Source organism: Paraburkholderia bryophila (assembly GCF_013409255.1).
Lineage (GTDB): Bacteria > Pseudomonadota > Gammaproteobacteria > Burkholderiales > Burkholderiaceae > Paraburkholderia.
Map to the genome: position 1 here is coordinate 4,195,619 of NZ_JACCAS010000001.1, position 57,060 is coordinate 4,252,678.

Below are 57,060 nucleotides of genomic sequence, written 5' to 3' on the forward strand. Positions count from 1 at the left end.
GACGTCTGCCGCGAACGTGAAATCACGGTCGACGAAGCCGCCTTCGACGAAGCCATGGCGCGTCAGCGCGAACAGGCGCGCGCGGCGGGCAAGTTCAAGATGGCGCAAGGTCTTGAATACTCGGGCGCGAAGACCACGTTCCACGGTTACGAAGAAGTCGTTTTCGACGACGCCAAGGTGATCGCGCTGTATGTCGAGGGCGCGTCGGTGCAGGCAGTCGAACACGGTCAGCAGGCCGTGGTCGTGCTCGACCACACGCCGTTCTATGCGGAGTCGGGCGGTCAGGTCGGCGACCAGGGCGTGCTGGCCAACGCCAGCGTGCGCTTCGCGGTGGCCGACACGCTGAAGGTGCAGGCCGACGTGGTCGGTCATCACGGCACGCTCGAACAGGGCACGCTGAAGGTGGGCGACGTGGTCAAGGCGGAGATCGACGCGGTGCGTCGTGCCCGCACGGAACGCAATCACTCGGCCACGCACTTGATGCACAAGGCGCTGCGCGAAGTGCTCGGTTCGCACGTACAGCAGAAGGGTTCGCTGGTCGACGCGGAGAAGACCCGTTTCGACTTCGCGCACAACGCGCCGATGACAGACGACCAGATCCGTCAGGTCGAAGCCATCGTCAACGCCGAAGTGCTGGCGAACGCGCCAGGCATCGTGCAGGTCATGCCGTACGACGACGCGGTGAAGGGCGGCGCGATGGCGCTGTTCGGCGAAAAGTACGGCGACGAAGTGCGCGTGCTCGACCTCGGCTTTTCGCGTGAATTGTGCGGTGGTACGCACGTGCATCGCACCGGCGACATCGGCTTCTTCAAGATCGTGATGGAAGGTGGCGTGGCGGCGGGTATCCGTCGCGTGGAAGCGATCACCGGCGACAACGCGGTGCGCTTCGTGCAGGATCTCGACGCGCGCATCAATGCCGCCGCGGCGGTGCTGAAGGCGCAGCCGTCGGAACTGACGCAGCGCATCACGCAGGTGCAGGATCAGGTGAAGTCGCTCGAGAAGGAATTGAGCGCGCTGAAGTCGAAGATGGCGTCGAGCCAGGGCGACGAGCTGGCTGGTCAGGCAATCGAAATCGCCGGTGTGCACGTGCTCGCGGCCATGCTCGAAGGCGCGGACGTCAAGACGCTGCGCGAGACGGTCGACAAGCTGAAGGACAAGCTGAAGAGCGCAGCGATCGTGCTGGCTTCCGTCGAAGGCGGCAAGGTCAGCCTGATTGCCGGCGTGACGGCTGACGCCAGCAAGAAGGTCAAGGCGGGCGAGCTGGTGAACTTTGTCGCGCAGCAAGTCGGCGGCAAGGGCGGCGGCCGGCCGGATATGGCCCAGGCGGGTGGTACTGAACCCGCGAACCTGCCTGCAGCATTGGCTGGCGTGAAGGGTTGGGTCGAAGCGCAGCTTTGATTCGGGTTTGATCGGGCCACGCAGCGCGCCGGAGTATTGGCGTGTTGCGTGGCCTAAGTTTTTTGCGCTGGCGCTTCAGAAGGCACAAACAATCAGGCCGCCGTCGCCGATGCAGCAGCAACCGCAGTAGATTCCACCTCACCGTCCTTCGCCGTCAGCGTCTTCTTCAGCGCATTGAGCGCGGAAGAAAAATGCCCGCGACGCCACACCAGCAGCGTCTCGATCGGCTCGATCTCCGGCAGCGGGTGAACCGCGATATTGCTGGAATCGGCCAGCAGGTCCAGCACCGACCGCGGCGCGACCGCCACGCCCGCACCGGCCGCCACGCACGCGACGATCGCGTGATAGGAGCCCAGCTCCAGCACTCGCGCTGGCCGCACGCCGTGCTCCAGATACCACTTCTCGATGTACGCCCGGTAGGCGCAGCCGAGTTCGAACGCGACCAGCGTCGACAGCGCAATGTCCCGCACCTCCCGAATCTGCCGATGCTCACGCGGCGTCAGCATCACCAGTTCTTCGGTGAACACCGGCACCGTCTCGAACAACTCGCCGAGGGCGGCCGGATCGAGCGGCTCCGCGACCAGGGCCGCGTCTACCTCGAACTCGCGCACGCGCTCGATCAGCTTGCCGGTTGTGCCGGTTTCGAGTTCCAGCGCGACATCGGGCCATTGCGTGTGATAGCGCGCGAGCAATCCGGGCAGGCGGGTGGCCGCGACGCTTTCCATCGTCCCCAAACGCAGACGCCCGCTCGGGCGATCCTCCCGCACCGCGTGACGCGCCTCGTCGGCGAGGGCGAGCAGGCGCTCCGCGTAGGGCAGCAGCGTCTCGCCGGCCGGCGTCAGCACGAGGCGGCGCCCGTCGCGGATAAACAGGTCGGTGCCCAGTTGCTCTTCCAGTTGCTTGATGCGCGTGGTGACGTTCGATTGCACGCGATTGAGCTTGGCAGCGGCGCGCGTCACGCCGTTTTCTCGCACGACAGCTCGAAATATGGTCAAAGCGGCCAGATCCATGATCTCTCCCGGCGATGGGTCGTATCGTAATTATTCATTTTTAATGATCGAAAGGTCAAGCTAATATGCATTGAACCCAACCTGAAACATGCATTGAACCCAACCTGAAACGGCCACCGCAAACCGGTTGTCGTCTACCGCCATGATCACGAATCAACTCGCCCCAAACACCTCCGACGACGCGCCGGGCCGTGCCGCCGAAAACCATGCGGCCCGCCGCGCGGCGCTTGCTTGCATGGTGACACTGGCCGTCGCGCTCGGCATCGGGCGGTTCGCGTTCACGCCGTTGCTGCCGTTGATGCTCCACGGCAGCGCATACGGGCAGCCGCAAATCGATATCCAGCATGGCGGCTGGCTGGCATCGTTTAACTATGCGGGTTATTTCGTGGGCGCGGTGGCGTGTGCGGCGCTGCGGCGGGTCGAGGCGGCCCGCATGGTGCGTGCAGGGCTCGTGCTGACGGTGCTGTTGACGCTGGCGATGGGCGTCACGAGTCAGTTCTGGGTGTGGGCGGTGGTGCGTTTCGTCGCCGGTGCGGTGAGTGCGTGGACGTTCGTTTTTGCTTCGCAATGGGGGCTGCGGCGGCTTCACGAGCTCGGCGCGCATGGGTGGGGCGGGGTGATTTATACGGGACCGGGCGTGGGCATTGCGGGGACCGGGTTGCTGGTCAGCGCCGCGGGCGGGTTTGGATCCACGGTGGGGTGGATCGGGTTCGGGTTGATTGCGGCGGTTTTATCGGCAGTGGTTTGGTCGGTATTTGGCGGCGCGTCGGACGGCGGGGCGGCGAATGCGAGTCTGCGGCAGGGTGCAGCGGCGGCGGAGGCCGCGACGGCACGTGCAATAACCATCCGCGTCCCGCACCGCGCCGACGCCTTCTGGCTCGTCCTTCTCTACGGCGTGCCCGGCTTCGGCTACATCATCACCGCGACGTTCCTTCCGGTGATCGCGCGCCACGCGCTGCCGGGCTCATCCTGGCCCGACCTGTTCTGGCCCATGTTCGGTCTGGCGCTGATCGTCGGTGCCTTGCTGGCGGCGCGTTTGCCGCTGCACTGGGACAACCGCACGTTGCTCGCGGGCTGCTACGTGCTGCAGGCGGCCGGTATCGCGCTCGGTATCGTATGGCCGACCGCTGGCGGTTTCTCGCTCGGCAGCATCCTGATCGGCTTGCCGTTCACTGCGATCACGCTGTTCGCGATGCGCGAAGCGCGGCACTTACGTGGCGACCATGCCGCCGGTCTGATGGGCTACGCGACAGCCGCGTACGGCATCGGTCAGATCATCGGCCCGTTGGTGGCCGCGCCGATCGCCGAGCACACCGGCTCGTTTTCTTTGGCTTTGTGGTTGGCAGCGGGCGCCTTGTTGCTCGGCGCGATCGGCCTGATCGCGGTGGCGCACTGGCCGCATGGCCGCAGTCGCATGCCGGATTGCGGCTGCTCCTGATGGCATGACCGGGTCGGCCAAAAACACACACCGGTCGCCTCTGCGCCCGGCCCGCGAAGAACAAACAATCCGCCCCGCCCAAAGACCAAATCCCCCCAGCGCACTAAAATGACCGCTTCCCCGTCATCCCAACGCGCCTGTCGCCGGGCGCGTCGTCAGTCATGCAACACTTCGCGTCCGACAACTGCGCCGGCATCTGCCCCGAAGCGCTCGACGCGCTGATCGCCGCCAACAACAGCGGCGACGAACCGGCCTACGGCGACGACTCCTGGACCCACCAGGTCTGCGACCGCATCCGCGAACTGTTCCAGACCGACTGCGAAGTGTTCTACGTGCTCAACGGCACGGCGGCCAACTCGCTCCCCTGGCTCGGCCTGTTCGATAACGACGTCCGGTTGCGCAACGCGCGCCATGCGAATGCGATGGCCGAATTACTGCAAACGCGGTTGCATGAAATTCCCGGCGTGAGCATCATGTTTCCGCGAGAATCGAACGCGGTGTTCGCGCAGTTGCCCGCGAACACCGCGAAGGCCATGCGCGCGCGGCTGGAAGTAGTTCTACGAGTTCATCGGCGCGGGCGGTTGCCGGCTGATGTGCGCGTGGGACACGCAACCGGAAACGGTCGAGCGTTTCACCGCCGAAGTGCGCGAGTTGTGCGCGACGTGAGTGCGCGTGTGCCGGAGTGCCGGAGTGCCGAAAATGCCTGAGCGCCGTCAGGGCAGGACGCACCCACACCGATTCGCCCGCACCCGAAACACGTAAAACATAAACCGCTACAAAACAAACGAGACGTCCCTCACGCCATGACCGATTACCAATTTTGTCCGCGCTGCGCCACCCCGCTAACCGAGCGCGCCGACCCTGAACACGAAGGCGGCCGCGTCCGCCAGACCTGTCCCGATGTGGAGTGTGGATACGTCCACTGGAACAACCCGCTGCCGGTGGTGGCGGCGATCGTCGAGTACGAAGGCAAGATTCTGCTGGCGCGCAACGCCGCGTGGCCGGAGGGCATGTTCGCGCTGATCACCGGCTTCCTTGAAAACGGTGAGACGCCGGAAGAGGGCATCGCCCGTGAAGTGCTCGAAGAGACCTCGCTGCACGCGGAGACGGTCGAACTGATCGGCGTGTATGAATTCATCCGCAAGAACGAGTTGATCATTGCGTATCACGTGAAGGCATACGGGACGGTTGCGCTGTCGCCGGAATTGCTCGAATACCGGCTGGTGGAACCGGCTAAATTGCGGCCATGGCGCGCGGGCACCGGCCAGGCGCTCGGCGAATGGATGCGTCGGCGCGGTTTGCCGTTCGAGTTCGTCGAGAAGCCGGGGCAGTGAGCCCCAAACACCGCCAACCACCGCCACGCCACGATGAACAAACCCGCCCCCGCCGCGCGCAGCGCCTACCCGCATTTCCTGCCGATCACCACGCGCTGGATGGACAACGACGTCTACGGTCACGTGAACAACGTCGTCTACTACAGCTACTTCGACACCGTGGTGAACGAGTATCTGATTCGCGCGGGCGTGCTGGATTTCGAGCACGGCGCGACGATCGGCCTCGTGGTCGAAACGCATTGCAACTACTTCGCGCCGCTGGTGTTTCCCGAGCGGGTCGACGCGGGCTTGCGGGTGGTGCGGCTCGGCACGTCGAGCGTGCGTTACGAAGTCGGGCTCTTCAAGGAGGGCGACGCTGAGCCCGCCGCGCAAGGCCACTTCGTGCATGTCTATGTGGATCGCGTCACGCGCCGTCCGGTGACGCTGCCCGCCGAATTGCGCGCGGCGCTCGAACCATTGAGCGTCGCGGCGCAGGCGGATTAGGCGCGTGCAATCGCTCGTCATCAATCTGCTCAACGGCGTCAGTTACGGCTTGCTGCTGTTCATGCTGTCGGCCGGTTTGACGCTGATTTTCAGCATGCTCGGCGTGCTGAACTTCGCGCACGCGAGCTTTTACATGCTCGGCGCCTATGTCGGTTTTTCGGTGGCGGCGCGCGCCGGGTTCTGGAGCGCGCTGGTGATTGCGCCGCTCGCCGTCGGTCTGATCGGTGCGGCGCTGGAGCGTTGGCTGTTGCGTCGCGTGCGTGGCCACGGCCATCTCGCGGAGTTGCTGTTGACCTTTGGCGCGGCTTATCTGCTCGGCGAACTGGTCAAGCTCGGCTGGGGGCTGAGCCCGCTTTCGGCGACGGTGCCGGCGGTGCTCGACGGTCCTTTGTTCACCGTCTACGGTGCCGTGTTCGCGCGTTACCGGGCGTTCATGATGGTGGTGTCGCTGGCGATGCTCGCTGTGCTTTACGCGGTGTTGCGTGTGTCGAAGGCGGGGCTGATCGTACGCGCCGCGCTCACGCACGCGAGCGCTGTCGAAGCGCTCGGCCACAACGTGCCACGCGTGTTCACCGGTGTGTTCGCGGCCGGCACGGCGCTCGCCGCGTTGGCCGGCGTGATCGGTGCGCCGCTGTTCGTGATCGAACCGTCGATGGCGGAGTCTCTCGGCTCGATCGTGTTCGTGGTGGTCGTGATCGGCGGATTGGGCTCGTTGAGCGGGGCGCTGGCGGCGTCGCTGCTGGTGGGTTGCGTGCAGACTTTTGCGGTGGCTAGCGATGTGTCGTTGGGCGACGCGATGTCGGCAGTGGGCGCGTCGCTGCCACCGCAGTGGGAAGCGCTGACGCTCGCGCAGCTTGCGCCGCTGATTCCGTATCTGCTGCTGGTCGCGATGCTGGCGCTGCGTCCGCGTGGGATGTTTGGACGGCGTGACGATCATGCGTGAAACGCGGAAATCATTCTTCCGCTCCCTCACACCATGGCTAGCGCTGATCCTCCTGCTAGCCGTCCCGCCATTCGTCTGGCCGCAAAGCTGGCTGCTCGCTTACCTCGCGCAGACCGCGACGATGATCGTGTTCGCGCTCTCCTACAACCTGCTACTCGGCGCAACAGGTTTGCTGTCGTTCGGTCACGCCGCGTATTCCGGCCTCGGCGCGTTGATCGCCGCGCAAGTGTTCAATGCGATGGGCGTGCCGCTCGTGCTGCTGCCGTTGATCGGCGGTATCGGCGGCGCGCTGTGCGGGGTGCTGTTCGGTTTCGTGTCGACGCGCCGCGCGGGCACGGCCTTCGCGATGATCACGCTCGGCCTCGGCGAACTCGTGGCGGCAGCCGCGTGGACGCTGCCCGACTGGTTCGGCGGCGAAGCGGGCGTGGCGATCGACCGTGCGAGCGGGCCGTTGCTGGGAAGCTGGAGCTTCGGCCCGGCGCGCGAGGCGTACGCGCTGATTGCCGTCTGGTGTTGTCTGGCTTGCGCGGCGATGTTTGCGCTGTCGCGTACGCCGTTCATGCGGCTCGCTAACGCCGTGCGCGATAACCCGGCGCGCGCAGCGGCGATCGGCTGTTACCCGCGCCGCGTCCGTTATGGCGTGGTGGTGCTGTCGGCGTTTTTCGCGGGTATTGCGGGGACGCTGGGCCTGATCAACGTCGAACTGGTATCGACGGAAAGCGTCGGCATGCTGCGCTCGGGCGCGGTGTTGATTGCCACGGTGATCGGCGGGTCGGCGGCGTTCTTCGGACCGATAGCGGGCGCGGTCGTGCTGACGTTTTTTAGCGTCGCGGTGGCGAGCGTCACGCGGGCGTGGCTGTTTTATCTGGGGTTGTTCTTTGTCGCGATCGTGGTGGTGTCGCCGGATGGTCTTGCCGGCTTCGCACAGCGACATACGACGCGAATTGCGGCGCACGGTTGGCGGGCGTGCCGCGCGGCTTACGCGTGGGGCACGGTTGCCGCGTTGCTGTGGACGGCGGCAATCGTGCTCGCGGTGCAATGGGCGTACGCCGTGCAATTCGGTGCGGATGACGGGGCGGTGTTGAACGTCGCGGGCTTGTCGTTGGAGGTGGTGTCGTCGCCGTTCCGGCTTGGCGTCGTGCTGTTGATGCTGGCCGTGCCGGGAGCAATCGCGGCGCATTACGCGATTCGCGCGCAGGCACGTCTCGCGATGCCCGCAGGGCAGACGCGGACCATGGGAGATGCCCGATGATCCCCGCTCTCGCCCTCTACGGCGTGACCAAGCGCTTCGGTGCCACGCAAATTTTGCGTGGCGTCGACCTCGCGATTCAGCCCGGCGAACGCCACGCGTTAATCGGTCCGAACGGCGCCGGCAAGTCGACGCTCTTCAATCTGATCGCCGGCGGCGCGCGGCCGAACGCGGGACGCATCGATCTGTTCGGCGCGGAGATCACGCGCCTCGCGCCGGCCGCGATCGCACGTCGTGGTCTCGCGCGCAGTTTCCAGACCACCAGTGTGTTCGCGCGGCTGAGCGTGTTCGACAACCTGCGCTGCGCGGCGCAGCTCGCCGAACGCGACCGCACGCGCTGGTGGCAGTGCTTCACCGGCTCGCACACCGTCGACGCTCGTGCCGAACAGGTGCTCGAAGCCGTCGGCCTGAGCGCTCATCGGCATGTGCAAGCTGGCACGCTTAGCTACGCGGGGCAGCGCGCGCTCGACCTCGGCATTGCGCTCGCGGGCGGCGCGCATACGTTGCTGCTCGACGAGCCGACCGCCGGCATGAACCGCGCGGAAGCCGCGCGCGCAATCGAGCTGATTCGCGAAACCACAGCCGGCCGCACGCTGCTGATGGTCGAACACGACATGGACGCGGTGTTCGCTATCGCGGATCGTATTTCGGTGCTGGTGCAAGGGCGTGTCATCGCGAGCGGCACGCCGGCGGCGATTCGCGCGGACGCGGCGGTGCGTGCTGCTTATCTTGGTGACGGTGTGGGCGCTGGGGTGGGCGACGGCACAGCCCTCGCTAAAGGCCCCCGCGCATGACCGCACTGCTCGACATCCGCGGACTCAATGCGTGGTACGGCGCGAGCCAGGCGCTGCACGGCGTCACGCTGCGCATCGAGGCGGGCGAAGTACTCGCGCTGGTCGGGCGTAATGGCTCGGGCCGCTCGACGCTCGCCCGCGCGCTAATGGGCCTCGTGCGCAGCGAGGGCGAGGCAAGTTTCGCGGGCCACTCGCTCGGCGGCTTGCGCACCTTCGAGATTGCGCGTCTGGGACTCGGTTATGTGCCGGAGCATCGCGACGTCTTTCCCACGTTAAGCGTCCACGAGAATCTGCAACTGGGCGTGGCGCCGCGCACGCGCAACCGAGCGCCGCGTTTCACGTTCAACGACGCCTACGAACTTTTCCCGGTGCTGCGCGAACGCCAGCGCACGCGTGCCGGCGCGCTGTCCGGCGGCGAGCAGCAGATGCTGACGCTGGCCCGCGCGCTGCTCGGCGATCCGGATCTGCTGCTGATCGACGAACCCGGCGAAGGACTGGCGAGCCTCGTCATGGACCAGCTCGCCGCGTGTCTGCGCAGATTGCGCGAACGCGGCGTGGCCATGTTGCTGATCGAACAGCGGCTTGTGATCGCGCGCGATATCGCCAGCCGCGTCGCCGTGATGGGACACGGCGAGATCGTGTTCGATGCATCGCTCGATTCGTTTCTGACGCGCGCCGATGTCATGCAGGAATGGCTCGGCGTGGGTTGAGCGAGCGGCGTCGATCCTTATCCTGTTTCCGACACGTTCCCTTGACCTGGCGGGCGGCTCTTCACATGATCGATGAAGGCGCGCAGCTTCGGCATGATCTGCCGGCGGTTCGGATAGTAGAGAAACACGCCCGGTGTCACCGGCGCGAATTGCTCCAGAACGTGCACCAGTTGTCCCGCTCGCAATCTTTCGGCGGCCATCGGCTCGGGAAGCTGGGCAAGCCCCATACCTTCGAGCGCGCCGCCCAGCATGGTCGGAAAATCATTGGCGATGAGCGGGCCGGACACGGCGATCTCGATCGTCTGGCCGTTGTCGTTGAAGGACCAGAGCGCGAGCGCGCCGCTGGATCGCCGCCACCGCAAGCAGGCGTGCTGGCGCAGATCGTCCGTGTGTTTCGGCGGGCTGTGCGCGGCGAAGTAATCGGGGCTGCCGACGACGATAAGACGAAGCGGCGGCGTCAACGGTACGGCGACCATGTCGGCATCGACGAACTGACCCATCCGGATACCGGCGTCGAATCCTTCCGCTGCGAGATCGACCAGTTCCTTGCTGGCGGAGATTTCCACTTCGACCTCGGGATACGCCTGGCAGAAAGAGGCGATCAGCGGTTCGAGCAGGATGGGCAACACCGCGCGCGGCACGGAAAGCCGCAACAAGCCGGTGGGCCGCTGGCCGAATCCGCGCGCCACCTCGCTCGCGGCGACAAGCTCCTCGAACGCGGGTTTTGCTTGTGCTAAAAACCGCTCGCCGGCTTCGGTCAGGCCGACACTTCGCGTGGTGCGGATGAACAGCGCAGCGCCGATGCGCGCCTCAAGAACACGCACCGTCTGGCTGACCGCCGATGGCGTCACCCCGAGCTCCGCGGCGGCCCGGCGAAAGCTGCGATGCTGGGCGACGCTCAGGAACACTTCCACGCCATCGAGCGCGCCTTGTCTGACTGTGAAGTTCTGCTTCATAGCCCGTCAACATTGTGGTGAATAGTCGGTCGAGAGAGGCCATGGTACACCTACGTCTGCGGATGAGAAGTCGTGCCGGCCGGTCTCTTTCGTGTCCTTCAATGCGCCGGATAACACCTGACAGGAGGCTTCATGCCACCGGAACTGATCTTCCCTTTGCATCTCGCTCTGGGGTATGTCGCCGGGCTGCTTTGCTTCCGCGTGTATGTCTGGCCCAGGCTTAAATCGATGGACGCATTCGATGCGCATCGCGCTATCGCTACGTTCCATAGTTTTCGTTTTTTTGGGTTGGCGTTTATTTTGCCGGGCGTTGTCGGTCCGCATCTGCCTGCGAGTTTCGCCGTGTCTGCTGCATATGGTGACTTCGCGACGGGCGTGCTGGCGATGTTGGCGTTATTGACGGCACGCAGACCTGCGCTGTTCTGGCTGTTTGTCGTGGCGTTTAATGTCGTGGGGGTGACGGATCTCGTCCTCGACTATTACCGTGCGATTCAGGCGGGGCTTCCGGCGCACGCGGGGGAGTTGGGTGCTATGTATGTGATTCCGATTATCTATGTGCCTCTCTTAATGATCACGCATGTTGCTGCGTTTTATTTGCTGCTGAGATCGCAGCCGAAGGTGGTGCGGAGTTTTTGAGGTTGGCCTGGGTCATCGTTGAAGATCGTGACGTCATGTCCTCGCCTCAGCATGACTACGCCTGCACCGTATGGAATTCATACCCGGATTGGCACCGGTGGCTACGCGTGATTTCGTGTGGCAACATCGCGATGATCTCCAGATCAAGTCAGGCCTCGCACGGCCCCCACACTTCAGGAGCATTCATGTTCGACCACGTGAAATTCGGCGTCAGCGATTATGCAGCGAGCAAAGCGTTCTTCGTCAAGGCACTTGAACCGATCGGCGTAGCGGTTGTTTCGGAAGGGGTGCCGACGTACGGTGTCGAGCTTAGTCCGCCGGGTAAGGCTTCTTTGTGTCTGTTCCAGACCGAGGAGAAGCCGGCGCATCTTCACCTGGCGTTCACGGCCGACAATCGCCAGCAAGTCGACGCTTTCTATCGCGCGGCTCTGGAAGAGGGCGGCAAAGATAATGGGGCGCCTGGTCTGCGTCCGCGCTACCACGCGAACTACTACGCAGCTTTTGTTATTGGTCCAGACGGGCACAATATCGAAGTGGTTTGCCATCAGGCCGAGGGCTAAGGTTTTTTGTCGAGCGGAGTGGGGCGGTGATCGTTCAGCGTGGGTTGGCCAAACGCAGGCATTCGATAACGCGCCTGGGTGGCTAACAATGACTTTGTACGCCGAGCGTCAGTGTTTCGCTCCCTGAGCTATTGCTGCGCTTTACATTGATCGATGAAATTCGCGATCACGCGCGTGACTTCCTCCGGCCGTTCAAGGCTCGGCAAATGGGCGGTACCCGCTATCTGGTGAAACGTCGCACGAGGTACGTTAGTCGCGACGTAACGACTTCGTGCCTGAATGCCGGGAAGGTCGAGGTCCCCACACATCAACAACGTCGGTACAGACAACTCCTCTAACCGTCCGTATGCGATTGGTGCATCGGTGTTTGTGCCCGTTGGCGGCAAACCTAGAGCGACGAAGTTCATCTTATCGAATAACTCGCGAGCTTCACCCGTCACGCGACCCTCTCGTTGAAACGGACCATCGAGCCAGAGACGGGTTCGAATCTCGAATTCTGCCCCGTCTCACTCGTTCGCGCCGCCACCAGCCATCGGGCAGCTATCGGGGCGACTCGATCGAGACAATGACGCGCGTCGGCCTGCCCTCGCCTGTATCCGGACGAATGAGGGAATAAACGGCCCTCGCGAATAGTCTTGCAAGGAGAGCATGCACAGAAGAGGTGGTCGAAATGGACATTATCGACATGGCCCGCGCATCGGGCATGGCAGTCATCCTCGACGGCAGAATAGGCCGCGAGGAGTATCAGAGCGTATGCGGTTCGATATCGGCGTTACAGCGATTCGCCGAAGCTATACGTCACCGCGCAGCGAATCAGAACGACGTGATATCGCAGCGGTCATCGGCGGCCAACCCGTCTGGCCGGTTACCCCGGCGCTTGATTCGATTGCACACGGCGCACCTTACCCGCACGAAGCGGGAGCGCCTTGCTCACCAGAAGGCGGTTGACAAGGCGATAGTCGGCACGTCCGCCGCTGCCGCGAAGTGAAGGTTCAGATGCCATCCATTCTTCGCCGTTTGCAACTCGGATCGGGTGTGGTGCTGCTCATCTATCTTTTTCTCCACCTGGTCAATCACGCACTCGGAATCTGGTCACTCGAGCTTGCAGGACAAGGACTCGCATTGGCGCTGCGACTCTGGCGAAGCAAGGCCGGCACGATCGCACTGTACGGTGCGGCGTCGCTGCATTTTTCGCTGGCAGTGCGCACGATATATGACCGTCGCCACTGGACGTTGCCGCCCGCCGAATGGATCCGTCTTTGGGCAGGCCTTAGCCTGCCGCTGCTGCTGATACGCCATGCGGTGACAACGCGACTCGCGTCCTCACTCTATGGTTTTGAACCTGACTATCAACGCGTCATCGTCGCGCTGCTCATGAGCGGTACGCAGGGCTTGCAACTTGCGCTGCTCGCGCCTGGCTGGATACACGGATGCCTCGGATTGTGGTTCCGCTTGCGCCACTATCCGTTGGCTCGCCGAATGAAGCCCGCCCTGTTGGCACTAGTCACCCTGCTGCCGCTGCTGTCCGCGACGGGCTTTATCCGGATGATGCGCACCGTCAAGGCAAAGAGCTTCGCACTGCCGGCGCTCGATCCGAAACTGGTTGCGCATCAATTCGCCCTCGAAGGCTGGCGTCACGACCTCGTCACGATTTATCTGTCGGTGATCGTCAGCGCTTTTATCGCGGGCCAATTGCGCAACGGGCTTGAGCGTCGAAGATTGCAGAAGACCCGCTGAATCCCGACACGGTTACGACGGCACGCCGGCTGATCTTCAAGCTGCGGAGGAGAAGGTTGCCGCTAAACATCAAGCGGATAGAGACGCGGTGATGAACGCGGGCCAGAACGGGCAGGCAAAGCCGTTGCCCTGCGTGGCTGCACCGGCACGAGTCGCCGCGCGAAGCGGTAGAGATGCCGACATCGTAGCGGCAGACGGCGTCGCGTTTTATTTTTGAAAATCGCGGTGATCGCGACAAAGCACAATTCCAGCAGCCACACCGCGCTGGTCACTTCGCGGGAACGGTATCGGGCGCGCGTAGGCCCGAAGTAAAACAAGGAGCGCGACGTCCCAGCCCCCGCGCTCCCCGACGCAATTACATCTTGCCAGTAGCGGTCGACGTAGTCGCCGTCGCGCTCGTCTGCGCACCCGCCGCCACGGCCGGAGCCGCATCGCCGATGTACTTCAGCGTCTGGATTTCCAACTGCGCGTTCTCCGGATAGTCGATCGTCGGCGTGATGTGACCCACCAGTATGCCCATGCTGACTGCCGTGCGCACGTACTTCGTCTCGCCGGCCTTCAGCTCGAACGTGACGGTCTTTGTCACCTCGGTCGAGGTAGCGACGGTATAGCTGCCCGCCGGTTCGTCGAGGTAGAAGAAGCCGCCAGGTTTCGAATGGCCGACCACCTTGTCGTTGAGCTTGATCTCGGGTTGCAGCATGGCGCCTGCAAACGAATCCGAGCGGAAGAAGTAGATGCGGCCATCGTCAGGCGAGAGCGTCGGGATCGACGACGCTACGTCTTTATATTGCGGCCCGGACGCGCAACCCGCCGCGAGCAGTGCAGCGCCGCCGGCGAGCAACAGGGTTCGGTAGAAGCTTTTCATGCAAGGTCTCTCACGCGAATGAATGTCGACGGACGGCCGAAAGGCGTAGCCTCCCGTCAACTATTCCAGCCAGCGAATAGCCGGATGGACTCTCTGAGGATTTTTTGAATTGGCGCGAACGCCATTGTTTGCCTTTCCACTGACAAATAACGTCCACGTTTATGAAATCTTTAGAAAGTATTTAAGCCTTCATTTAGGTTACGCATAGCATGAGCGCGATCCGTTCGAAGCAACCTCCACCATCCGAGCGGCACAGAACAAAACCATCTGGCCGTACCGTCACCGCGCCATCGTCGGGCAGAGCAGTCAGCGTCTGCCAGTCGTCTTCGGAATCGACGAATTCAAAATCCTTGCCGGCGACATAAACCGCGGGCGTAGCGGAGTTGAGGCTTGCACGGCTCGATGCCTGCACCGAAGCGTTCGGGCCAGCCAGCAAGACATAGCTGTCGCCGAAGAGGTCCAGCGTCGAGATCCGTTGACCGTCGCGCCGAATCCAGGCGTGAGGAAAGCGCGTCCCGGTCTGCGCCTGCAGATGCGCAACCAACGCTGACGAATCTTCGGAAGACACGCCGTCTGCATACCGATAGCGATGCCGCAACAACAAAGCACCCGCATCGAGCAGCGCGGGGAACACCTCCCGGTTGGTCTGCGTTTCGATACCAAAGCGCGCATCGAAGTCCGTGCGCAGCAGCGCCTGGCTGCCGTTACGCACGGCGAGCGGTCGTCGCTCGGTCTCATAGCTGTCGAGCAGCGCCGCTGCCGCTTCACCGCGCAATGTAGCGGCGATCTTCCAGGCGAGATTGTGCGCATCGGCAATGCCGGTGGTCGCATTGAAGCCGCCCCACGGCGGCATCAAATGCGCCGCGTCGCCGCACAGAAAGGCGCGGCCCAACCGATAGCGCTGCGCAATGGACACGCCAGTGCTCCACGCGCCATGACTGATGATGTCGATGTCGACATCATCCAGGCCGATTGCGGCGCGCAGCAGGTCGGGCAGTTCGCTGTCGGCCGGTGGTCCTTGCGACGGGTCGTATTCCAGATGGAACGACCACATGTCGGTGTTGTTCATCGCCAGAAAAAGGCCGCGTACTTTCTCATTCGCGATCTCGCATTGGCTGAACGTGCGGCCTTCCACGGCCTCGGCCAGATCGGCTCGGAAGAAGATGTTGAGCAGATGCTGCGGGGCGGGCGTCTCAATCATGCCGATGCCCAGTTGCCTGCGCACGAAGCTGCGCCCGCCGTCGGCGCCAAGCAGCCAGGTGGCCTCAACGACCGTCTCCTGTCCATCCCGGCCACGTACTGTCGCGACCACCGCATCGCCCGACTCGACGAACGACACGAGTTCGTGGCCGAAGCGCACGTCGCCACCTCGCGCTTCGAGGTGCTGGCGTAGCACCGGTTCTATCAGCGTCTGCGGGCACGCGCCGAAACTCGACGGTGACGCGCCGGCCGCGGCCATCTTCACGCGCATGGTGGAGACGTCGACGATCGACTGTGCGTCCATCAGCGTGCGCCCGCGTCGCGCACCGCCGAAGCCACCCTGTTTCCAGGCCGCAACCGTGGCCGCCTTGACCGCGTCTTCAACGCCAATCTGGCGAAACAGCTCCATGGTTCGCAGATGAATGCCACGGGCGCGCGGCAGCAGCGAAACGCCCTCGTTTTTCTCGATGAGGATGAAGGGAACGCCCAGGCGTTGCAGGAACAGGCCGGCCGACAGGCCGACCAGTCCGCCGCCGACGATCAGCACCGATGTGCGGGTAGGGAGGACGGTCATGCGCGACTCCTTGATGTTAAAATCTATCACCGATAAGTATATCTATCACTGATAGAGAGTCAAGCATGGCAAAAATTCGACGTGACGAAGTGGCGAGTGCAGCGCTTGAACTCCTCGACGTAGTCGGCCTCGACGGGTTATCGACGAGACGTCTTGCCGAGAAACTCGGCGTGGAATCGGCCACGCTCTACTGGCACTTCCGTGACAAGTCGGCGCTGCTTGGCGAGATGGCTTCTCTGGTGCTGGCGCGGCATCACACGATCGGCGTGCCAGAGGACATCGCGGATTGGCCGGTCTGGTTTGCCGACAACGCGCGCAGTTTTCGCCGTGCGCTCCTTGCCCATCGCGACGGCGCATTGCTGCACGCCGGCACGACACCGAACCAGGCCGAGTTCGCACGGATCCTGCCGAAAGTGGCCTACCTGGTGAGCGCGGGTTTTAGCGAATCGGATGCGCAGATGGCGTTGCTGGCCGCGGGCCAGTTCACCGTGGGCTGCGTGCTGGAGGAGCAGGCGCGTGACGTTCGGAGTGCGTCGCCCGAACCTCAACGCAAAGAGGTCGGCAAGGGCAAGACCGCTCAGGCGGCAGATGCCGGCCCGGCGATCGATCCCATCGATCCGGATGTGGCCTTTGAATTTGGGCTCGGACTGCTAGTTAGCGGTCTTTGCAGCCGATAGCCGGTAGCCGCTTCTCGCCATGAGGCGAGAAGTTTCGTTTCACGCTAAGGCTTGCCGCCTCAAAGGGGCAACGCGTCGTTATGGATCGGCGCTTCGAGAAGACAGGCAAACTCGCGGGCAAAGTCGACAGAAACGCGCGCGTGTACGGCGCCTTGTTTGTCGAAGAAGCGCTGGGTGCCTTCAAGGGTGAACACCCCTTCATGCCAAATGTTCGGATGGATGTAGAGGCCCTGCCGTCCATCGAATCGAAAGCACACGAAGTTCTCCGGCGCAATATCGTCCCCGGGTAATGCCAGGGGCACGTAGAACGGGCGACCGTCGAGCGGAAAGAAGAGTTGTCCGCCGTCCGGGTGATAGTTCGCGTGCCAGAGCAACATACGTTCTGGTTTGGCGGCGTGATCTTCGCGGGCGGCTTCGGGCTCCGTGGCGTACGCGAGGATGTAGTTGCCGCCCACGGCCTCGTTTCGGCCGTACAGAATGTCGCCGCGCCATTCGCTGATGAAGGTGCCGTCGGTCGTACCGGCCTCGTCACCGGTGCCGGGATCGATCGGCCTCGATCCCACTGCCGGCCACTGTACGATTTCGACTGCGCAATCGTTCGGGTCTGCAACGAGCCGGCCGAATCCGTGGAGCGTCTGTGGGGTCGCGTCGACCACCGGCATGGTCACCCGCCGGAGGCCATGCGGAAGGGCGGGGTTGAGGTAGTCGATTTCTTGGGTCATCGAAATAGTCTACACGTCGAGAACACACTCTTCGTGAATGCCTGGACCGCGCTTGGGCCACGTTTGGGCAACATACACCGCGCTGCGGGCACATTTGCTTCGCAGGCACGTCGGTGAAGGGATTTGAAAGCTCTGTTGACTCGACACCGTGGTTTGAATCGCGGGCAATGATTCGGCAGTATCTTTTCTGTTTAACGTATGTGATCTTGTGGGTCTTCCAAATACTCGTCCTGGAAAATTCAATGCGCATCAGAACCATTTATTTCAAAGTGATGGACATGGAGCAGTCGATCACGTTCTGGGAAAAGCTGTTAGAACTCTCGCCGAATCGCAAGTCGGAGAAGTGGACCGAGTTTTCAATCGGCGGCGTTCGGATCGGGTTATTGCTGAATGATTTTGGCGATGAATTAGTCGGTAGCGCGAGTGTGCCCGTGTTCGAATTCGATGCACCCTCCCTGCCGGCTTTTCTGGATCGCGCCAAGTCTCTCGGGGCAACCGTCGTCATGCAGTTAAACGACGCGATGACCAGCGTCGTTCTGGCTAGCCCCGACGGCCACGAATTCGAAGTTTGCACGCGCCACGATTAGGCGCTTCTTCCATCAATTTCGGCCGCTGCCGGCACGCTTAGAACTCGCGCGCGATCGCGTGGGCTTCTTCGATTGCGCGGCTACGGTCGACCTTTCCCTCGGGACCCAGCAGCGTGCGTTCGACGACGATTCCCGCGACGTCCTCCACGCCCACGAATTTCAGCCACGTTTCCATGTAAGGACGCTGGAGGTCGAACTCGCTGGCCGGCGTCAGCGAGCCGGGCGACGTGTAGCTCAATCCGCGCGCATAAACGACGGCCGCCTTTTTCCCGCGCAGCATGCCGGTAAAACCCGAGCTATCGAATGAGAACAGCACGTCTTTCTGCGAGATCAGGTCGATCAGATGTTTCAGCTTGTACGGGATGCTGAAATTCCATAACGGCACGCCGAATAGAAACTTGTCTGCTTCGTGAAAGGGCGCGGCGAGGGCTTCGATGCGCTGCCATGCCACGGCCTGGTTCGGCGTCAATGGCGTCCCGCTCAAACCGGCGTATTTGGCGGCTAACGCGTCCGCATCGAATTCGGGAAGCGGCTCGTCCCATAGGTCGAGCTTGTGAATTTCGTGATCGGGATGCGCCAGGCGGTACGCATCCAGAAACGCGTTACACACCTCGATGGACGCCGAATAGCCCTTGTTAGGTGAGCCTTCGATATAGAGAACGCGAGTCATGAAATCAGTCCTGTCGGGAGGTGGCGGCGACCGGCGGAATGCGTGGTCGCTCACCGTGATTCGTAGCGTACCGAGCCGGCTTATAATTTAGAAACGATATTAATTGCTTGAATTAACCCGGTTTGGTGATCAATGGACAGCCCGCTCGATACCGCGCTTCTCCTTACGTTCGTTGTGGTCGCCGATGCCCGGAGCTTCACCGGCGCCGGTCGCCGGCTGCACTTGAGTCAATCCGCGGTGAGCGCCCAGGTGGTTCGTCTCGAGGAACAGATCGGACGCGCGCTTCTCGTGCGCAATACGCGTCGCGTCGCGCTCACGGAGCATGGCCAGACGCTGCTCGGCTACGCTCGGGCCATGCTCAATCTCAGCGAAGAAGCCAGAACCCGATTGGGTGCGGGCGATGCCTACGGCGGAAAGCTGCGCATTGGCGCATCGGAGGATTTCGCGGGCGGATGGCTGCCCGACGCGATGCGCCGTTTTAGCGCCGCGCGCCGTGGATTGCTGCTGGATTTAACCGTCGACATTGGCGACAGTCTGTTTAGACGGCACGCGAATGGCGATTTCGATCTGGTGATCGGCAGCCGGTGCTCTTCGTCAAATGCCGGCACAACGCTTTGGCGAGAGCCGCTCGCCTGGACGTTTGCCCGTCATGAGCCGCTTCCCGAAGGCGATGTGCCATTAGCGTGTTTTCCCGATCCGTGTCCGTTTCGGGAGGCGGCCGTCAAGGCGCTCGCATTGGCCGACATGCCGTATCGCATTGCGTGCGAAAGTCCGAGTGTGATGGGCATTCGGGCATTCGCCCGAGCTGGTATTGCCATCGCACCCGTGCCGCGTAGCGTGATCGACGACGAACTCCGCGAACTCGGTGTGAGCGAAGGTTTGCCGGAACTGCCGGATATTGAATTCGTCATGATGTACGACGCGGAGAAGCCCGCTGCGGTGGAATTCGCCGAGGCGATTTTCCAGGAAGTCGATGTTCGGATGGGGGCTGGGAAACGCGGTTTGGTCGCTGCGAAAAATGCTTAGGCTTAGCGCCGCAAATGCGCTAATCACGTGTGATACGAAGATAGGTTCGCCAGTGCACAGAAGGTGTTCAGGCGTTGATTTAAAAGGTGAGGTGTTGCTGGCCAAAGACCAATGATTGCTTTGCAATATTCGCGCGATAAACCGAATGGGGACGAGCGGCATGGACGAGCTCGACTATCGCGAGTTTAGTGCCGAGGCCAGAGGGGTGCTGGCCTTGGGACCCGCACGTTTTCGAAAAATCTTCACGGCGGGAATTGTGTTAGCCATCTTCGGCGTGGCGATTCTTTTACCTCATGTTGCTAGTCATCCCGGTCCCCACACCACCCTACGCCAGTAAATCTCGCGATCCAGTCAGGTCCACTGGTTACCGAAAGCCATGACCGTTCGCTACCTGCACATCCCGATAGCAATCAGAACCTCCACGGCTCAATTCCGGAAATAGCAATTATCCCTTGCGAAGAAAGCGCTTAATTATTCACGACCGTTTTCCTAGACTAGCTGTGCGGTGATCTATGGTTTGCTCCACGTCTACGTCTGCGACTACGAGGGGCGAACGAGTTCGATCGCCACGAATCAGGCCGACAACGACCGCCGCGCAGAACGGCGAATAGGTCGTTTACGCCGCAATTCGAGTCCAAATCAAAAAGGAGCGGGACATGATCAAGACAACTAGCACATTAATCGCGGCTGTCGCCGCGCTCACGCTGTCGGCCGGTGCTTATGCGCAGAGCAACAACACGCTGGCGACGCCGAGCACCACATCGCCGGCCGCTGCAACAACAAGCGGCTACGGCACACCTGGCGCGGTCAACTCGGAAAGCGGCACGAGCGCCGGGTCACCGAACTCGGGTCTGTCGAATGGATCGAGCAATAGTGCGGCGTCCCTGACCAACCTTCCGGGAAGCCACAACACGCTGGCGACCCCGAGCACCGTATCGCCGGCTGCTCAATAACAAGGATGACGGCGACGTCGTAGGGCCATCCAGGTCGACTTGCACTTCACTCAATCGAAATGCTTGCCTACCTCGTCGAGCACGACGTCGTTATCACTGGCACCCATATCCCAGCTAGCCGCGCAGCGAGAATATGCGAGGCTCATGTGTACGACATGCCGCCTGCCGCAAACGGCGATCGGTATCGCTCGGTCCACCTCGTTTAATCTCCGTCACGCGTCGAACCGACACGGCCGCCGTCTGTCTTAACTCAAAGACTGAGCATCATTTTCTGGCCCGTTGATCGGCTACCCTCCAAAGCAGCCACTCCACGGCGTAGGGATCATTTCATTGGTGATTGAAATGACAAAGAACTTGTCCGTCGTGCTGTACGTTGCGGTGATGATCGCCGCAGTCGTTGGCGTGGATGTACTGTTCTTCAAGGATCGATTCTGGGCACGGCTGATGGTGAACGTCGGCATTGTCCTGGTGTTCGCCGCTTTCTATCTGAGATTCTTTAAAAGCCCGTAAACAGCGCGTTGCGGCGCCGGCACGTTCTATCCAGTGCAAAAGGAATACCACCGCACTACTTGTTCAGCCCGCCCAAGCCCGATTACACTGCGCAGACCTTAACTCTTTCTGAAAAAGGAGGTAAATATGGTTCTGCTTGTGTACCCGATGATGTTGGTACATTGGTCCAGCACATTTGCCTGCTCTCACCTGCGTTCCATCGCGCTGCGATAACCTGGTCAGAGCAAAGCCCACTCCATCTAGTCGAGTTCTTTCTCGATTCCATTGTTGTCGCCAGCGCTCCTGTTGACAGGGACAAACACGTCCCGCAGAAACGAGAGCAAAAGCATGACAACCCTGATTTCCGCACTTTCCGTGCAATTGGAAAGCGGCCACGGCCCGCTATTCCACGACCTTTCCTTTACCGTAAAACCAGGCGACCGCATTGGTCTATTGGGCCATAACGGCTGCGGCAAAAGCAGCTTGCTCGGCGTATTGGCCGGCAGCCGTGAGCCGAGTGCCGGGAGCGTGCAATATGCCGGACAGTGCCGCCTGCAACACGTCGAGCAACATCTGCCGTCACGGCTGGCTAACCTGACGGCGCGCGAGGCGCTTCTGGAGGCGATAGACAAACAGCCGGAACAACATTGGCGAGTCGACAGTCTGCTGAACGAACTGGCATTACCTGAAGCCGCCGATACCCCGGTGGCCAGCCTGAGCGGCGGTCAGCATACGCGCCTGCTGCTGGGGCGAGCCGTGTTGCAAGAGCCTAATCTGCTGTTACTGGACGAACCCAGCAACCATCTGGACCTGCCGTCGCTGCTGTGGCTGGAGGATTTTCTGGGACGTTGGCAGGGCGGTTTCATTCTCGTGTCGCATGATCCGCGGCTGTTGGATACGGTCAGTGACAAGAGCTGGATCCTGCGCGATCGGCAGTTGTACAGTTTCGATTTGCCGTGCAGCCAGGCATTAATCGCATTGGCCGAAGCCGACGCAGCTGCGCAGTCGCGCCATGCCGGCGAGCAAAAGGAAATCGACCGGTTGACCGCCAGCAGCAAACGCGTCGCTATCTGGGGGCGCGAGCATGACAATGAAAAGCTGTTGCGTCAGGCCAGGAACATCCAGCGGCGCGCCGATAAGCTGAAAGACGATCAGACCTTCGTCAGTCGTGGCAGTCCGTGGTGCCTGACATTACAGGGGAGGCCGCTGGCCGCCGACAGTCTGCAGGCATTCGAAGGCCTGCAGGTACGCGCGCAGTCCGACCAGCCCGTGTTGTTCGAGCTGGACGCGCTGTGGTTGCGGCCGGGTGACAAGGTCGCGCTTCTGGGCAGCAATGGCGCGGGCAAGTCTTCGCTATTGCGTCAGTGCTGGAGCGACGTGCAGGCAGGCGAGACACGGGCCGGCTGGCGCTATCATCCTGCGGCGCGTATCGCTTACTACGATCAGTCGCTGCGTCAACTGGCCGACGAAGCGACGCTAGCCGACGCCCTCTACAAGTTCGCGCCGGTTGGCGACAGGGAGCGACGGCAGGCCCTGATCTCGGCGGGGTTTGCTTATTCGCGACACGGCCAGAAGGTGGCCACGCTCAGCGGCGGTGAGCGCGCGCGGTTGCTGTTCCTGGCGCTGTCCATGGCGAGCTATCACTTGTTATGGCTCGATGAACCGACCAATCACCTGGATCTGGACGGCAAACGTGAACTCGCGGCAGCGCTAGCTGCGTTCGCCGGTGGCTTTCTGCTGGTTTCGCACGATCGGGAACTGATCGAAAGCAGTTGCAACCGTTTCTGGGTAATCAGTAATGGTTGGGTTCAGGAATGGCCGGATGCCGCAAGTGCCTATCAGCGCCTGTTCGCCACTGGTGACAAGGTGCGATCCGTAGCTGCTCCGGCTGCACTGCCCGATCTGGTTGCGCAGTCCGCTTTCGCTAGTGACGAGGCTGAAGTGCAGTGGCAGCGCTGGTGCCAATTGGAAGCGTGGCTAGAGATGGACCGGGCGCGTAAACCGAAGCATCAAAAGTCTCATTTGCAGCAGGAGTGGCAGCAGGAGATGCGGCGATTGGAGGAATCGTTGGGCCTGTAAAACCTGAGTGAAAAATCCCCTCGGAACCCGTCTGGTGAATGGCGCAATTTCTGTCGATACCAGAAGGGTTCTTTCAGGGGCCAGCGGCCAGGTTGGCGGTCCAACTGTTCTCCCCCGAATTCGTCCAGTCGGCATCATTCGGCCACGATTCATTTGCTACACTGAATCAGCCAACCCACCTGTTGTTCAGGGCTTGGTTCGACCCTGACGGTGGCTACCTGACGATGAATCCACGTTGCCCGTTTTGACGGCTTCAACGCGTGAGTCCTTCATCGCGGGACATGAAATCGTGCGGAGGTGTTGCCATGCAGGAAGAGCAATTGCGTGAAGCCTTGAATGCGCACTGGCGCGCATCGGCGGCGGGCGATCTGGACGCGGAGCACGCCATTTACGCTGACGACGCCATCTGCGACTATCCCCAATCCGGCGAGCGAATTCTCGGCCGATCCAATTTGCAGGCACTGCGCGGTCATCATCCCGACAAGCCATCCGGATTCGACGTCAGGCGAATTCAAGGCGAAGGCAATCTGTGGGTCACGGAATACGAGATCACCTATAACGGCCGAGCGTTCTGGACGGTCAGCATCATGGAGTTTCACGACGGCAAGGTCGTCCACGAGACCCAATATTTTTCGGATCCGTTTGAAGCGCCGAGTTGGCGTAAGCAATGGGTTCAGCAGACTACGTGATGTTCAAAGGCGGTCGATAGGCCGCCTGTTTATTGCAGCGCCACAAATCGATCTGCGATTGCTTTTGCTGCTTCAGCGAGCGCCTTGCGGGCCTTCGCGTCTCCGCTAATCCCACGCCTCGTGCAAATTAAGCCCCTCAATGTCGTTTGAGTGCCGTTTGAATGTCGTTTCACGGCGCGTCGCTGACGCCCGACCCATGCGGCTTCCCACTGACTCACCGCAGCGATTCAAACGCTTGATCGTTTGGTGAGCGTCCTCCAGAAATCTTGTCGGCAGCGCGCTGACAAATCAAGACAATCAGGTCAAAGGCGCGCGGCGTCGGCTTGGTGTTTAAAGCCGCCATCAGCGCGACGAATCATGCCCCAGCCGACGCGCGCGAGACGCGTCGCGGCCTCAGGAGGAGACATCGTGAAACAGAGACGCGTAACAGGCGAAGCGGCCGCGAATGGGCGGCGCGTGATGGAGTTGAATGGACCACGGTCGCAACCGTCGCGAAGAGCAGGGCTAGCGCGAGCGTGGTGCGCACCGATTGGCGTCGGCGTCGCGTTGTTGACCGCCGCGTTGCTGATGTCCGCTTGCGCCGATGCGAGTTCGAGCACGACCGAGACGTCGTCCACTCCGGCGAAACCCACCAGCGCATCGATGAGCGCGGCGAGCGCAACTGGCAATGCCGTCACCGCAACGCCGTCTCAAGACCCGGCCCTTACCACCGCCGACACCTCGCACGGCACCGCCGCCCAACCCGCTTCATCCGCACGCCCGTCACTCGAACTCGCGAAAGCCAAACAACTCGCCGCCGAACAGAGCATCGCCGAGCGCCTACCGTCAGCCAGCGGCATGACCGAAAAACGTACCCGCCCGCTAACTCTGCGCGATTCCGGTATCGACGGTTCGCTGATGTTCGCGCGCGAAGTCGACTTCCGTGTCACCGGCGACATCGGCTTCATGATCCACGACATGGCCGCGACGCTGAGTCCCGCGCATCCCGGCCAGCCGATCGTATTCGACGACCCCACCAGCGTGACGATCAACGTGCACCGCGGCGACGTCACACTCGACAGCGCGAAGCTCACCGCGATTTTCGACCGCTATCTGTTCCAGTACCAGGGCTCGCCGCTGCGCAACATGCGGGTGGTGCCGCAAGACGGCGGCAGCTTGCGCATTACGGGCGAGATGCATCGCGAGACCTGGGTGCCGATCGTGCTGAGCGGCGCCTTGTCGATGCGCAACGCCAACGAACTCGTGTTCCATGCCGATCACGTCGAAGTTGCCGGTGTCGGCGCCGACAAGCTGATGCAGGCCGCGCACGTCAAGATGGCCGACCTGCTGAAAGTCGACACGCCGATCGCACGTCTGGACGGCGACGACGTGGTGATGCAGGTCGCCAAACTGACGCCGCCGCCCGCGTTGCGCATGACGATCACGCACATCGACACGAGCGCGGCCGGCGTGCGCTTCACGCTGGACGACCACACGGTGCCGAAAATCGACTGGCCCGCGACGATGCCCACCCGCGGCATGCTGGTGCAGGGCGGCGACGTGAAATTCATGCGGTCGATGCCGATGAACATCGACATGGCGATCACGCCGCTCGACGCCAACGCGCCATTCGTGCTGGACCTGTACCACTACCGCGACCAGATGGCGGCCGGCTATCTAACCTTCGACGAAGCGGGCGCGCTGGACGTGCATCTGCCTTCCTATTCGACGCTCGCCAGTGCAAGTGCCAGCACCGCCGCTGCCAACGACACACCGCTGCAAACGGGCAGCGCCGGCGCACGCTTCAACGACAGCTTCATCCGCGCGCAACAGGCTTCGCTCGCTCAAGCTCGACTGGTGTGGCAACACCTGCCGCAGACCTTGAGGACCGCCTCGGTCGCACGCGCAATTCCGGTCGGCACACGCGCGGCATTTAGCGGCCAAAGCCTGGCGACGCCCGGTTCAGCGTTCACCGACGAACGTCATTCGCCGGGCGTCGCGCCGTTGATTCACGTCGAGAACGTCGACTTCTACGTAGCAGGGCGGATCGGTTTTCATGTGCGATCGCTGGACGCGCAGATGGTGCCGAAGCATCCGGGCCAACCCGTCGATCTCGACGATCCGGATCAGTACGACATTCATATCATCGGTGGCGAAGTGGTCGAACCCTGGCCGGCCATGGCGGCGCTGTTCAACGACTACCTGCTCGACTACGAGCCGCGTTCTCTAAACGATCTGCAGTTGAGACCCGTCGACGGCAAGCTCGAAGTCACGGGCGGCATCAAGTTGTGGAATCACTTTCCCGGCGTGTGGCTGCCGACCACGATGAGCGGCACGATCGTCGCGAAGGACGAACGGCATCTCGTGTATGAACCTACCTCGGTGAAAGTGCTGGGCGTGCCGCAGGCGGGCTTGCTGCGCGCGCTGGATATTCCGCTGGCGTCGCTGACACCGTTCACGCGCAAGGGCGTCGCGTTGAAGGGCAACGAACTGGTGTTCGACCAGTACACGGTGTTTCCGCCGCCGGTGCTGCAAGGGCGCCTTGCCAGCGCGACGGTGAGCAACGAAGGTCTCGTGCTGAAATTCAAGCGTGACGGCGCGATTGCCGCCGCGCGCCCGCCGGCGAATGCGGGCAAGAGTTTCGTGTGGATCGAATCCGGCGACGTGAAGATGTTCAATTCGCTGGTGACGAATACGAGAACTTTCATCAAGGACAGTTCGAACCCCGGTGTGATGAAGTTCGATCTGTACGGTTATCGCCGCGACGTGTCCAAGGGAACGGTGCGAATGGGCACCGACGGCGGCCTGAACGTCGACCTGGCCACGAGAAAGTAGCGAACGTCACGGCGTGTCACGACGCGTCAAGGCGCGCCGCGACGCCAAACGCTCAAGCGTCTTTATTGATGATCCATTCATGCGCCGGGTCGTTGCGGAAATGCCAGACCCGTTGGCCGCCGGCCATCACGTTCAGGTAGTACGAGTCGTAACCATACGGCACGATCACCGGATGGTAGCCACGCGGCACCATCACCACATCGTGATTTTCCACGGCCATCGATTCGTCGATATCGCGCATGTCGGTGTACACGCGCTGAAACGCGAAGCCTTGCGGCGGATTCAACCGATGGTAGTAAGTCTCTTCGAGCGAGCTCTCGTGCGGCACATTGTCGGTGTCGTGCTTATGCGGCGGATAGCTCGATGCGTGTCCGCCCGGCGTTCTGACTTCGACCACCAGTAACGACTCCGCCTGCTCGGTCTGCGGAAGAATATCGCACACGTAACGCGTATTGAGCCCTTTGCCGCGCGTGGAGCGCTTCATCGAAGCCGGTTCGATCAGCCTTGCCGGAAACTTGCCCTTGGCCGGCGCGCTCGCCACGCCGATCTCCGCTTCGCGATTGGCGCGTACAGTCGCGCGCACGCCCGGCGGCAAATACACCGCATACGGCGCGGCGTCTTCGAACACGTTGTCGCGCGAACCGAGCGCGGTCCACGTGGTGTCCGCGGTTTCGATATCCACCGCGCCGGTCAGCACGACGATACACATCTCGCGCGCGGCTTCGAGCACATGCACGACTTCGTTCTCGCCCAACCGGTAAGCGGCGAATCCCACGTACCGCCAGCACGCCGACTCCGGCGTGACCCGCGCGATCGTCTGGCCGTCGCGCTGCGCCTTCACCAATAAACTCATGCTGCCTCCTGATCCGCGCTGCCCATGCCGTCGAGCGGCGCATCCACCAACGCGCGCAACGTGCGATAACCCTTCTGCGCGTACTCGAACGACGGCGCGACCACCGGGTCCTGTTCCGCTTCGACCACCAGCCAGCCGCGATAACCATGACGCTTCAAGCGTTCGATGATCGCCGGGAAATTCACCGCGCCGTCGCCCGGCACCGTGAACGCGCCAGCAATCACCGCGTCGAGAAAACTCCAGTTGCGATTGCGTGCGAGCTTCATCACGGCGGGGCGCACGTCCTTGCAATGCACGTGGCACACGCGGCCGATGTGTTTGTCGAGCACCGCCAGCGGATCGCCGCCGGCAAACGTAATATGCCCGGCGTCGAACAACAGGCCGACGGCGTCGCTCGTGCGCGCCATCAACTGATCGACGTCGGCGGATGTTTCGACATACGCGCCCATGTGATGGTGATAAGCCAGCCGCACGCCACGGCTTAACGTATAGCGCGCGAATTCATCGACACGCGCCGCGTATGCCGCCCACTGCGCGTCGCTGAAAAAACGCGGCCGTTGATACAGCGGCTGCGGCGCACCCTGAATCGAATCGGCGACTTCGCCGTACACCATCGCCGTCGCGCCATTTTGTGCGAGCAGTTCCAGATGCGGGCCGACCGACGCGATTTCGTCTTCCACGCTGCCGCGCGCGAGGCGGCCGGAATACCAGCCGGACACGAGCGCGAGATCGTATTGCGCGAGCAATGTCTTCAGCGCCTGCGGCTCGCGCGGAAACTTGTTGCCTAGTTCGAAGCCCTGATAGCCGATCTGGCGGCCTTCCGTCAGCGCCAACTCGAGCGGCGTCTCGCCGCCGAGCGAAGGCAGATCGTCGTTCATCCACGATAACGGGTTGATGCCGATACGTACGTCGAAAGCAGTCATGCGGACGTCCTTATTCGTTGTCGGGTTGGGCAGCGTGCTCGCCGGTGTCGGCCGATTCGGCGCGGGCCGCGAGCTGCGCGTCGTATTTCGCGCGCGCGTCGCGCACGGCGGGGCGCGCCGACACTTCGGGCACGGCGACTTCCCACCACCAGCCGCCTTCGTCGGTGGTGCGGGCCGGATCGGTGTCGATACTGATCACGTAAGTGCGATCCGCAGCGCGCGCGCGTTGCAGCGCGACTTCCAGTTCAGCGATATTCGCGACGTGTTCGGCTTGCGCGCCGAGGGCTCGCGCATGCGCGGCGAAATCAATTTGCGGTGCGCCGAGCGGACCTTGCATGCAGTCCTCCAGCAGGTTGTTGAACGGTGCGCCGCCGCACGCCTGTTGCAGGCGGTTGATGCAGCCGTAGCCGCGATTGTCGAGCACGACCACGATCAGCTTCGCGCCGATCATCACCGAGGTCGCGATCTCGCTGTTCATCATCAGATAGCTGCCGTCGCCGACCATCACGATCACTTCGCGCGCCGGTCGCGCGAGCTTCGCGCCGAGGCCGCCGGCAATCTCGTAGCCCATGCACGAATAGCCGTATTCGACGTGATACGCGCCCGGTTTGCCGGCGCGCCACAGCTTGTGCAATTCAGCGGGCAGGGTGCCCGCCGCGCACACGACGATGTCGTTCGCCGCGGACCCCGGACTCGAACGCTGGATCGCGCCGATCACGTCGCCTTCATAGGGCAGCACGCTGTCGCGTTGCGGCGCATGCGTGAGCGTGGTCACCGCGTCGCGCCAGCTCGCTGCGAGTTTGTGCGCGCGCGCGGTCCAGGGGCGTTCCGCGTGCCAGCCTTGCAGCGGTTCGGTGAGTGCGTCGAGCGCGAGACGCGCGTCGGCTTCCACGACGAGCGCGCGATGCTTGAGGCCGTCGAACGCGTTGGCGTTGATCGCCACCACGTCGGCCTGGGTGAACAGCGTATTCGAACCGGTGGTGAAGTCCTGCAGGCGCGTGCCGATGGCGAGCACGCAGTCGGCGTCGTGCGCGAGCGCGTTGGCAGCGGGCGAACCCGTCACGCCCAGCGCGCCCGCGTTCAACGGATCGTTCCACGCCAGCGAGCCTTTGCCCGCCTGCGTTTCCGCGACCGGAATACCATGCACGGTGGCGAAGCGGTGCAGCGCGTCGGTGGCGTGGCCGTAGAGCACGCCGCCGCCCGCGACGATCAGCGGCCGTTTGGCGCGCCGCAAATGCGCGACGGCGACTTCGATCTCGTCGATACGCGGCGTCGGCGCATGAAAGCGGACGATGCGCGGCTCGAAAAACTCCGCCGGGAAATCCCACGCCTGCGCCTGCACGTCTTGCGGCAACGCGAGCGTGACGGGACCGCACAACGCGGCGTCGGTCAGCACGCGCACGGCTCGCGGCAGCGCATTCAGCAATTGCGCCGGATGCACGATCCGGTCGAAATAGCGCGACACCGGCTTGAGCGCGTCGTTGGCGGACACGCCGCCATCGTGAAAGTCTTCCACCTGTTGCAGCACCGGATCCGGCGCACGCGACACGAAGATGTCGCCGGGCAGCAGTAACACCGGCAGACGGTTCACATGCGCGAGTGCCGCCGCCGTCACCAGATTGGTGGCGCCCGGTCCGATCGAGGTCGTCACGGCCATCATGCGGCGGCGGAAATGCGCTTTCGCGAAGGCAATCGCGCTGTGCGCCATGGCCTGTTCATTGTGGGCGCGCAGCGTCGGAAATTCCTCGCGATGCTGGTACAGCGCCTCGCCGATCCCCGCAACGTTGCCATGCCCGAAGATCGCGAAGACGCCGCCGAATAGCGTCTCGGTGCCTTTGCCGTCTTCAGTGGGCACGCGTTGCGCGGCGAGGTAGCGGACCAGCGCCTGCGCGGTCGTCAGGCGGATCGTGCCGGACACCGCAGGGCGTGCCTGGGTGGCGTCGTTGGCGGACGCCGTGTCGTGATGCATTACGCGCTGGTTCATGCGGCCTGCTCCTGATGAACGCGGCTCGACGCGCCGTGCTGCGTGGCGTTTGCGCCACGCGTCGCGCGCCACGACGCGATCAGCGTTTCGAACGTGCGGCGCACGCGCGCGATCAGTTCGTCGTCGCCGATTTCATTGGCGAGCCACGCATGGCTCGGCTCGTGAAAGATCGTGCGGCCGACGGTAAAGCCGCGACACGTTGCCGATTGCGCGGCGGCGCGAAACCCCTCGTTCAACTGCTCGACACCCGCCGACAAACCGAGCAGCACCACGCCACGGCAATACGGATCGCGTTCGGCGATCAGCGCGTCGACGGCCTGCCATTGCGCGGCGTCCATCGGTTCGAGTTTCCACCACTCCGGATAGATGCCGATGTTGTACAGCCGCTTCAACGCGCGATACACAATGTCCGGCTCCTGCGGCAGCGACGCGTGCTTCGGTGGAATCACTTCGAGCAGCAGTTCATGGCCGCTTGCCTGGGTCGCGTCGTACAGCGCGCGCAACTGCGCTTCCTGTTCGAGACGTTGTTCGATGGGCTCGTCCGGATGGAACTGCACGAGGCACTTGGCGATATGGTCTTGCGGCCACGGAATCAGCGAGGTGCCGATCGAGCGGCCGTGATCGAACACCAGCGGCACGGAGCCGGGCAGTTCGACCGGACGGCCGATCCACCATCCGCGTCCGGTGGCGGCGTTCAGCGCATCCTGGCCATAACGGTCGTCGATCAATACGCCGATGCGGTTCTGCAAGCCCAGCGCGCTTTCCGTCTGCGCAACGGCTTCGACGAACAGGCCTTTCAGTTGCGCAATGCGCGCTTCGTCGGCGCCGGTTTGCTGCGCGAGTTCGAAGAACTGGTTGCGATGATCGAACGCGAAGCCGAGCACTTCGTCCCATTGTTTGCGGGCCGGCGAGACGCGATGCAAACGTGCCAGCGTTGCGTCCCGATCCGGACGGCGCATACGTTGCGGGTCGGTTTTCGCTTCGCGCAGGAAGTAGTCGAGTTCGGCCGGCGTCGGCATGGCCGGCGCGCAACCGTGTCGCGACACCACTAGCGCGCCGCTCGCGTTTGCGGCGCGCGCGCAGGCTTCGAGCGGTTGATCGCGCAACCATCCGGAGAGGAAGCCGGACGCGAACGCGTCACCCGCGCCGAGCACGTTCAGCACTTCGACTTCCACGCCGCCATGTATGGGCAGTTCATCGAGCGAGGCGGGCACCTTGCCTTCGATGATCTGGCAGCCCATCGGTCCGCGCTTGAGCACCAGCGTGGCCGGTGTGACGGCGCGCACCATCGCGAGTGCGTCGACCAGTTCGGTCTTGCCGCCGGCAATGCGGAATTCTTCCTCGGTGCCGATCACCAGATCGAACAGCGGCAGAATCCGCTGCAAATGCGCGGTAACGCCTTCACTCGCCACGAAGCGGGTTTCGCCGTCCGCTTTGCCCGTGAGGCCCCACAACACCGGACGGTAGTCGATATCGAGCACCGTGCGTACCTGGTTGCGGCGCGCGTAATCCAGCGCGCGGCGGCTCGTGCGGTTCACCTGTTCGGTGGAGAAGTGCGTGCCGGTAATCAGCAGCGCTTTCGACGACGCGATGAATGCCTCGTCGAAATCCGCTTCGTCGACGGCCATATCGGCGCAGTTCTCGCGGTAGAAGATCAGCGGGAACGTATCGCGGTCTTTCAGGCCGAGCAGCACGAGCGCGGTCAGGCGTTCCTGATCGACGCGTACATGACTGACGTCGCAACCTTCTTTAGTGAGCGTCTCGGTGAGAAAACGGCCCATGTGATCGTTGCCGACGCGCGCCAGCATCGCCGAGGCGAGGCCGAGCCGCGCGCAGCCGAACGCGATATTCGCCGACGACCCGCCGAGATACTTCGCGAAGCTCGACACGTCTTCGAGCCGCGCGCCGACCTGCTGCGCGTACAGATCGACGGCGAGCCGGCCGAGGCAGACGATGTCGCGCGTGCGGCCCGGCGCGAAGCGGCCGGTGGTCGAACCCGAACCCGACGCCGGGCCGGACGGGTTAGCGCTGAGAGTGCTGGAGTGAGCCATGAATAATCCTGAATAACTGAGCGTGGGATTCGGCGCCGCGGCACCGGGGCCCACACGAATAAATCAGATCCAATCAGATCGTCGCGCCTTCGAGTTCGCCCATCATCTTCTGCATCTCGGCGCCGCCGGCCATCATGTCGAGCACTTCGTCCTTGCTGATGGTGTCTTTCGTGAACGTGCCGAGCGATTTGCCGCGATTGAGCAGCGTGAACGAATCGCCGATCGGATACGCGTGGTGGACGTTATGCGTGATGAAGATCACCGAAATACCTTTGGCGCGCGCCTTGTGAATCAGCTTCAGCACGTTGAAGCTCTGCTTGACGCCGAGCGCGGCAGTCGGTTCGTCGAGAATCAGCACGCGCGCGCCGAAGTGAATGGCACGCGCGATCGCCAGACACTGTTTCTCGCCGCCCGACATCGTGCCGATCGGCTGATGCGGGTCGCGCACGTTGATGCCCATTTCCGCGAGCTTGTCGCGCGCGGCGGTGGCGCAGTGTTCGAGGTCCATCACGTTGATGAAGCCGAGCAGCTTTTTCTGCGGCTCGCGTCCCATGAAGAAATTGCGCGCCACCGACAGCAGCGGCACCAGCGCGAGATCCTGATAGACGGTAGCGATGCCGAGATCGAGCGCATCTCTCGGCGACGTGAAGCGCACCGGTTTGCCATCTACGAGATACGTACCTTCGCTCGGCTGATGCACGCCGGCGAGCGTCTTGATCAGCGTCGACTTGCCCGCGCCGTTGTCGCCGAGCAGGCAATGCACTTCGCCGCGCCGCAGCTTGATGTTGATGTCCTTCAACGCGATGATGTTGCCGAAATAGCGGCTGACATTTTCCAGCGACAGGATGTAGTCGCCTTCGGTCTGTTCGAGGGTGCTCATCGTGAACTCCGTGCCGTAGCGAGAATTGGCGAGGTTTAGCGGGAGGCCGCGACGCGGCTACGCACGTAGTGGTTGAACAGCACGGCGAACAGCAGCATCACGCCGAGGAACACGCGGAACCAGTCCGAGTCGACGTTCGTGTAGGTAATGCCGATCTGCACGACGCCGAAGATCAGCGCGCCGAAGCAGGCGCCGATCACCGAGCCGTAGCCGCCGGTGAGCAGCGTGCCGCCGATCACCGCGGCGATGATCGCTTCGAATTCCGCCTGCAAACCGCGGTCGGCCGCGGCCGAGCCGATGTCGCACACCTGCAGCACCGCATACAGGCACGAGCAGAACGCGGTCAGCACAAACAGCGAGATCTTCACGCGCCGTACCGGCACGCCGACGTTCTTGGCCGCGTTGGCGTCGCCGCCGACGGCAAAGATCCAGTTGCCGAAACGGGTCCGTGCCAGCACGAACGCGCAGACGATCGCCAGACCGAGCCACCACAGCAGCACCTTGGGAATACCGGGCACGAGCGGCACGCCGCTGTCGAGCATTTTCACCAGACCGATATGGCCGAGCCAGGTGAACAGGCCTTTGAACGCGACACCCTGAAACAGCGTGTGGGCCAACCAGTCCTGGCGCGCGACGTCGCCGACACCGGAGATGATCGTGCGGTCGGCAAACATCACGGACAAGGCCAGCGTGAGGCCGCGCAGAATGAACAGGAACGCCAGCGTGACGATGAACGACGGCAGCCGCGTGCGCATCACCAGATAGCCGTTGAGCGCGCCGAGCAGCATCGAGCCGGCGAACGCGAAAATGATCGCGAGCCAGATCGGCCAGTGGAAGTACATGGTGGGCAGCGCGACCATCATGCCGGCAAAGCCGATCATCGAGCCGATCGACAGATCGAATTCGCCGGCGATCATCAGCACGCACGCGCCGACCGCGATCAGACCCAGATAGGCCGCGACTTGCGACCAGTTCATCACGCCGTCGAGATTGAACATGCCCGAGTTGCCGGCCGCCAGGCCGAACACGATAAACACCATCGCGGTGCCGGCGAGCGCCGCGAACTCCGGGCGATTCAGCAGATGCTTGAACCACGATTCGCGGCGTACGCGTTCGTCGGCACTAGCGGCCGTTGTGGTGCTGGCCTGTCCGGTCGGGTCTTGCGGATCGGTCGGCGGCTGCTTGCGGGGATGGGGATGAAAAATGTTGGCGACACCCATTTGAAGCTCTCCTTGATACGCCGGCGGGCGACTGATCGTCGGCAACCCGTGCGGCGTTTGAAGCAAAGTAAATGCGGCGAATAGTGGCGGCCTGTCGCGTCGGTCTGTGCGGCACGCCGGTGCAGCGCGACGAGGCTGCACGTCAAACACAACGGGCGGGCGAGTGCCGGCCGGGCCGAGTCGATCCGGCCGGTCCCCGCTTGATTGTTGTTGGCCGCGAGCGGGGCGATCGTCGTGATCGCGGTGCTCGCGGCGGGTTCAGGCTATGCGTGGCTAAGCGGATTACCGGCTTAGCGGTATTGCCCCGCGTACTTCAGCACCTTGTCGACGTTAGCCTTGGTGATGAAGCCCGGGCCCGAGCCGATATTGCGCGGCCCATACGAAGGTGCAAGGCCGTAAGTGGCGAGCCGTTCCTTGAACTTCGGATTGGCCTGCAGGATCTGGCGGATCTTCGCCGGGTCGGTGGTGTGGTCCTTCTTCACGATCGCCAGCACGGCGACCGGGATATAGCCCTGCAAGTACGGTTGCTGATCGATCGCGAACTGGATCGTGCCGTCCTGGATCGCCTTCGCGATGTCGCTGTCGAAGTCGAACGTAGCGAACCAGAGCTTGCCCGCGAGGCCCATTTGTTGCAGCGCCTTGATGGTCGGATCGGCCGACAGCGGACCGAGTGCGAGCACCGCCTGCGTGTCCGGATGATTGCGCAGATACGCGCTCACCTTGGACTGCACGCCGGTCGGGTCCTGACCCGCGTCGAGCGTGGAGGTTTTGAAGTCGACGCCGAGCGCATCGGCGAAACCACGGCAGCGTTCGAACGAAGCCGGATTCGTCGCGTAGTGGTTCACGCACAGGAACGACTTGATGCCCGCGGCCTTCGCTTTCTGGCCCGCCGCTTTGCCGGCCGCGTATTCAGGTTGGCCGACGTGCATGATCGCGCCGAGCTGCGCGCTTTGCTCTTCGGTGCCGGAGTTGATCGTGACGAGCGGAATGTGTTTCTGCGTGACCTTGGCGATCGAACTCTTCAGCACGTCGAAGTCGGCGATCGAGACGATCACGCCGTCGTAGTTGCGCGCCGCAGCCTGTTCGACCAGCCGCGCCATGTCGGCGATGTCGCCGTTCGGCGGATTGCGGTAATCGGTCTCGACGTTGAAGTCCTCGTCGGCCTGTTTGATCGCGTTCTTGATGGTGTTCCACCACGAATCGGAATCCGGCGCGTGGCTGATCAGCACGAAATGGGCGTCAGCCGCGCGGGCGGCCGAGGCCGCGCCGAATCCCGTCGCCAACGTCAATGCCGTCACCAGAATCCTGAGCGCACCCTTGCCCTTGCAAAGTCTCATTGTCTCCACCTTTCTCGGTCTGTCGTTATTGAAGGGAGCGTCTGGCGGGCGGCTTTCCGTTCACATACAGCGCAGTGCAGTTCAGCTCGACGCCATCGCTCACGACCAAGATTAGGCCATCTTCCTGAGCGTTGCAATGAAAATTTCATGACAAATAAAAATAGAAAATACGTTCCATTTGATGGGGTGGCTGCCTATAATCGGCAGCGTCAGGACGCCGTGTGGCGGGCTTCACAGGCCGATACCGCACTGCAATAAAGCACCCGAGAGAGAGCCATGGCGGAAGAGAGCACCGAAGAATTGCCGAGCGTCGAAGAATTGATGCAGCGCATCGCGGAAAACTACGAGGCGCTGCCGCGTCAGTTGAAGAACGTCGCGACATATATCGAACAGCACCGCGCGAGCGTGATGGTGGATCGCACCAGCGACATTGCCGCGAGTTGCGGCGTGCATCCGTCGGCGGTGGTGCGGTTTGCGCAGCGCTTCGGGTTCTCCGGCTTCTCGGATCTGCAGACGGTGTTTCGTCAGGCTTACACGGGGCAGGGCAGTTCGTCGCCGAGTTATCAGCAGCGCATTCGCAAGCTGATCGACGAGAAGCCGGGTGCGTTGTCGGGCGGTTCGGTGGCGCGGGAATTTATCGCGGCGTCGCGCGGCGGGCTGGAAGAACTCGAAGCCGGCCTCGACGATGCGCAGTTCGACGCCGCCGTGAAGATGCTGCAGCAGGCCGACAACATTTACGTGATCGGCGTGCGGCGTTCGTTTCCGGTGGCGAGCTACATCGTCTATGCGTTGCAGCACACGCCCAAGCGCGTGCATCTGGTGTCCGGCTTCGGCGGCATGTACCGCGAACAGATTCGCAGCGTGAAGAAGGGCGACGTGGTGATCGCGATCAGCTTCGCGCCGTACGGCAAGGAAACGCAGTATTGCTTGCGCGTCGCGCATCACCATCAGGCGAAAACGCTGGTGATTACGGACAGCCAACTGTCGCCGCTGTCCCGTTACGCGACCACCCAACTGTATGTGAAAGAGGGCAGTGCGTTCGCGTTCCGCTCGCTGACCAGCACGATCTGTTTGTGCCAGGCGTTATTTATCGCGCTCGCGTACAAGCTCGAATTGAACGTTGAAGAATCCAAAGACACTGGAGGATACGATGACTGAGGCGGTAAAGACGATCGATGTAGCGGTATTCGGCGCGGGACGCATCGGTAAGATTCATGCGGCCAATCTCGCGCGGCAGCCGGGCGTGCGGCTCAAGTACGTGGTCGACGTGAATCGCGAGGCCGCCGCGGCGCTCGCCGCCGAGCATGGCGCGCAGGTGGCGGATATAGACGGCGCGATGGGCGATGCGTCGATCGGCGCGACGGTGATCTGTTCGAGCACGGACACGCATGCGGATCTGATTCTGAAATCCGCCGCGCAGAAGAAGCACGTGTTTTGCGAGAAGCCGGTCGATCTCACGCTGGAGCGCGCGCGGGCTTGCGCCGACGCGGTAGAGCGTGCGGGCGTGGTGTGCATGATCGGTTTTCAGCGCCGCTTCGATCCGACGTTTTCCGCGTTGAAGGCGCGTATCGACGCGGGCGAAATCGGCACGCCGGAGATGCTGGTGGTGACGAGCCGCGATCCGGGTGCGCCGCCGGTCGACTACATCCGGCATTCCGGCGGCATCTTCAAGGACATGCTGATTCACGACTTCGACATCTTCCGCTGGATTCTCGACGATGAAGCCGACACGCTGCACGCCACCGGCAGTTGCCTGACCGACCCTGCGATTGCCGAGGCGGGCGACATCGATTCGACGGCGGTGACGATCCGCACGAAGCGCGGCCGCTTGTGCCAGATCAACACCGCGCGGCGTGCCGCGTATGGCTACGACCAGCGTTTCGAAGTGCTCGGCAGCACCGGCATGCTGCAGGCGGGCAATGTGCGGCCGACTGAAGTCACGGCGTATTCGAAAACCGAAGTGTCGAGCGATGTGCCCGAAGCGTTTTTCCTCGAACGTTACCGTGCAGCGTATGCGCTTGAAATCGCGCATTTCTTCGATGCGGTGACGCGTGGCAAGCCGGTACGCACGACCGTCGCCGATGGTTTGAAAGCGCTTGAACTCGCCGACGCCGCCACGCGTTCGTGGCGCGAGGGCCGTGTGGTCAAACTCGGCGAGGCGTTGTGATGAGCGCGGACACGGGGCGGCTTCGGCTTGGCGTGGTGGGGTTGGGGCGGCTGGGCAAGCGCCATGCGGAGAATCTTGCGTACCGGGTGCCGGGGGCTTCGCTGGTGGCCGCTTGCAGTCCGGTGGAAGAGGAGCGTGCGTGGGCGCGTGAGGCGCTGCCCGAGCCGCGGCTTTATAGCGATTACGCCGAGTTGCTGGCGGATCGCGATGTGGATGCGGTGTGGCTGGTGACGCCGTCGTCGTTGCACGCGCAACAGATTATCGATGCGTTGCAGGCTGGCAAGCATGTGTTTTGCGAGAAGCCGTTGTCGCTGGATCTGGCGGAATGCGAGCGGGTGCTGGCCGAGGCGGCGCGGTATCCGCATTTGCAGGCGACCATAGGGTTTATGCGGCGCTTCGATCCGAGCTATCGGGATGCGTTCGACAAGATCGAAGCGGGCGCGATTGGGCGGCCGTTTCTGGTGCGATCGCAGACGACGGATCAGAACGATACCGATGGGTTTTTTGTGCGTTTCGCGGCGACGTCGGGCGGGATTTTTCTGGATTGCACGGTGCACGATATCGATGTCGCGCGGTGGCTGTTGGGGAGTCCGCGTGCCACGCGGGTGTTTGCTGCGGGGGCGGTGGCATTGCATGAGGGGTTGCGGGAGTTTGGCGACGTTGATAATGGCGTCGCGATTTGTGAGTTTGAAGGTGGCAAGCTTGCGGTGTTTTATGCGTCGCGGACGCAGGCCCATGGGAACGATAGTCATAGCGAAGTGATCGGCACGGCCGGGGCGTTGGCGATTGGGCGGAATCCGTCGGTGAATCGGGTTGAGATTTATGATCGATCCGGGATCCGGAATGAGTGCACGCCGACGTTTTTTGATCGGTTTGAAGAGGCGTTTCTGGTTGAGGCCAGGGAGTTTGTTGCCGCTGTGCGGGGGGGAAGTGGCTGCGGCGCTACGCTTGCCGATGCGGTTGAGGCTACGCGGATTGGGGGGGCGTTGAGGGAGTCGCTTCTGAGCGGGCAGGCTGTGGTTTTGTAGGGTTTGGGTTTTGGCCTGCTCGGCGCTTGGGGTGTGTTCGCTGTGGTGTTGGCCTTTCCTTGTTTTCGCGGTGGTCTATTGGCGTTCCCCCTGTGCGGGGGGCACCTACTTTTCTTTGCCTGCCGCAAAGACAAGTAGGCAAAAGAAAGCGGCTCACACCGCTAATTCTGAAGCGGGTCCCTCGCGCAGCCACGCCAGTGGCTCATCTGGAATCCGTGCCCCCGCACACTCCGCGCTCGTGACAAAGGCGTCATCCTTCCGGCGGCGCTGCGCGCGCCGTAGCGGTCGTTCACCAAAACATCGAGGCTTTGCGTGTCGTGGCGGATGGTTACCAGAACGTCGGGGTGTTGTGGGCAACGCCGAATTCAACATCATTTTTTCGTGCGCGGAGGCGAAGCCGACGGCTCCCCCCGCGCGCAGAAAAACCACGGGTTCGAGGCGAACCGTTCCGGCGAGCGCGTAGCGCGAGGCGGGAGGAATGACGGCCTTGTCACGAACGCGGAGTGTGCGGGAGCACAGATTCCAGATGCACCACTACCTGCGGCAGCCCACGGGCCCCGCTTAAGAATTAGCGGTGTGAGCGGCTTTCTCTTGCTGACTTCTCTGTGCCGCGGCAAAGAGAAGTTAGTGCCGCCCCGCACAGGGGGCAACGCTAATAGACCACCGTGACATCAAGGAAAGGCCAAAGCAACAGGCACAGGGGCAACGCTAATAGACTACCGAGCCAACGCAATAAGAGCACAACCCAAGCGCCGCAAAGGCCAAAACCTACCCCAAAAATCCCACCACCTTAAGCCCCGCTTATAATCAAAGATTCCACGCATCCACCAGCAGAAAGCCCCATGAGCGAGACCCCGAGCGACACCACCGCCACCGACACCCTCTCCAAGAGCTTCGAACCCCACACCATCGAAGCCCACTGGGGCCCGGAATGGGAAAAACGCGCGTACGCCGCGCCCTCATTCGACGGGAACAAGAAAGACTTCTCGATCCAGCTGCCGCCGCCGAACGTCACGGGCACCCTGCACATGGGCCACGCCTTCAACCAGACGATCATGGACAGCCTCACCCGCTATCACCGCATGCTCGGCGAAAACACCCTGTGGGTGCCGGGCACCGACCACGCGGGGATCGCCACGCAGATCGTCGTCGAACGTCAACTCGACGCGCAAGGCGTGTCGCGCCATGACCTCGGCCGCGAAAAATTCGTCGAACGCGTCTGGGATTGGAAGCAGGAGTCCGGCTCGACCATCACGAATCAGGTCCGCCGCCTCGGCGCTTCGATCGACTGGTCGCGCGAATACTTCACGATGGACGACAAAATGTCGACCGCCGTGCGCGACGTGTTCGTCCGCCTGTATGAACAAGGCCTGATCTATCGCGGCAAACGCCTCGTCAACTGGGACCCGGTGCTGATGACGGCCGTGTCCGATCTCGAAGTGGTCAGCGAAGAAGAGGACGGCTTCCTCTGGCATATCCAGTACCCGCTCACCGACGGCTCGGGTCATCTGACGGTCGCGACCACCCGTCCGGAAACCATGCTCGGCGACACCGCCGTGATGGTCCATCCGGAAGACGAACGCTACGCGCACCTGATCGGCAAGACGGTCACGCTGCCGCTGTCGGGCCGCGAAGTGCCGGTCATCGCCGACGACTACGTCGACCGCGAATTCGGCACCGGCGTCGTCAAGGTCACGCCCGCGCACGACCAGAACGACTATGCGGTCGGCCAGCGCCACAACCTGCCGATGATCGAAATCCTCACGCTCGACGCGAAGATCAACGACAACGCGCCGGAAAAATACCGCGGCCTCGACCGTTTCGACGCCCGCAAGCAGGTCGTGGCGGACCTCGACTCGCTCGGCGTGCTCGAATCGGTCAAGAAGCACAAGCTGATGGTGCCGCGCGGCGACCGCACGAGCGTGATCATCGAGCCGATGCTGACGGATCAATGGTTCGTCGCCATGAGCAAGCCGGCGCCGGAAGGCACCTTCAATCCGGGCAAATCGATCGCCGAAACCGCGCTGGACGTGGTCCGCAGCGGTGAGATCAAGTTCGTGCCGGAAAACTGGTCGACCACGTACTACCAGTGGCTCGAAAACATCCAGGACTGGTGCATCTCGCGCCAACTCTGGTGGGGCCATCAGATCCCGGCCTGGTACGGCGAAAACGGCGAGATCTTCGTCGCCAAGACCGAAGAAGACGCACGCACCAAAGCGACCGCGGCCGGCTACACCGGCGCGTTGAAGCGCGACGAAGACGTGCTCGACACGTGGTTCTCGTCGGCGCTGGTGCCGTTCTCGTCGCTCGGCTGGCCGAACGAAACGCCGGAACTGAAGCATTTCATGCCGTCGTCGGTGCTGGTGACCGGCTTCGACATCATCTTCTTCTGGGTCGCGCGCATGGTCATGATGACCACGCACTTCACCGGCAAGGTGCCGTTCGACACGGTCTACGTGCACGGTCTGGTGCGCGACGCCGAAGGCCAGAAGATGTCGAAGAGCAAGGGCAATACGCTCGACCCGATCGATATCGTCGACGGTATCGACCTCGACACGCTGGTCGCCAAGCGCACCACCGGCCTGATGAATCCGAAGCAGGCCGCATCGATCGAAAAGAAAACCCGCAAGGAATTCCCGGACGGCATTCCCGCGTTCGGCACCGACGCGCTGCGCTTCACGATGGCGTCCATGGCCACGCTCGGCCGCAACGTCAACTTCGACCTCGCGCGCTGCGAAGGCTATCGCAACTTCTGCAACAAGCTGTGGAATGCCACCCGTTTTGTGCTGATGAACTGCGAAGGCCACGATTGCGGCTTCGAGCAGCCGGCACAGTGCGGCGAATGCGGCCCGGACGGCCATTTGCACTTCTCGCAGGCCGACTACTGGATCGTCTCGCGCCTGCAACGTGTGGAAACGGAAATCGCCAAAGGTTTCGCCGACTATCGTTTCGATAATGTGACCAACGCCCTATACAAGTTCGTATGGGACGAATACTGTGATTGGTATCTCGAACTCGCCAAGGTTCAGATCCAGACGGGTCAGCCGAACCAGCAGCGCGCCACGCGCCGCACGCTGTTGCGCGTGCTCGAGACGGTGCTGCGCCTCGCGCATCCGGTGATTCCTTTCATTACCGAAGCGTTGTGGCAGAAAGTGGCGCCGTTGGCCGGACGTTATCCCGCGGGCATGACCGAGGGTGAAGCGTCCATCATGGTGCAACCTTACCCAGTTGCCGAGCCTTCGAAGATCGACGAAGACGCGGAACAATGGGCAGCCGATCTGAAAGCGGTGATCGACGCGTGCCGGAATCTGCGCGGTGAAATGAATCTGTCGCCGGCGGTCAAGGTGCCGTTGCTCGCCGCCGGCAACGCGGAGCGCTTGCGTACGTTCGCTCCGTACGCCCAGGCGCTGGCCCGTTTGTCGGAAGTGCAGATCATCGCCGACGAAGCAACGCTGGACGCACAGGCAGATGGCGCGCCAATTGCTATCGTAGGGAATGACAAGCTCGTCCTGAAGGTGGAAATCGATGTCGCCGTGGAGCGCGAGCGTTTGTCGAAAGAGATTGCGCGGTTGAGCACGGAAATCATCAAGTGCAACGGCAAATTGCAGAACGAAAGTTTTGTTGCGAAGGCGCCGCCGGCAGTCGTTGAGCAGGAGCAGAAAAGGCGGACTGAATTCGAAGCCACGGTGGGCAAGCTGCAAGCCCAGCTGGCGCGGTTGCCCGCCTGATCGGGGCTCCGTGTCCGCCCGTGATCAGAGGGTGATCGGGCGGGCAAGGACTGATAGCTAAACCAGAGGACTCAGGGTAATCACATGCTAAAAGTTACAAAAGCGGTATTTCCGGTAGCAGGTCTTGGCACGCGGTTTCTCCCCGCCACGAAGGCGAGCCCGAAGGAAATGCTGCCGATCGTCGACAAGCCGCTGATTCAATATGCGGTGGAAGAAGCCATGGCGGCCGGCATCACCGAAATGATTTTCGTCACGGGGCGCAGCAAGCGGGCCATCGAGGACCACTTCGACAAATCGTACGAAATCGAAGCGGAACTGGAAGCGCGCGGCAAGGACAAGCTGCTGGAGCTGGTGCGCAGCATCAAGCCGAGCCATGTGGACTGCTTCTACGTGCGTCAGCCGGAAGCGCTGGGCCTTGGCCACGCGGTGCTGTGCGCGGAAAAGCTGGTGGGCGACAACCCGTTCGCCGTGATTCTCGCGGACGACTTGCTGTACGGCACACCGCCGGTCATGACGCAGATGATCGAGGTGTTCGACCACTATCACAGCTCGGTGATTGGTGTCGAAGAGATCCCGGCGCAGGAAACCAAGTCGTACGGGATTGTCGACGGCAAGGAGTGGGAAGACTCGATCATCAAGATGTCGGGCATTATCGAGAAGCCTGAGCCGAACGTGGCGCCGTCGAATCTCGGCGTGGTGGGCCGGTACGTGTTGAAGCCGCGTATCTTCGAACATTTGCGCGCGCTGAAGCCGGGCGCCGGTGGTGAATTGCAACTCACGGACGCGATCCAGTCGTTGCTCGCCGACGAACAGGTGCTGGCGTACAAGTATCACGGCACGCGTTTCGACTGCGGCAGCAAGCTGGGCTATCTGAAGGCGACGGTCGAGTTTGCGTTGCGTCACCCGGAAGTGGCCGCTGATTTCGAAGAATATTTGCGTACCCGTTCGCCGGTGCTGGAAGGCTGAACGGGAGTTAGGCGCATTGGCCTGTTCGCAGGTGTGTTTTAGCCTCTCGATAGCATCAGACTGACGTAAAAAAAAGGCGCTGTGCCCCGCAATCGCGGGCACAGCGCCTTTTGTTTGGGCGTTCGGTGCGTGAGTTGCGCCGGCTTAGCGGCGTTTCATCAGGAACGTGAAGACTTTGTCTTGCGTTGAGGTTTCGACGATTTCGTTGCCGGTTTGTTTGGCGAAGGCGGCGAAATCGCGCTGCGAGCCGGGGTCGGTGGCGAGCACTTTGAGAATCTGGCCGCTTTCCATGTCGGCGAGCGCTTTTTTGGCGCGCAAGATAGGCAGCGGGCACAACAGGCCGCGTGCATCGACTTCTTTGTGAATCTGAATTTGCATCGACGATGACCTTCTGGGACGGAGCGTCGCGGTGGGGCGACGCTGGAGGTTCAAATTCTACAGTACGGGTTTTGGGCCTGCTCGGCGGGTTCGTGCTGCTTTGGCCTTTCCTTGAGTTCATGGTGGGCTGTTTGCCAGGCGCCTTGGCCTTTCCTTGAGTTCACGGTGGTCTATTAGCGTTGCCCCTGTGCGGGGCTGCACCTACTTTTCTTTGCCTGCCGCAAAGCAAAGTAGGCAAAAGAAAGCGGCTCAAACCGCCAGCTTATAAGCGGGTCCCCCGCGCAGTCACGGTAGTGGTGCATCTGGAATCCGTGTTCTCGCGCATTCCGAGCCTGTGGCACAGCAGTCATTCTTCCGGCGGCGCTGCGCGCGGACCTATCCGTGATTTTGTGGGCGAGGCATATCATGAAGGATGAAAATCATGGATATGCCGATCATGAAAAAGAAACGTACTGTCGCCTCTCAGGCAGCGGCCCGAGGGCCGCTGCCTGCCCTGCCTGAAGGTCTGCTTGATGAACTGGTGAAGGGTCCGATGACGCCTGTCCAGGTCCAGGACCTGATGCTGGCGTTCAACAAGGCCATCATCGAGCGCGCGATGGGCGCCGAGATGAACATGCATCTGGGCTACCCGGCGGGCCAGCCCAAGCCCGACGGCCAGGCCAACGAACGCAACGGCGCCAGCGGCAAGACAATCATCACCGAGCGCGGCCCCGTCAGGCTCGATCTGCCGCGCGATCGTGAGGGCAGTTTCGCGCCGATCCTGATTCCCAAACACGAGCGCCGTTTCACGGGCTTCGATGAGCGCATCATCGCCATGTACGCCCGCGGCATGAGCGTGCGCGAGATTCAGGCGTTTCTGGCTGAAAGCTATGGCACCGAGGTCTCACCCGACTTCATCAGCTCAGTCACTGACGAAGTGATGGCTGAAACGCTGGCCTGGCAAAACCGCCCGCTCGAGCCGATGTACCCGGTGGTGTTCTTCGACGCGCTACGCGTGAAGATCCGTGGCGACGGCGTGGTGAGCAACAAGGCCGTCTATCTGGCGCTGGGTATCCAGGCCGACGGCCAGCGCGACGTACTCGGCCTGTGGATTGAACAGACCGAGGGCGCGAAGTTCTGGCTCAAGGTGTTCAATGACCTCAAGACCCGCGGTTGCCAGGACATCCTGATCGCGGTGGTGGACGGTCTGAAAGGACTGGCCGAGGCGATCGGGACGGCGTACCCCCGCACGGCGGTGCAGACCTGCATCGTGCATCTGATCCGAAACAGTCTGGAGTACGCCAGCCACAAGGACCGCAAGGCGGTCGCCACGGCGCTGCGTCCGATCTATGCAGCCGCGAGCGAACAGGCTGCACAGCAGGCCTTGCAGGACTTCACTGAAGGACCCTGGGGAACGAAGTATCCGACCATCGTGCAATCCTGGCAGCGCGCCTGGGAACACGTCACACCGTTCTTCGTGTTTCCTCCGGAGATACGCCGGGTCGTGTACACAACAAACGCCATAGAGAGTCTGAACATGCAACTGCGCAAGATCATCAAGACCCGAGGCCACTTCCCCAACGACGAGGCCGCCATCAAGCTGCTGTGGCTGGCGCTACGTAACGTGCTGGCAAAGTCCGTGAGAGCGGCATTCGACTGGAAAGCGGCGATGAACCAGTTTGCTATCCTGTTTGGCGAGCGCTTCACGCTCGCACGTGGCTAGAAATCTTTAACCCGCCTCGCACACAAAAATGCGGACAGGTTCCTGCGCGCGCCTCCGCGGTCGGTCACCCAACCCATTGTGAGATCCCGGAGCACTTCGGCGCTTCGCCGAGGCGAAGCCGACGGCTCCCCCCGCGCGCAGAAAAACCACGGGTTCGAGGCGAACCGTTCCGGCGAGCGCGTAGCGCGAGGCGGGAGGAATGATGGCCTTGTCACGAGCGCGTAGTGTGCGGGAACACGGATTCCAGATGCACCACTACCGTGGCTGCGCGGGGGACCCGCTTAATGGTTAGCGGTGTGAGCCGCTTTCTTTTGCCTACTTTGCTTTGCGGCAGGCAAAGAAAAGTAGGTGCCGCCCCGCACAGGGGCAACGCTAATAGACCACTGTGATCACAAGGAAAGGCCAACGCAGCAGGCACGCAACCCAAGCGCCCCGCAGCCCACCCCAAAGTCAGAAAAACCAAAAAAGCCAAGCCCCCGCCGGGGCATATAATGTCCCCCGAACTGCCGCCCTCCCGAGAAAAATGCCCGATCTGCTCGCCAACCTGAACCCCGAACAACACGCCGCCGTCACGCTCCCCAACGAGCCGGCGCTCATCCTCGCCGGCGCGGGCAGCGGCAAGACCCGCGTGCTCATCACCCGCATCGCGTGGCTGATCCAGCACGGGCTGGCGTCGCCCGCCACCGTCCTCGCGGTGACCTTCACCAACAAAGCCGCCCGCGAAATGATGTCGCGTCTCCAGGGGCTGCTGCCGATCGACACGCGCGGCATGTGGATCGGCACCTTCCACGGCCTCTGCAATCGCATGCTCCGCGCGCACCATCGCGACGCAGGCCTGCCCGCCACGTTCCAGATCCTCGATACCGCTGACCAACTGTCCGCGATCAAGCGTCTGATGAAGGGCCTAAATATCGACGATGAAAAGTACCCGGCCAAAAACCTCCAGTACTTCATCAACAACGCGAAAGAACAAGGCCTGCGCCCGAAAGACGTCGACGCGACCGACAACTTCAACCTCAAATTCGTCGAACTCTACGGAGCCTACGACCAGCAGTGCCAGCGCGAAGGCGTGGTCGATTTCCCGGAACTGCTGCTGCGCTGCTTCGAGCTGCTCGCGCACAATCCGCCGCTGCGCGCCCACTATCAGGCGCGCTTTCGTCATATCCTCGTCGACGAGTTCCAGGACACCAACAAGCTGCAGTACGCGTGGCTCAAGATGCTGGCCGGCCAGACCAATTCGATTTTCGCGGTCGGCGACGACGACCAGTCGATCTATGCGTTCCGCGGCGCGAACGTCGGCAACATGCGCGACTTCGAACACGAGTTCAACGTCCGTCATCTGATCAAGCTGGAGCAGAACTACCGCTCGCACGGTCATATTCTCGACGCCGCCAATCAACTGATCGCCAACAACTCGCGGCGCCTGGGCAAAAACCTGCGCACCGACGCGGGTCACGGCGAACCGGTGCGCGTGTACGAATCCGCCACCGATTCGCAGGAAGCCGGCTGGATCGTCGAGGAAATCAAGGCGCTAATCAGCACCGGCACGTCGCGCAGCGAAATCGCGATCCTGTATCGCAGCAACGCGCAGTCGCGCACGATCGAACACACGCTGGTCAACGCGGGCATCGCGTATCGCGTGTATGGCGGCTTGCGCTTTTTCGAGCGCCAGGAAGTCAAGCACGCGCTCGCCTATCTGCGCCTGATCGACAATCCGAACGACGACACCGCGTTCGTGCGCGTCGTCAATTTCCCGACGCGCGGTATCGGCGCGCGGTCGATCGAACAACTCGCGGACGCGGCGCGTCTGTACAACTGCTCGATGGCCGCGGCGATTCCGTACGTGGCGGGCAAGGCGGGGTCGAGTCTCTCCGCTTTCGCGAACCTGGTCGGCAAGATGCGCGCGGAAACGCAGCAGATGAGCCTGCCGGAAACCGTCGAGTACGTGGTAGGCACAAGCGGGCTGTCCGAGTTCTATCAGAATGAACGCGAAGGCCAGGACCGGCTGGAGAACTTGCAGGAACTGGTCAACGCGGCGGCGGCGTTCGTCAGCGAAGAAGGCTACGGCATGGACACGCCGGCGCGTTCCATTCCGCTGCGCCCGGGCGCGAGCGCCGCGCCTGAGCTGGCGGTCGCCACCGACGACCCGAATACCGTTGTGTTCGATGCACCCGGCATCGCCGACCCGGCGCAAAACCCGGACACGATGACGCCGCTCGCCGGCTTCCTGTCGCACGCATCGCTCGAAGCGGGCGACAACCAGGCGCAAGCCGGCCAGGAAGCCGTGCAACTGATGACAGTGCACGCGGCCAAGGGGCTGGAGTTCACGGCGGTGTTCATCACCGGTCTCGAAGAGGGTTTGTTCCCGCACGAGAACAGCGCGATGGAGTCAGACGGTCTCGAGGAAGAGCGGCGCCTCATGTACGTGGCGATCACGCGCGCGAAGGAGCGTCTGTATCTGTCGTTCGCGCAAAGCCGCATGCTGCATGGCCAGACGCGCTACAACATCCGCTCGCGCTTCTTCGACGAACTGCCGCAGGAAACCCTCAAGTGGCTCACGCCGAAGATCGAGGCGGGCGCGCGCTGGGGCGGTGGCCGTTCGGACAACGCCGGGTACGGGCGCGACTGGTTCGCGCGGCCGGGTTATACGGGGCCCGCGTCGTCGACGCCGGCGCCGTTGCCGGCATTCGCGAATGAACAGCGGGCGGCGGAGACGGGCTTCCGCGTCGGGCAGCAGGTGTTCCACACCAAGTTCGGCGAAGGCACGATCACCGCGCTCGAAGGCGGCGGCGTCGACGCCAAGGCGCAGGTCAAATTCAAGCGGCACGGCGAGAAGTGGCTGGCGCTTGCGGTCGCCAAATTGCAGGCGGTCGAATGAGCGCCGCGCCCTCACATCGTCCGTTCGGTATTCTGGCGGCGCTGCCGCAGGAACTCGGCGATCTGATCGACGCGATGCGCGTCGAGTCCGGCGTGCGCACGATCACGCACGGTCAGCGCGATTATCACCTCGGCACCTTTCACGGCGCGCCTTGCGTCGTGACGCTGGCGCGGGTCGGCAAGGTGGCGGCGTCGGCCACGGTCAGTGCCCTGATTCACGCGTTCGACGTCGAGGCGGTCGTGTTCACCGGCGTCGCCGGTGGCGTGGGCGCGGACGTGCGGGTCGGCGATATCGTCGTGGCCAATGCGCTGCTGCAGCATGACCTCGACGCATCGCCGCTGTTTCCGCGCTTCGAAGTGCCGTTGCTGGGCGTGTCGCGTTTCGCGGCGGATGCGGCGCTGGCCGATCAGCTCGCGGCGGCTTGCGAACGCTTCGTCGCTGAAGAGGGCGCAGCGTCGGCGGCGCGGTTTGGGACTCAGGCGCCGCGCGTGCATCGCGGCCTGATTATCAGCGGCGATCAGTTCGTGGCCAGCGCGGCAGGCGTCAAAGCGTTGCGCGACGCATTGCCGGACGCGCTTGCGGTCGAAATGGAAGGCGCGGCAATCGCGCAGGTTTGCCACGAATACGGCGTGCCGTGCGCCGTGGTGCGCACGATCTCGGACACCGCCGACGATCACGCGCCGGAGTCGTTCGTATCGTTTCTGACGGAGATCGCCGGCACGTATTCGAACGCGATCCTGACGCGGTTTTTAGAAGCGCGGAGCGCGGCGCACTGACTGACCCGCGTCGCGGAGTGAATGACAACAACGCCGGCTGAATGCCGGCGTTTTTTGTCACAGCGCACGCTAATCCTTCCCCGTCTCGCCCAACGCCTCGCGCACCTGCTGCAACGCCGCCGGATCTTCAATGGTCGGCAAATCGCCCGGCTCACGCCCCTCCGCGAGCGCCGCGATCGCGCGGCGCAGCAGCTTGCCGGAGCGCGTCTTCGGCAGCATCGACACCACCACCACGCGCGCCGGCCGCGCAATCGCGCCGAGTTGACGGTCGACCGTCGCCGTGAGGTCGGCTTCGAGCTTCTTGCGTTTTTTCGCGTCCGCGTAAGCGCCGGCGTCGCGCAGCACCACGAAGGCCATTGCCGCTTGCCCCTTTAGCGCATCCGTCACGCCGACCACCGCGACTTCCGCCACGGCCGCGTGGCTCGACAACGCCTCCTCGATTTCACGCGTGCCGAGCCGATGGCCCGCGACGTTGATCACGTCGTCGGTCCGGCCGAGGATCGTCACGTAACCGTCTTCGTCCTGAATGCCCCAGTCGAAGGTTGAATAGAGCTGCTGGTTCGGAATACTCGACCAATAGGTGCTGACAAAGCGTTTGTCATCGCCCCAAACCGTCGACATGCAACCCGGCGGCAACGGATAAGCCAGCGTCAGCACGCCTTTTTCTCCAGGCGGGCAGGGCTCGCCGGTCGACTCGTTGCGCAAGCTCAGATTGAACCCCGCCGACGGCACGCCCGGCGAGCCGAGCTTGGTGGGCAGCGCTTCGACGCCGCGCGGAATCGCCAGCATCGGCCAGCCGGTTTCGGTCTGCCAGTAGTTGTCGATCACCGGTTTGCCGAGCGCCTTGGTAATCCATGCGGCGGTGGGTTCGTCGAGCGGTTCGCCGGCCAGAAACAGTGTGCGCAGGCTCGACAGATCCGCCTGCTTCAGCAGCGCCGGATCCTGCTTTTTCAGCACGCGCAACGCGGTCGGCGCGGTGAACATCAGATTGATCTTGTGCTGCTCGACGAGGCGCCACCAGATGCCGCCATCCGGCCGGATCGGCGTGCCTTCGTACATCACGGTAGTCAGGCCGGCGATCAGTGGCGCGTAAATGATGTAGCTATGGCCGACCACCCAGCCCACGTCCGACGCGGTAAACATCGTGTCGCCGGGCTTGCCCTGAAAGATGTGTTCCATCGACGCCGCCAGCGCCACCGCATAACCCCCGACGTCGCGCTGCACGCCCTTCGGCTTGCCGGTCGTGCCCGACGTGTACAGCACATAAGAAGGCTCGTTCGATTCGAGCCATTCGCACGGCACATGGGCGTCGTAGAACTGTGCGCGCAGTGGTTCGTAGCTGACCAGGTAGCTGGCGTTCAGCCGCTCTGGCGCGAGTTGCCGGTCGATCAGCAACACGTGCGGCGTCTTGTGGGCCGCGCGCGCGAGCGCTTCGTCCATCAGCGGCGTGTAGTCGATCACCTTGCCGCCGCGCGCGCCGGCGTCGGCGGTCACGATCAGCACCGGTTTAGCGTCGTCGATGCGGGCCGCGAGGTTCGGCGCCGCGAAGCCGCCGAACACGACCGAATGAATCGCGCCGAGCCGCGCGCACGCAAGCATCGCGAACAACGCCTCGGGGATCATCGGCAGATAGAGCAGCACCACGTCGCCGCGCTTCACGCCGAGCGAGCGCATGACCGCCGCCATCCGGTTGATTTCCGCGTAGAGCTCGGCGTACGTGTAGCGCCGCTCGATACCGGTTTCCGTCGACACATAGACCAGCGCATTCTGCTGTGCGCGCGCGGCCAGATGACGATCCACCGCGTTATGGCACAGGTTCGTGCGCCCGCCGCTGAACCAGCGCGCGAACGGCGGGTTCGAGCGGTCGAGCACCGTGTCGAACGGCGTCTCCCAATGAATCCGTTGCGCTTCGTCGCGCCAGAAGGCTTCGGGGTTCTCGATCGAACGGCGGTGGAAGTCGCGGTAGCTGGTCATCGACGGCAATCCTTCTGCTGCGTGAGTGAACCTGAGTGAACGGGATAGCGGAGCGGGCGGCCGGCTTGCGCGGCGCGGGAGCAGGGCGTGGTCCCGCAAAGGATAGAACACGCGCGACGTTGCGGACAACGCGGGTTGTCCATGAGCGACCGACCCACAAAAAAAGGCGCCGCAGCGCCTTTCTCTGAAACCCACTTTCGACCCAGCCGGTCACGCCTTCGCGCGCTTGCCTTCGACATCCGGCAGAAACACCGTCAGCACGCCGATCAGCGGCAGGAACGAACAGACCTTGTACACATACGCAATGCTGGTGGCGTCCGCCAATTGCCCGAGCACGGCAGCGCCGACGCCGCCCATGCCGAACGCGAAGCCGAAGAACAACCCCGCGACCATGCCCACCTTGCCGGGAATCAGCTCCTGCGCGTAGACGATGATCGCCGAGAACGCCGAGGCCAGCACCACGCCGATGATCACCGTCAGCACGCTGGTCCAGAACAGGTTCGCATACGGCAGCAGCAACGTGAACGGCGCGACGCCGAGGATCGATACCCAGATCACGTACTTGCGGCCGATCCGGTCGCCGATCGGACCGCCGATCACCGTGCCCGCGGCCACCGCGGCGAGGAACACGAACAGATGGATCTGCGCGGCCTGTACCGGCAGATGGAACTTGTCGATCAGATAGAAGGTGAAGTAGCTGTTGAGGCTGGCGAGGTAGAAGTACTTCGAGAACACCAGCAGCATCAGCACGCCCATCGCGAACATGACCTTGTTGCGCGACAGCGTGGCGTGCGGCGCCGAGCTGCGCGCCTTCTTGATCGACGGATGCCGTTTGTACCAGCGGCCGATCTGTGTCAGCACGACGATCGCGACCAGCGCCGCCACCGAGAACCACGCAATGCTGCGCTGGCCGTGCGGAATCACGATCAGCGCGGCGAGCAGCGGCCCGAGCGACGAGCCCGCGTTGCCGCCTACCTGGAACAGCGACTGCGCGAGACCGTGCCGTCCGCCCGACGCCATGCGAGCGACCCGCGACGACTCCGGGTGAAACACCGACGACCCGCAGCCGACCAGCGCCGCCGCGACCAGCAGCACGCCGAAGCTCGGCGCGACCGACATCAGCAGCAGGCCCGCGAGCGTGAAGCCCATGCCGACCGGCAGCGAATACGGCTTCGGATGCTTGTCGGTATAGATGCCGATAAACGGCTGCAGCAGCGACGCGGTGATCTGATAGGTCAGCGTGATCAGCCCGATCTGACCGAACGACAGCGCGAAGTTGTCCTTCAGCATCGGGTAGATCGCCAGAATCAACGACTGGATCATGTCGTTGAGCAGGTGCGAAAAGCTGATCGCGCCGAGCACGGAATACACCGTGCGCTGGACCGTGGCGGCCGGTTGCGCCGTGGCGGGGTTGGCTCCGGGATGGGCAGCGGAGTTGGCGGACACAGTGCCGTTTCCGGCTCCGGCCGACGCGCCAGCGAGGGCGCTTTTATCGAGGCTCGTTTCCATGCGATAGATGAGAGAAAAGGAAGATGACGGGAAAGGATTCGATGCTGCCGGCGTGCCTTGCCGCTGGGCGTGGACTGCTGCGGCATTTCGACGCGGCAACCGGCGTAATCAGCTATTTGTCGCAGTTTAATGTGGCTTGAGCGAAATGTAAGGACAAGTTTTGTCGCGAATCGGACATGATTTGCCGGTGCAGGCCCTATCGCGACGAGACAAAAGCAGGAGTCGCCTGCACCGTCGCGGTGCTTAAGACCGTTGTGTTGCCCTTACCACGGGTGGCTGGCGACTCGTCGGATAAATCCGGCTCGGGGATTTTTGGCCATGTATAAAACGGTCGCGGGCGCGAAGCTTACAAGGCGATGCGTCGAGGACCGGGCAATACGCGGTCGGCATTTCGCGAGCGACGCTAAAGATCGCAGACGTTCTTGCCGTAGACCCGGAGAGATAGGCAGCAATGCCGGGACTGACCTTTCCGGCAGCTCTACATGTGGGGACGGGGAATATGAAAGCAGTGTCGCTGGGCAGCCAGGCAGGTGTGGGTTTTGTTCCAGAGGGGGATTCGACGGGCAAGTTGCCGCCGCGTGGCCGGAGCAGCCGCTCGCGGGCCGTGAAGCTCAAGGGTTTGTCCGTGAAGGTGATGTTGCGTCTCGCCTTCGCGGTGCTACTGATCGGCACGCTGTTGATCGGCGTGTTTTCGCTGACGCAGATCAGCCGTCTGAACGCTTCCGCGCAATCCATCTACGATCAGGGGCACGTTGCCAGCCGCGCGGCCGAAGAGGCGCGCGGCCATATGCTGCGCGCGAGCCGCGCGCAAAAAATGCTGCTGACCGCGACCACCGCGAAGGAACGCGACGACCTCGGCGGCGACATCGACAAAGGGTTGAACGGCCTGGCCGCGCAGCTCGTCACGCTGCAGCAGTACGTCGACACGTCGGACGCCAAGGCGGTCGATCAGCAGAAGAAATTCGCCGCCGCCGTCACGGTCTGGAGCGGGCACCTGCGCGACTTCGTGACGCTCGTGAAAGCGCAGCCGCTCGATCTGTCGCAGATGAACTGGCAGGTCGGCACGCAGGACGTGTCGCTGCTGGTCGAAACCGACAAGCTCGAAAAGATGGTCGACGAACTCGTCGTGCAGCGCGGCACCGCCGCGAAGGCGACGATCGATGCGTCGGGCTTCATTTACCACTCGTCGTTCGTGATGATCGCGGTGATGACGATCGGGCTGATCGTGCTCGCGTTCGGCATCAGCGAATGGGTGGTGCGGCGTCTGGCCGGCCAGCTCGGTGGCGAGCCGGGGTACGCGAAGGAGATTGCCAGCCGGATCGCGGCGGGCGATCTGTCGAACGAGATCGCGTTGGGGCGCAAGGACAAGTCGAGCATGCTGTTCGCGCTGCACGACATGCAAAGCGGGCTGGCGACGACGGTGGCCGACATTGCGTCGAGCGCGGATGCGATTGCGACGGCGTCGGGTGAAATTGCGATGGGCAATCTGGATCTGTCGCAGCGCACCGAGCAGCAGGCGATGGCGCTCGAGCGGACCGCGAGCAGCATGGAGCAGTTGACGTCGACGGTGCGGCAGAACGCCGATAACGCGAAGCAGGCGAGCACGCTGGCGCATAACGCGTCGGATATTGCTGAGAAGGGTGGCGCGGTGGTGAGTCGCGTGGTCGCGACGATGAATGAGATCAACGATAGTGCGCGCAGTATCGGCGACATTATTGGGGTGATCGAAGGGATCGCGTTTCAGACCAATATTCTGGCGTTGAATGCGGCGGTTGAGGCTGCGCGGGCTGGGGAGGAGGGGCGTGGGTTTTCGGTGGTTGCTGCTGAGGTGCGGAATCTGGCGCAGCGGAGTGCTGCTGCGGCTAAGGAGATTAAGGGGTTGATTAGCACCTCCGTCGAGCGGGTCGGGAATGGGTCGACTTTGGCTCAGGATGCTGGGCAGACTATGGATGAGGTCGTTAAGGCCGTTAAGCGAGTGACCGATATCATGGGGGAGATTTCTGCTGCTTCTTCTGAGCAGAGTGCTGGGATTGAAGAGATCAACCTCGCGGTCACGCAGATGGATTCTGGGACGCAGCAGAATGCGGCTCTCGTTGAGCAGGCTACCGCCGCTGCCCGGTCTCTTGATGATCAGGCGAGGGGGTTGAAGGGTATGGTTGGGAAGTTTAGGTTGTGAGTTGAGGGGGTTTGGCCTGCTCGGCAATTCGGACCTATCCGTGATTTTGTGGGCGAGGCATATCATGAAGGATGAAAATCATGGATATGCCGATCATGAAAAAGAAACGTACCGTCGCCTCCCAGGCAGCGGCCCGAGGGCCGCTGCCTGAGCTGCCTGAAGGTCTGCTTGATGAACTGGTGAAGGGTCCGATGACGCCTGTCCAGGTCCAGGACCTGATGCTGGCGTTCAACAAGGCCATCATCGAGCGCGCGATGGGCGCCGAGATGAACATGCATCTGGGCTACCCGCCGGGCCAGCCCAAGCCCGACGGCCAGGCCAACGAACGCAACGGCGCCAGCGGCAAGACGATCATCACCGAGCGCGGCCCCGTCAGGCTCGATCTGCCGCGCGATCGTGAGGGCAGTTTCGCGCCGATCCTGATTCCCAAACACGAGCGCCGTTTCACGGGCTTCGATGAGCGCATCATCGCCATGTACGCCCGCGGCATGAGCGTGCGCGAGATTCAGGCGTTTCTGGCTGAAAGCTATGGCACCGAGGTCTCACCCGACTTCATCAGCTCAGTCACTGACGAAGTGATGGCTGAAACGCTGGCCTGGCAAAACCGCCCGCTCGAGCCGATGTACCCGGTGGTGTTCTTCGACGCGCTACGCGTGAAGATCCGTGGCGACGGCGTGGTGAGCAACAAGGCCGTCTATCTGGCGCTGGGTATCCAGGCCGACGGCCAGCGCGACGTACTCGGCCTGTGGATTGAACAGACCGAGGGCGCGAAGTTCTGGCTCAAGGTGTTCAATGACCTCAAGACCCGCGGTTGCCAGGACATCCTGATCGCGGTGGTGGACGGTCTGAAAGGACTGGCCGAGGCGATCGGGACGGCGTACCCCCGCACAGCGGTGCAGACCTGCATCGTGCATCTGATCCGAAACAGTCTGGAGTACGCCAGCCACAAGGACCGCAAGGCGGTCGCCACGGCGCTGCGACCGATCTATGCAGCCGCGAGCGAACAGGCTGCACAGCAGGCCTTGCAGGACTTCACTGAAGGACCCTGGGGAACGAAGTATCCGACCATCGTGCAATCCTGGCAGCGTGCCTGGGAACACGTCACGCCGTTCTTCGTGTTTCCCCCGGAGATACGCCGGGTCGTTTACACAACAAACGCCATAGAGAGTCTGAACATGCAACTGCGCAAGATCATCAAGACCCGCGGACACTTCCCCAACGACGAGGCCGCCATCAAGCTGCTGTGGCTGGCGCTACGCAACGTGCTGGCAAAGTCCGTGAGAGCGGCATTCGACTGGAAAGCGGCGATGAACCAGTTTGCTATCCTGTTTGGCGAGCGCTTCACGCTCGCACGTGGCTAGAAATCTTTAAACCGCCTCGCACACAAAAATGCGGACAGGTTCGGCAATTCGGGTGTGCTGCCTGCACCCACCCCACCGCGCAAGCCCCAACCCAAACCTCACCCCGGCGTAACAACAACAGTACAAGTAATCCCAGCAGCCAAAACAACCCCATCGGGAACCGAATCAATACTGACCCGCACGGGCACCCGCTGCGCCAACCTAACCCAGTTAAACGTAGGATTCACATCAGCAAGAAGTTCACGACTTTCAGGATTATCCCGATCGTAGATGCCACGAGAAATACTCTCGACATGCCCCTGCAGGGTCCCCCCACTCATCAACCGAACCTCGGCTTTATCGCCAACTCGCACATGAGGAAGCTTGGTCTCCTCGAAGTACCCATAAACCCAGAACGAGTGACTATCGACAATGGCCAGCTTAGCGGCCCCAGCCGTCGCATAATCCCCACGATAGACATTCAGATTAGTCACATACCCATCAACAGGCGAAACAACCCGTGTCCGCGCCAGATTCAACTTGGCGGCATCGAGCGCAGCCAGCGCCTGCTGGTAAGAAGCCTCAGCAGCAGAAGCC

48 protein-coding genes and 1 pseudogene (2 of these 49 only partly in view) are annotated in these 57,060 nt (G+C 62.6%); 32 read left to right on the forward strand and 17 right to left on the reverse strand.

Annotated features, from left to right (window positions below):
- Positions 1 to 1,398, forward strand: partial view of an alanine--tRNA ligase gene (gene alaS, locus GGD40_RS18850; protein WP_179744529.1) — the 3' portion only. Its footprint begins 1,227 nt before the window's first position; 1,398 of the gene's 2,625 nt are visible here — the last part of the coding sequence; its start codon lies off the left edge, out of view; its stop codon occupies positions 1,396 to 1,398.
- Between the two features lie 92 nt (positions 1,399 to 1,490).
- Here the strand turns inward: alaS and GGD40_RS18855 are convergent, their stop codons facing one another.
- A complete protein-coding gene (locus GGD40_RS18855) occupies positions 1,491 to 2,408 on the reverse strand; it encodes a LysR family transcriptional regulator (protein ID WP_179744530.1) in 918 nt (305 codons plus the stop codon).
- 142 nt (positions 2,409 to 2,550) lie between these two features.
- Between GGD40_RS18855 and GGD40_RS18860 the strand changes: the two genes are divergently transcribed.
- The 8 genes and pseudogenes from GGD40_RS18860 to GGD40_RS18895 all read left to right on the forward strand — a co-directional run bounded on the left by GGD40_RS18860 (position 2,551) and on the right by GGD40_RS18895 (position 9,359).
- Complete coding sequence (locus GGD40_RS18860) at positions 2,551 to 3,846, forward strand: YbfB/YjiJ family MFS transporter (protein WP_257030433.1); 1,296 nt, start codon at positions 2,551 to 2,553, stop codon at positions 3,844 to 3,846.
- A gap of 161 nt (positions 3,847 to 4,007) precedes the next feature.
- A pseudogene (locus GGD40_RS18865) lies at positions 4,008 to 4,512 on the forward strand (beta-eliminating lyase-related protein).
- Positions 4,513 to 4,649: 137 nt separating this feature from the next.
- On the forward strand, positions 4,650 to 5,180 hold the full coding sequence (locus tag GGD40_RS18870) for an NUDIX domain-containing protein (RefSeq protein WP_179703589.1): 531 nt from the start codon (positions 4,650 to 4,652) through the stop codon (positions 5,178 to 5,180).
- A 33-nt stretch (positions 5,181 to 5,213) separates the two neighbouring features.
- On the forward strand, positions 5,214 to 5,663 hold the full coding sequence (locus GGD40_RS18875) for an acyl-CoA thioesterase (protein ID WP_179703590.1): 450 nt from the start codon (positions 5,214 to 5,216) through the stop codon (positions 5,661 to 5,663).
- Between the two features lie 4 nt (positions 5,664 to 5,667).
- Complete coding sequence (locus tag GGD40_RS18880) at positions 5,668 to 6,606, forward strand: branched-chain amino acid ABC transporter permease (protein ID WP_179744531.1); 939 nt, start codon at positions 5,668 to 5,670, stop codon at positions 6,604 to 6,606.
- Complete coding sequence (locus GGD40_RS18885; protein WP_179744532.1) at positions 6,599 to 7,858, forward strand: branched-chain amino acid ABC transporter permease; 1,260 nt, start codon at positions 6,599 to 6,601, stop codon at positions 7,856 to 7,858. The genes GGD40_RS18880 and GGD40_RS18885 overlap by 8 nt, the downstream gene beginning before the upstream one ends.
- On the forward strand, positions 7,855 to 8,649 hold the full coding sequence (locus GGD40_RS18890) for an ABC transporter ATP-binding protein (RefSeq protein ID WP_179703593.1): 795 nt from the start codon (positions 7,855 to 7,857) through the stop codon (positions 8,647 to 8,649). Before GGD40_RS18885 ends, GGD40_RS18890 begins: the two co-directional genes overlap by 4 nt.
- Entirely contained in the window at positions 8,646 to 9,359 is a 714-nt protein-coding gene (locus tag GGD40_RS18895; protein ID WP_179703594.1) for an ABC transporter ATP-binding protein, read from the forward strand. Before GGD40_RS18890 ends, GGD40_RS18895 begins: the two co-directional genes overlap by 4 nt.
- A gap of 17 nt (positions 9,360 to 9,376) precedes the next feature.
- On the opposite strand, the gene GGD40_RS18900 is transcribed toward GGD40_RS18895, so the two are convergent.
- Complete coding sequence (locus GGD40_RS18900; protein WP_179744533.1) at positions 9,377 to 10,315, reverse strand: LysR family transcriptional regulator; 939 nt, start codon at positions 10,313 to 10,315, stop codon at positions 9,377 to 9,379.
- A 132-nt stretch (positions 10,316 to 10,447) separates the two neighbouring features.
- Here GGD40_RS18900 and GGD40_RS18905 point away from each other — a divergent pair, with 132 nt between their 5' ends.
- From GGD40_RS18905 to GGD40_RS18920, 4 genes are all read left to right on the forward strand, one after another.
- Entirely contained in the window at positions 10,448 to 10,951 is a 504-nt protein-coding gene (locus GGD40_RS18905) for a hypothetical protein (RefSeq protein WP_179703596.1), read from the forward strand.
- A 185-nt stretch (positions 10,952 to 11,136) separates the two neighbouring features.
- Positions 11,137 to 11,511: a VOC family protein gene (locus GGD40_RS18910; RefSeq protein WP_179703597.1), complete on the forward strand. Its 375-nt coding sequence runs from the start codon at positions 11,137 to 11,139 to the stop codon at positions 11,509 to 11,511.
- Positions 11,512 to 12,181: 670 nt separating this feature from the next.
- On the forward strand, positions 12,182 to 12,499 hold the full coding sequence (locus tag GGD40_RS18915; protein WP_179703156.1) for a hypothetical protein: 318 nt from the start codon (positions 12,182 to 12,184) through the stop codon (positions 12,497 to 12,499).
- Between the two features lie 8 nt (positions 12,500 to 12,507).
- The gene (locus GGD40_RS18920) at positions 12,508 to 13,248 is read left to right on the forward strand and encodes a hypothetical protein (RefSeq protein WP_179708551.1); all 741 of its coding nucleotides are present in this window, start codon (positions 12,508 to 12,510) and stop codon (positions 13,246 to 13,248) included.
- A 355-nt stretch (positions 13,249 to 13,603) separates the two neighbouring features.
- Here GGD40_RS18920 and GGD40_RS18925 read toward each other — a convergent pair whose 3' ends face one another.
- Together GGD40_RS18925 and GGD40_RS18930 are read right to left on the reverse strand one after the other, a co-directional pair.
- Positions 13,604 to 14,113, reverse strand: a complete 510-nt coding sequence (locus GGD40_RS18925; RefSeq protein ID WP_179744534.1) for a DUF2846 domain-containing protein — start codon at positions 14,111 to 14,113, stop codon at positions 13,604 to 13,606.
- Positions 14,114 to 14,306: 193 nt separating this feature from the next.
- The gene (locus GGD40_RS18930) at positions 14,307 to 15,860 is read right to left on the reverse strand and encodes an FAD-dependent monooxygenase (protein WP_373565299.1); all 1,554 of its coding nucleotides are present in this window, start codon (positions 15,858 to 15,860) and stop codon (positions 14,307 to 14,309) included.
- A 92-nt stretch (positions 15,861 to 15,952) separates the two neighbouring features.
- Here GGD40_RS18930 and GGD40_RS18935 point away from each other — a divergent pair, with 92 nt between their 5' ends.
- On the forward strand, positions 15,953 to 16,564 hold the full coding sequence (locus GGD40_RS18935) for a TetR/AcrR family transcriptional regulator C-terminal domain-containing protein (protein ID WP_179703599.1): 612 nt from the start codon (positions 15,953 to 15,955) through the stop codon (positions 16,562 to 16,564).
- A 59-nt stretch (positions 16,565 to 16,623) separates the two neighbouring features.
- Here GGD40_RS18935 and GGD40_RS18940 read toward each other — a convergent pair whose 3' ends face one another.
- The gene (locus GGD40_RS18940; RefSeq protein ID WP_179744536.1) at positions 16,624 to 17,286 is read right to left on the reverse strand and encodes an ureidoglycolate lyase; all 663 of its coding nucleotides are present in this window, start codon (positions 17,284 to 17,286) and stop codon (positions 16,624 to 16,626) included.
- A 242-nt stretch (positions 17,287 to 17,528) separates the two neighbouring features.
- Between GGD40_RS18940 and GGD40_RS18945 the strand changes: the two genes are divergently transcribed.
- Positions 17,529 to 17,873 carry a VOC family protein gene (locus GGD40_RS18945; RefSeq protein ID WP_179744537.1) on the forward strand — a complete coding sequence of 115 codons (345 nt, stop codon included), beginning with the start codon at positions 17,529 to 17,531 and terminating at the stop codon, positions 17,871 to 17,873.
- A gap of 37 nt (positions 17,874 to 17,910) precedes the next feature.
- Here GGD40_RS18945 and GGD40_RS18950 read toward each other — a convergent pair whose 3' ends face one another.
- On the reverse strand, positions 17,911 to 18,543 hold the full coding sequence (locus GGD40_RS18950) for an FMN-dependent NADH-azoreductase (RefSeq protein ID WP_179744538.1): 633 nt from the start codon (positions 18,541 to 18,543) through the stop codon (positions 17,911 to 17,913).
- Between the two features lie 132 nt (positions 18,544 to 18,675).
- On the opposite strand from GGD40_RS18950, the gene GGD40_RS18955 reads away from it, so the two are divergent.
- From GGD40_RS18955 to GGD40_RS18985, 7 genes are all read left to right on the forward strand, one after another.
- Positions 18,676 to 19,569, forward strand: coding sequence for a LysR substrate-binding domain-containing protein (locus GGD40_RS18955; protein ID WP_179744539.1), 894 nt, complete (start codon positions 18,676 to 18,678; stop codon positions 19,567 to 19,569).
- A gap of 160 nt (positions 19,570 to 19,729) precedes the next feature.
- The gene (locus GGD40_RS18960) at positions 19,730 to 19,906 is read left to right on the forward strand and encodes a hypothetical protein (RefSeq protein WP_179744540.1); all 177 of its coding nucleotides are present in this window, start codon (positions 19,730 to 19,732) and stop codon (positions 19,904 to 19,906) included.
- A gap of 319 nt (positions 19,907 to 20,225) precedes the next feature.
- Positions 20,226 to 20,522, forward strand: coding sequence for a hypothetical protein (locus GGD40_RS18965; protein ID WP_179744541.1), 297 nt, complete (start codon positions 20,226 to 20,228; stop codon positions 20,520 to 20,522).
- Positions 20,523 to 20,864: 342 nt separating this feature from the next.
- A complete protein-coding gene (locus tag GGD40_RS18970; protein ID WP_179744542.1) occupies positions 20,865 to 21,032 on the forward strand; it encodes a hypothetical protein in 168 nt (55 codons plus the stop codon).
- Between the two features lie 327 nt (positions 21,033 to 21,359).
- On the forward strand, positions 21,360 to 23,090 hold the full coding sequence (locus tag GGD40_RS18975; RefSeq protein WP_179744543.1) for an ABC-F family ATP-binding cassette domain-containing protein: 1,731 nt from the start codon (positions 21,360 to 21,362) through the stop codon (positions 23,088 to 23,090).
- Between the two features lie 305 nt (positions 23,091 to 23,395).
- The gene (locus GGD40_RS18980; protein WP_035547032.1) at positions 23,396 to 23,779 is read left to right on the forward strand and encodes a nuclear transport factor 2 family protein; all 384 of its coding nucleotides are present in this window, start codon (positions 23,396 to 23,398) and stop codon (positions 23,777 to 23,779) included.
- A gap of 567 nt (positions 23,780 to 24,346) precedes the next feature.
- The gene (locus GGD40_RS18985; RefSeq protein ID WP_257030525.1) at positions 24,347 to 26,593 is read left to right on the forward strand and encodes a hypothetical protein; all 2,247 of its coding nucleotides are present in this window, start codon (positions 24,347 to 24,349) and stop codon (positions 26,591 to 26,593) included.
- 52 nt (positions 26,594 to 26,645) lie between these two features.
- On the opposite strand, the gene iolB is transcribed toward GGD40_RS18985, so the two are convergent.
- From iolB to GGD40_RS19020, 7 genes are all read right to left on the reverse strand, one after another.
- The gene (iolB, locus tag GGD40_RS18990) at positions 26,646 to 27,446 is read right to left on the reverse strand and encodes a 5-deoxy-glucuronate isomerase (RefSeq protein ID WP_179744544.1); all 801 of its coding nucleotides are present in this window, start codon (positions 27,444 to 27,446) and stop codon (positions 26,646 to 26,648) included.
- Entirely contained in the window at positions 27,443 to 28,369 is a 927-nt protein-coding gene (iolE, locus tag GGD40_RS18995) for a myo-inosose-2 dehydratase (protein ID WP_179744545.1), read from the reverse strand. The genes iolB and iolE overlap by 4 nt, the downstream gene beginning before the upstream one ends.
- 10 nt (positions 28,370 to 28,379) lie before the next feature.
- Entirely contained in the window at positions 28,380 to 30,353 is a 1,974-nt protein-coding gene (iolD, locus tag GGD40_RS19000; protein WP_179744546.1) for a 3D-(3,5/4)-trihydroxycyclohexane-1,2-dione acylhydrolase (decyclizing), read from the reverse strand.
- A complete protein-coding gene (locus GGD40_RS19005) occupies positions 30,350 to 32,404 on the reverse strand; it encodes a bifunctional 5-dehydro-2-deoxygluconokinase/5-dehydro-2-deoxyphosphogluconate aldolase (RefSeq protein WP_179744547.1) in 2,055 nt (684 codons plus the stop codon). The genes iolD and GGD40_RS19005 overlap by 4 nt, the downstream gene beginning before the upstream one ends.
- 73 nt (positions 32,405 to 32,477) lie before the next feature.
- The gene (locus GGD40_RS19010) at positions 32,478 to 33,284 is read right to left on the reverse strand and encodes an ATP-binding cassette domain-containing protein (RefSeq protein WP_179744548.1); all 807 of its coding nucleotides are present in this window, start codon (positions 33,282 to 33,284) and stop codon (positions 32,478 to 32,480) included.
- A gap of 35 nt (positions 33,285 to 33,319) precedes the next feature.
- The gene (locus tag GGD40_RS19015; protein ID WP_179744549.1) at positions 33,320 to 34,504 is read right to left on the reverse strand and encodes an ABC transporter permease; all 1,185 of its coding nucleotides are present in this window, start codon (positions 34,502 to 34,504) and stop codon (positions 33,320 to 33,322) included.
- Between the two features lie 290 nt (positions 34,505 to 34,794).
- Positions 34,795 to 35,841: a sugar ABC transporter substrate-binding protein gene (locus tag GGD40_RS19020; RefSeq protein ID WP_035547018.1), complete on the reverse strand. Its 1,047-nt coding sequence runs from the start codon at positions 35,839 to 35,841 to the stop codon at positions 34,795 to 34,797.
- 276 nt (positions 35,842 to 36,117) lie between these two features.
- On the opposite strand from GGD40_RS19020, the gene GGD40_RS19025 reads away from it, so the two are divergent.
- From GGD40_RS19025 to galU, 5 genes are all read left to right on the forward strand, one after another.
- Positions 36,118 to 36,999 carry a MurR/RpiR family transcriptional regulator gene (locus tag GGD40_RS19025; protein ID WP_179744550.1) on the forward strand — a complete coding sequence of 294 codons (882 nt, stop codon included), beginning with the start codon at positions 36,118 to 36,120 and terminating at the stop codon, positions 36,997 to 36,999.
- Entirely contained in the window at positions 36,992 to 38,008 is a 1,017-nt protein-coding gene (gene iolG / locus GGD40_RS19030) for an inositol 2-dehydrogenase (RefSeq protein WP_179703614.1), read from the forward strand. Before GGD40_RS19025 ends, iolG begins: the two co-directional genes overlap by 8 nt.
- Entirely contained in the window at positions 38,008 to 39,036 is a 1,029-nt protein-coding gene (locus GGD40_RS19035) for a Gfo/Idh/MocA family oxidoreductase (RefSeq protein ID WP_179744551.1), read from the forward strand. Before iolG ends, GGD40_RS19035 begins: the two co-directional genes overlap by 1 nt.
- 842 nt (positions 39,037 to 39,878) lie before the next feature.
- Positions 39,879 to 42,764: a valine--tRNA ligase gene (locus tag GGD40_RS19040; protein ID WP_179744552.1), complete on the forward strand. Its 2,886-nt coding sequence runs from the start codon at positions 39,879 to 39,881 to the stop codon at positions 42,762 to 42,764.
- Between the two features lie 84 nt (positions 42,765 to 42,848).
- The gene (gene galU, locus GGD40_RS19045) at positions 42,849 to 43,730 is read left to right on the forward strand and encodes a UTP--glucose-1-phosphate uridylyltransferase GalU (RefSeq protein ID WP_179703617.1); all 882 of its coding nucleotides are present in this window, start codon (positions 42,849 to 42,851) and stop codon (positions 43,728 to 43,730) included.
- A 144-nt stretch (positions 43,731 to 43,874) separates the two neighbouring features.
- Here galU and GGD40_RS19050 read toward each other — a convergent pair whose 3' ends face one another.
- The gene (locus tag GGD40_RS19050; RefSeq protein WP_105507183.1) at positions 43,875 to 44,102 is read right to left on the reverse strand and encodes a sulfurtransferase TusA family protein; all 228 of its coding nucleotides are present in this window, start codon (positions 44,100 to 44,102) and stop codon (positions 43,875 to 43,877) included.
- Positions 44,103 to 44,535: 433 nt separating this feature from the next.
- Here GGD40_RS19050 and GGD40_RS19055 point away from each other — a divergent pair, with 433 nt between their 5' ends.
- The 3 genes from GGD40_RS19055 to GGD40_RS19065 all read left to right on the forward strand — a co-directional run bounded on the left by GGD40_RS19055 (position 44,536) and on the right by GGD40_RS19065 (position 49,464).
- Entirely contained in the window at positions 44,536 to 45,810 is a 1,275-nt protein-coding gene (locus GGD40_RS19055) for an IS256 family transposase (RefSeq protein WP_373565341.1), read from the forward strand.
- A 523-nt stretch (positions 45,811 to 46,333) separates the two neighbouring features.
- Positions 46,334 to 48,688, forward strand: a complete 2,355-nt coding sequence (locus GGD40_RS19060) for a UvrD-helicase domain-containing protein (protein ID WP_179744554.1) — start codon at positions 46,334 to 46,336, stop codon at positions 48,686 to 48,688.
- A complete protein-coding gene (locus GGD40_RS19065) occupies positions 48,685 to 49,464 on the forward strand; it encodes a 5'-methylthioadenosine/adenosylhomocysteine nucleosidase (protein WP_179744555.1) in 780 nt (259 codons plus the stop codon). The genes GGD40_RS19060 and GGD40_RS19065 overlap by 4 nt, the downstream gene beginning before the upstream one ends.
- Positions 49,465 to 49,533: 69 nt before the next feature.
- Here GGD40_RS19065 and GGD40_RS19070 read toward each other — a convergent pair whose 3' ends face one another.
- Both GGD40_RS19070 and GGD40_RS19075 read right to left on the reverse strand, forming a co-directional pair.
- A complete protein-coding gene (locus GGD40_RS19070; protein ID WP_179703622.1) occupies positions 49,534 to 51,438 on the reverse strand; it encodes a propionate--CoA ligase in 1,905 nt (634 codons plus the stop codon).
- A gap of 210 nt (positions 51,439 to 51,648) precedes the next feature.
- A complete protein-coding gene (locus GGD40_RS19075; RefSeq protein WP_218900933.1) occupies positions 51,649 to 52,947 on the reverse strand; it encodes an MFS transporter in 1,299 nt (432 codons plus the stop codon).
- 499 nt (positions 52,948 to 53,446) lie between these two features.
- Here GGD40_RS19075 and GGD40_RS19080 point away from each other — a divergent pair, with 499 nt between their 5' ends.
- Together GGD40_RS19080 and GGD40_RS19085 are read left to right on the forward strand one after the other, a co-directional pair.
- The gene (locus GGD40_RS19080; RefSeq protein WP_179744557.1) at positions 53,447 to 55,123 is read left to right on the forward strand and encodes a methyl-accepting chemotaxis protein; all 1,677 of its coding nucleotides are present in this window, start codon (positions 53,447 to 53,449) and stop codon (positions 55,121 to 55,123) included.
- A gap of 86 nt (positions 55,124 to 55,209) precedes the next feature.
- Complete coding sequence (locus GGD40_RS19085; protein WP_373565319.1) at positions 55,210 to 56,484, forward strand: IS256 family transposase; 1,275 nt, start codon at positions 55,210 to 55,212, stop codon at positions 56,482 to 56,484.
- Between the two features lie 98 nt (positions 56,485 to 56,582).
- On the opposite strand, the gene GGD40_RS19090 is transcribed toward GGD40_RS19085, so the two are convergent.
- A protein-coding gene (locus GGD40_RS19090) for an efflux RND transporter periplasmic adaptor subunit (RefSeq protein ID WP_179703624.1) crosses the window boundary here: on the reverse strand, positions 56,583 to 57,060 show its 3' portion. It continues 383 nt past the right edge of the window; only the last 478 of its 861 coding nucleotides appear in the window; its start codon lies off the right edge, out of view; the stop codon is at positions 56,583 to 56,585.

Excerpts from the sequence above, each read along its gene's own strand:
- GGD40_RS18935 (WP_179703599.1), top strand. The coding sequence starts at position 15,953 with ATGGCAAAAATTCGACGTGACGAAGTGGCGAGTGCAGCGCTTGAACTC.
- GGD40_RS18875 (WP_179703590.1), top strand. The coding sequence starts at position 5,214 with ATGAACAAACCCGCCCCCGCCGCGCGCAGCGCCTACCCGCATTTCCTG.
- GGD40_RS18855 (WP_179744530.1), bottom strand. The coding sequence starts at position 2,408 with ATGGATCTGGCCGCTTTGACCATATTTCGAGCTGTCGTGCGAGAAAAC.
- GGD40_RS18895 (WP_179703594.1), top strand. The coding sequence starts at position 8,646 with ATGACCGCACTGCTCGACATCCGCGGACTCAATGCGTGGTACGGCGCG.
- GGD40_RS19060 (WP_179744554.1), top strand. The coding sequence starts at position 46,334 with ATGCCCGATCTGCTCGCCAACCTGAACCCCGAACAACACGCCGCCGTC.
- GGD40_RS18915 (WP_179703156.1), top strand. The coding sequence starts at position 12,182 with ATGGACATTATCGACATGGCCCGCGCATCGGGCATGGCAGTCATCCTC.
- iolE (WP_179744545.1), bottom strand. The coding sequence starts at position 28,369 with ATGACTGCTTTCGACGTACGTATCGGCATCAACCCGTTATCGTGGATG.
- GGD40_RS18940 (WP_179744536.1), bottom strand. The coding sequence starts at position 17,286 with ATGACCCAAGAAATCGACTACCTCAACCCCGCCCTTCCGCATGGCCTC.
- GGD40_RS18955 (WP_179744539.1), top strand. The coding sequence starts at position 18,676 with ATGGACAGCCCGCTCGATACCGCGCTTCTCCTTACGTTCGTTGTGGTC.
- iolG (WP_179703614.1), top strand. The coding sequence starts at position 36,992 with ATGACTGAGGCGGTAAAGACGATCGATGTAGCGGTATTCGGCGCGGGA.
- GGD40_RS19040 (WP_179744552.1), top strand. The coding sequence starts at position 39,879 with ATGAGCGAGACCCCGAGCGACACCACCGCCACCGACACCCTCTCCAAG.
- GGD40_RS18910 (WP_179703597.1), top strand. The coding sequence starts at position 11,137 with ATGTTCGACCACGTGAAATTCGGCGTCAGCGATTATGCAGCGAGCAAA.
- GGD40_RS18980 (WP_035547032.1), top strand. The coding sequence starts at position 23,396 with ATGCAGGAAGAGCAATTGCGTGAAGCCTTGAATGCGCACTGGCGCGCA.
- GGD40_RS19035 (WP_179744551.1), top strand. The coding sequence starts at position 38,008 with ATGAGCGCGGACACGGGGCGGCTTCGGCTTGGCGTGGTGGGGTTGGGG.
- GGD40_RS18885 (WP_179744532.1), top strand. The coding sequence starts at position 6,599 with ATGCGTGAAACGCGGAAATCATTCTTCCGCTCCCTCACACCATGGCTA.
- GGD40_RS18970 (WP_179744542.1), top strand. The coding sequence starts at position 20,865 with ATGACAAAGAACTTGTCCGTCGTGCTGTACGTTGCGGTGATGATCGCC.
- GGD40_RS18905 (WP_179703596.1), top strand. The coding sequence starts at position 10,448 with ATGCCACCGGAACTGATCTTCCCTTTGCATCTCGCTCTGGGGTATGTC.
- galU (WP_179703617.1), top strand. The coding sequence starts at position 42,849 with ATGCTAAAAGTTACAAAAGCGGTATTTCCGGTAGCAGGTCTTGGCACG.
- GGD40_RS19080 (WP_179744557.1), top strand. The coding sequence starts at position 53,447 with ATGAAAGCAGTGTCGCTGGGCAGCCAGGCAGGTGTGGGTTTTGTTCCA.
- GGD40_RS19020 (WP_035547018.1), bottom strand. The coding sequence starts at position 35,841 with ATGAGACTTTGCAAGGGCAAGGGTGCGCTCAGGATTCTGGTGACGGCA.
- GGD40_RS18975 (WP_179744543.1), top strand. The coding sequence starts at position 21,360 with ATGACAACCCTGATTTCCGCACTTTCCGTGCAATTGGAAAGCGGCCAC.
- GGD40_RS18960 (WP_179744540.1), top strand. The coding sequence starts at position 19,730 with ATGGACGAGCTCGACTATCGCGAGTTTAGTGCCGAGGCCAGAGGGGTG.
- GGD40_RS19075 (WP_218900933.1), bottom strand. The coding sequence starts at position 52,947 with ATGGAAACGAGCCTCGATAAAAGCGCCCTCGCTGGCGCGTCGGCCGGA.
- GGD40_RS18965 (WP_179744541.1), top strand. The coding sequence starts at position 20,226 with ATGATCAAGACAACTAGCACATTAATCGCGGCTGTCGCCGCGCTCACG.
- GGD40_RS18890 (WP_179703593.1), top strand. The coding sequence starts at position 7,855 with ATGATCCCCGCTCTCGCCCTCTACGGCGTGACCAAGCGCTTCGGTGCC.
- GGD40_RS19010 (WP_179744548.1), bottom strand. The coding sequence starts at position 33,284 with ATGAGCACCCTCGAACAGACCGAAGGCGACTACATCCTGTCGCTGGAA.
- GGD40_RS19015 (WP_179744549.1), bottom strand. The coding sequence starts at position 34,504 with ATGGGTGTCGCCAACATTTTTCATCCCCATCCCCGCAAGCAGCCGCCG.
- GGD40_RS19065 (WP_179744555.1), top strand. The coding sequence starts at position 48,685 with ATGAGCGCCGCGCCCTCACATCGTCCGTTCGGTATTCTGGCGGCGCTG.
- GGD40_RS18870 (WP_179703589.1), top strand. The coding sequence starts at position 4,650 with ATGACCGATTACCAATTTTGTCCGCGCTGCGCCACCCCGCTAACCGAG.
- GGD40_RS18945 (WP_179744537.1), top strand. The coding sequence starts at position 17,529 with ATGCGCATCAGAACCATTTATTTCAAAGTGATGGACATGGAGCAGTCG.
- iolB (WP_179744544.1), bottom strand. The coding sequence starts at position 27,446 with ATGAGTTTATTGGTGAAGGCGCAGCGCGACGGCCAGACGATCGCGCGG.
- GGD40_RS18920 (WP_179708551.1), top strand. The coding sequence starts at position 12,508 with ATGCCATCCATTCTTCGCCGTTTGCAACTCGGATCGGGTGTGGTGCTG.
- GGD40_RS18985 (WP_257030525.1), top strand. The coding sequence starts at position 24,347 with ATGTCCGCTTGCGCCGATGCGAGTTCGAGCACGACCGAGACGTCGTCC.
- GGD40_RS19025 (WP_179744550.1), top strand. The coding sequence starts at position 36,118 with ATGGCGGAAGAGAGCACCGAAGAATTGCCGAGCGTCGAAGAATTGATG.
- GGD40_RS19005 (WP_179744547.1), bottom strand. The coding sequence starts at position 32,404 with ATGGCTCACTCCAGCACTCTCAGCGCTAACCCGTCCGGCCCGGCGTCG.
- iolD (WP_179744546.1), bottom strand. The coding sequence starts at position 30,353 with ATGAACCAGCGCGTAATGCATCACGACACGGCGTCCGCCAACGACGCC.
- GGD40_RS18950 (WP_179744538.1), bottom strand. The coding sequence starts at position 18,543 with ATGACTCGCGTTCTCTATATCGAAGGCTCACCTAACAAGGGCTATTCG.
- GGD40_RS19070 (WP_179703622.1), bottom strand. The coding sequence starts at position 51,438 with ATGACCAGCTACCGCGACTTCCACCGCCGTTCGATCGAGAACCCCGAA.
- GGD40_RS18925 (WP_179744534.1), bottom strand. The coding sequence starts at position 14,113 with ATGAAAAGCTTCTACCGAACCCTGTTGCTCGCCGGCGGCGCTGCACTG.
- GGD40_RS18900 (WP_179744533.1), bottom strand. The coding sequence starts at position 10,315 with ATGAAGCAGAACTTCACAGTCAGACAAGGCGCGCTCGATGGCGTGGAA.
- GGD40_RS19085 (WP_373565319.1), top strand. The coding sequence starts at position 55,210 with ATGCCGATCATGAAAAAGAAACGTACCGTCGCCTCCCAGGCAGCGGCC.
- GGD40_RS18860 (WP_257030433.1), top strand. The coding sequence starts at position 2,551 with ATGATCACGAATCAACTCGCCCCAAACACCTCCGACGACGCGCCGGGC.
- GGD40_RS19055 (WP_373565341.1), top strand. The coding sequence starts at position 44,536 with ATGCCGATCATGAAAAAGAAACGTACTGTCGCCTCTCAGGCAGCGGCC.